The following is a 57,671-nucleotide window of genomic DNA, read 5'->3' on the forward strand; positions in this document are numbered from 1 at the left end:
ATCCATACATTGAAGTATTTCGAGGATTAAAATTTGAGCCTGACGCAGCCTGTCACGCAGTAGCCGTGGCGGAGGCGGAAGATTGCGGAAATTGGCCATTTATGGATGGACACTAACTAACACCAGGGGACATAAGTGATGCCACAAAAAGATTTTCATGAATGGATTTCCGAAAAGGCCGAAGTGCTTACTCCCAGTGAAGTGAGGTTGGCCACGCATCTGGTTGAACACCCGGAAAAGTGGGCCTTTGAATCGGCTTCTCAACTGGCCGCGCTTTTGGATGTGCATCGCTCCACCATTGTTCGCTTCGCACAGAACCTGGGTCTTTCCGGTTTTCCCGAACTTCAGGCCATGGCGAGACAGGCCCTTTTAAATTCGTTTTCTCCTTCGATCAAGCTGAGTCTGGCTATGGCCGATTACGGCCTGTCTGATCTGGTTCAGGAAATATTTGAAAGAGAGATACAGAACCTGCAAGAAACCTACCGGCATTTGGACGCTGAGGCATTGGAGACCACCGCCAGGGGGCTGGCCCACGCCGGAAAAGTCGTCATTTTCGGCCGTCGGTTTTCTTATCCCATTGCCCTGTATTTGAGTCTGGCCATAAAAACCATGCGGGATCGAGTGAGACTGGCCCCGGACCCGGGCGGTTCTTCGATAGATCAGCTGTTCGACCTGACGCCCGAAGACTATGCCATAATTGTATCCCTTCGAAGGCATTCCCCGGAAGTTCAAAGAGCACTCCGGTTCTTGGCCAAGGCCGGCATCCCCAGGTCATTGTTGACCGACGTAAGCCCTATGACCGGTCAGCAGGACGGAATGCGCGTAATCCGGGCCCATATCGGCAGCACTTCAGTGCTTGAATCCTATACGGCTCTTATCAGCGTCTGCCATACGATGCTGTCCTTGGTCCATTGCTTCCTTCCTGAAAGCCAGAACCGCCTGGAAGCAGTGGAAAACGCTTGGAGCCGTTTTAATAAAAATAAGTAGTCAATCACGTTGATCAGGAGTGAGAAGTAAAGTAGACCACTATCGGCTGTAGCCGATAGGTTTAGGGGCCAAGAGTTCAGGATTCAAGGGTTCAAGCGAAAATCATTTTACCTCAAATTCCGATTTCTTACTCGGTCCCTGACCTACTAGGATTCTTTGAATGAGATTTGAGGAATATTCTCCAGGAGCAGTATGCATGAATATCGCCGCCATTTTGAGCAAAGCCTTACGTTTGTTTCCGGAAAAAGAAGCCGTTGTTGATGGAGACCGGCGCCTTACCTACCGTCAGGCGGCCGAGCGGGTGAATCGATTGGCCGCCGCTCTGGCGGCCGCTGGTATTAAAAGCGGGGAATGTATCTCTATCGTGGCTCCCAACTGCCTTGAATTTTTTGAAACTTATTATGCAGGAGCGGTTTTGGGGGTGATAGTCAACCCTATCAACGTTCGTCTGCTGGGCCCGGAAATGGCCTTTATCCTCAACGACGCCCGCAGCCGGCTGGTGATCGCTGATCCGCGCTATGGGACCCAGATAATAAAGGCTCTTGAAAAGGCCGAATCCGTGGAAGGAGTGGTCTGGCTGACCGATGCGCCCCTGACTGTGAATAGGGTCCGGTCCTGGGCTTACGAGGCTTTTCTGGCCGAAGGCGGGATGGATTTCAGCCCGCCTGCGCCCCTTGGTGACGAGGCTCCCGCTCACCTGTATTACACTTCAGGGACAACCGGCCGGCCTAAAGGGGTCATTCTGACCCATCGCAACGTCACCGTCCACGCCTTGGCGGCCATTGCCGAGTTTAATTTGAATGACACCGACGTATGGTACCATGTTGCCCCAATGTTCCACCTGGCCGACGCCTGGGCCACCTTTGCTCTGACCTGGGTCGGCGGACGGCATGTCATGCAGCCGGAATTCGATGCCGGGCAAGTCCTTGCCACCATAGAAAAGGAGGGCATCACCCTGAGCAATCTCATCCCAACCATGCTCAACCTGATGGTAAATCACGACATGGCGGAAAAATTCAACTACTCGTCCCTCAGGGTCATTCTATCCGGCGGTGCCCCGATCGCTCCGGAGACGGTCCGCAGGATCATTTCCACCTTTAATTGCGACTATATCCAGACCTACGGCCTGACCGAAACTTCGCCCTACTGTACGGTATCCGCTTTAAAGGCCCACTTAAAAGAATTGCCGTTGGAAAAACAACGCCAAATCATAAGCCGCACCGGTCGGGAGTTCATGGCAGTGGAACTGCGGGTGGTGGACGAACAAGGCCGGGACGTGCCAAGGGACGATCAAAGTGTGGGAGAGATCTGGGTCAGAGGCGACACCGTGACTCCAGGCTACCTGAACCGGCCGGAAGCCAATAAGGAAGCCTTTGAGGATGGATGGTTCAAAACCGGTGACCTGGCTGTTATTGATGAGGAAGGATATGTGAACATCGTAGACCGGAAAAAGGATATCATTATTTCCGGGGGAGAAAACGTTTATTCGACCGAAGTGGAATATATCCTGATGGAGCATCCGGCCGTGCTGGAATGCGTGGTCATCGGGGTACCGGACCCGAAGTGGGGCGAAGCGGTCAAGGCGGTCGTAGTCCCCAAGCCCGGAGAGGACGTCGAAGAAACTGAACTGATTAGTTTTGTAAAGGAACACCTGGCCCATTACAAGGCCCCCAAAAGCGTTGATTTCGTTGATGCTCTGCCCAAAACGGGCTCCGGAAAACTGATGAAGCGGGCCGTTCGCGAATGGTATTGGAAAGGTGAAGAAAGACGTGTCCACTGATTCGTGTCCAGCCTTGAACCCAAATTATGCGTGAACGCTTGCCCACCTCGCGCGCGGCCTGTCCAAGAAAGGGTAAAGGGATTTTCCCGGAGCGGCCTATTTTGGCTCTGAAGCAGCCTGCCTGCCGCAGGCAGGGAGAGCGGAAGAGCCAAAATAGGCAGTGAGCGGAGCCATGGACGGCGTAGCGAACGTAGCGGAGGGAACATCCTTTTACCCTTCACCCATCGGGTGCTCTCAAAATGCTTTAACATATTGTAATAAAGATCAATTTCATTTTTCACGCATAATTTGGGTTGAATTACCCTTTATTGTCCCATTCTGGGAACGGGATAACCCTGCGCCTTCAGGCGAAGAGTTCAGTTCGATCGTTTTTTAATCAGGGTTCAAGGATTCAAGGGGTCCAGGGGTCGAGTGAGAAAAAAGGATTTGAGGTAAAATGATTTTCGCTTGAACCCTTGAATCCTGAATTCTTGGCCCCCAAAGCTATCGGCTTCAGTCGATAGTAGGTTATTTGGCCGTAGTCCCATGCAATCGTATCCATTTCCACACCTGGCCGGTTGACATGGCCTTCCTGCCTCTGTTAAACAAGACGCACACTTCGCCATAGGGTGAGAATATACCCGGGGGACAGCCTTGCTTTTATTCCCGGGAAAAGGGGAGGAATATGGGAATCATTCTCGGAAGCGGCGGGTTCACCCGCTTCCAGGTAGACGGAGAGTTACCCGAAGGATATCTGGAGACCCTTCAGGAGAAGATTGCACGGTATGCATTCCGGGGTCTTGGAGAAGACTCAGACGAAGAAAGGGCCACGGGATGGGTTCAGATCCTGGATATGTTCGAGAATGATTTCACCGGGATGGATTATTTGAAAGAGCCCTGTATCGCCCTGGCCTGGAGGGTGGACGTGAAGCGTGTTCCCCCCATCGCCCTGAGTCACTACTGCCGCGAGGCGGAAAAGAAGATCATGGCCTCGGAAAAGGTCGAATATCTCCCCAAAAGGCGCATCCAGGAAATCAGGGAAGCAGTCCGGATCAAGCTTCTGAAGAGGGCTATTCCCGTTTCCAGGACCTATGACATGATCTGGAACCTTCAGACGGGCATTGTTTTTTTCGGGGGGACGAGTAACAAGCTTTGTGATGAGTTTGCCGAGTTTTTCTTGAAATGCTTCGGGTTCCCGCTCAAGACGGTCTTCCCTTACTCCATGGCCTGCCGGGTCCTTGAACAGGAAGAAAGGGATCCATCGTTGCTGGATGCCCTGGAATACTCCATTCGCCTGGGGGGTGAGTGAGCATGCAGCTTCTTGAAAGGGTGAAGAAGGCCGGGTTCCTGGGTCGGGAATTCCTTGCCTGGCTCTGGTTTAGGAGCGAGACCAACGGCGGGAGATTCGATTTTGGAGAAGAAAAGACCCTGGATCTCTGGTTCGACAAAAAGATCGTTCTTGAGTCTGAAGAAGAGGAGGGGGTGGAAAAGGTTGTCTGCACCGGAGATCATCCCCATTTAAAAGAGGCCCGTTACGCGCTAAAGGAGAACAAGGAGATCACGGAAGCAGGGATCAGGCTGGTCATCGGGGATAATGAGTGGTCCTTTGTCCTGGACTCCACTTGGCTGAATTTCAAAAACTTCAAGACCCCCAAGACAATGGCCGACAAGGGCGAGGACCCGGACGGCCTGTTTTACGAGAAGTTTTTCCTCGTGGAGCAAGCCGTTTCGGCAATCGACACCCTTTTCGCCGCCTTCGTCAAGCTCCGCACTTCCCCTGAGTGGGAAACAAGCGAACTCCCCGCCCTTATGGGATGGATAAAGGGAGGGAGATAGACTTATTAACCCAAATTATGCGTGAACGCCTGTTCAAGAAAGGGTAAAAGAATTTTCCCGAAGCGGCCTATTTTGGCTCTGGAGCAGCCTGCCTGCCGCAGGCAGGGAGAGCGGAAGAGCCAAAATAGGCAGTGAGCGGAGCCATGGACGGCGTAGCGAACGTAACGGAGGGAACATCCTTTTACCCTTCACCTATCGGGTGCTGTCAGAATACTTTAACATATTGTAATAAAGAGCAATTTTATCATTAACGCATAGTTTGGGATTAAAGGCCAGCAGCCCCCAATTCATCCCTCCCCGTTGTCACCCGTCATTACATCATCCTTTACCGCCGCCGTGTCCACCACCATGACCGCCCCCATGACCACCGCCATGGCCGCCGCTGTTACCACCTCCGTGCCCTCCGCCATGGCCACTGCCGCCTTTTCCGGAGCCGTTGCCGGAACTATTGCCGGTGGAGGTCGTGGTGTCGGTGCTTGTCCCATGGCTTTTCCCATGACCGAATGAGTTTCCGGAGTGTCCTTTGAAGGGTGTATGTCCGAGACCGAGGGCCTTTCCATTAGAACCCCGGGCGCTTACCCCGTTCTGTCCAAAGGCCGGTCCGGACTGGTGATTCCTCTCCGTAGACATTGCAACTTCGGCATCTCCCTCAAGACTTTCTTCTGTTCCTCGGAAGGAGGCGAGATGGTGGTTCGTGGCTCCCTTCGTATGGCCCAGCCCCAGGAGTCCCGGATGTACCCCGAGTTCATGGGCGATCTGACCCCAACCCATTCCGGACTCCCTCATCTCTGCGATATCTGAAAGGGCTACCCCAACAGCTTCAGCGAAGGCCTCTTCCGCTGCAGCGTGTGCCTCATCGTAGGCCTCCTGAGCTGCTGCGATCTCGTCAGGGTCTCCAGAGGCTATAGCCGCATTCAGGGCTTCCTCGGCCTCCGCCTCAGCGTCCATGGCACTCTGGATTTCGGGGGAGGTGACATCCACGGCGGCCATTGCGAGATTTGCGGCATGGGCGGCCTGGGCCGGGTTGGTGAAGGCCGGAGTCTCTTGATCGATGTCGGAGTCTCCTGCAGAGGCCTCCTCGGTATCTCCAAACGAATCATCACCTTCCACCGTAGAGGTGCTCGCAGGGTCTTCTCCTGAAGGGACATCGGAGGCCGGGTTTTCCTCCGGGGATGAAGAATCGACCTGACTCACTATTTCACCCTGCTGATCGGTCGATTCGGAAACCACGGTCTCATCCTCGGCCCAGGAATGGAACGGGAACAATGGTGTCGCCGTAAAAACCATGATGATTCCCAGAAAAAAGAACAACCTGTGAAATTCAACAAACGTCCGTTTCATTTTTACACCTCCATAAACCCCATAACGGGGCCTGCAATTCATGGAAAAAGGCGATCATCTCCTGGAAGCGCCTTTTTTACCGGATGAAGCCTTTCGCTTTACGGGCAGGGCCGTAAAGAACTGTATGCTTTCGGGTTCTTTGAAAACTCTTCTCCCGATCCGAATGGTTTCAGGAACATCAAACCAGCTTACCATAAGACGATCCGGACTGATCCCCGGAAAATGATGAACCAGATACTTTTTGATGCTCTTGGCGCGCCTCTCCGCAAGTTCCTTGTTATTCAACTGGTAGGCTACGATATGAAGGCCGATTCCATGATTGTTGTTCATGATTTCGCCCAGGAGATTCAGAGAAGGCGTGGACCTTGATTGAATCTTTGCTGAAAAGGGGACGAACCGGATCTTTTGGATCGTAACCGTTCGGCAGCCTATAATGAAATTTCGATAGTCAAAATCTCCAAGCGCGTTAAGATAAGATACGGCCTGCCGAGCCTTGGGTCCTGATGGATAGTAAGCGAGAAACTGCTTCCATGCGGTTTTTTCTTCCGGGGTCCTTTTAAGTCGCTTGAGAATCAGCCCGCGGTTGAACAGGGCCGAGGGGTTTTCGGGCCGGAGGTCGATTGCCCTTGAATATATTTTGAGGGCCTTGTGATATTCTCTTTTTTCAAAATAATTGTGTCCCAAATAAGTAAGGGCCTGTACGTGTCTTGGATTGAGCCGGAGGGCCTTTTCATAACATTGCCTCTCAAGGTCAGCCCTTTTGAGGGCTGAGGCGGCTACGCCGAGCCAAAAATGGTAATCCGGTTCGTCGGATTTCAGGTGCGCGGCCTTGTCCAGGTGTTCAAAGGCTTTCCGGGGATGTTCCAGTGCCAGGAGGTACCTCCCCAGGAAGTAATGAACCTCGGCGCTCTCAGGGTTGGTTTCCACCTCGCGCTGAAAGACCTTGAGCCCCTCGTGGTATTTTTTCTTTTCCAGGTAATAGTTGCCCTTTACGTTGTGTTTGATGCTGTTAAACCCGTCCCGAATGGCGTGCCGTACGGTGCATCCTGCCCCAAGGGTCAAAAGGACACACAGGCCGGGGATAACCACCCAGGTTCGAATGGAATGAAAAGCTTTCAAGATCCTTATCCCTGCAAACAGAATAATTGCCGTTCCATAAGGGAAATGAAGCCCCACGGCCAAGCCCGTGGTCTTCTGCGAAGGCGGATAAAAGCCCCTCTCTGAGGCGGGCTGACTCAGCTTCAGCCCAATGGTCGTCGAGATACCCTCTTGTGTCAAGAGACTTGCAAAATCATTGCCTGTTTCATCCCAGCCCATGATCCTATTTATGATTTTTAGACGCTACATCCTTGAGGTATACTTGAAAGATGCACCTCAACACATTGAAAATAATAAAGAATAATGTGTAAATTTGGTTTCGAATATCGCTTTTGATGCCTTCAGCTGAGACTGTGGGGACAGGTATCCTTTGGGGCCGGGATTGCATACCATAAAAGACTCTTGTGTTTAAATTTCCATACACTGTTTTTTGTTTGTCTTCGCAAGGGATACCCTGTAGCTTGCTACAGGGAGGAATGGTGGGGCGAACGCCCAAAGCGCTTTTACGCAAAGGCGGGTTTGGTTTCGTCGCAATTCCACTCAAAACACCCTGCTGCTTGCAGCGGGGAGCTTCATTTCCAGCCGATCCCTAAGCAGGGGAGAGTAAGGAGGTATGCGCCGGGAGGGGCATGGGACGGTAAGAACGGAAAGGAGACGTTTTACGTCCTATAGATTCCCCGAGTCTATGGGCCTTCATTCCAGAGCGCCGTCTGCTGGATTCCGGAAAGGAATTCATGTATCTTTCCTTCTGGGATGCCCGGAAGTCCTCCCGGGCCCCGAACACGGAAAAAATCGTGGAGTCCCATGAACGGAGTCAGGATTTTTACTAGTAACCGGTTGGAAAACCTGGCGGAGCTTCTGGCTGAGGTATTGCGGGAACCCTTGTCCTCGCCCTTTTCAGGAGAGATCGTCCTTGTCCAGAGCAAGGGTATGGAACGTTGGGTCTCCATGCAGTTGGCACGGTATCATGGGATCTGCGCCAATATTCGCTTCCCTTTCCCAAACGCCTTTGTTCGGGAAATGTTCAGAAGGGTGATCCCGGACCTCCCGGATCGCTCTCCCTTCGACCCGGATATCCTTAGCTGGCGGGTCATGAAATGCCTGCCGTCTCTGGCCGGCCGACCGGCTTTTCGCGGGCTTCGCAGGTACTTTGGAAAGGGGACCGAACCCCTCAGAATCTTCCAGCTTTCGGAGAGGATCGCGGACCTGTTTGATCAGTACCTGGTCTTTCGTCCCGACATGATAGAGCGGTGGGAACGGGGGCATGGCACCCACTGGCAGGCCGTGCTTTGGCGGGAACTGGTGAAGGGGAACGAGGGACGGCACAGGGCCGCTCTCGCCAAAGCGTTCCACGAGCGGCTCCGGGGGGGCGGGGACCGGACTTTCGAAGGACTCCCGGAAAGGGTCTCGGTTTTCGGGATCTCTTCCCTTCCTGAATTCCACATGCAGGTGCTGGCCTCCCTTTCAAGGACCATGGAGGTCAACCTATTTCTGATGAATCCATGCCGGGAGTACTGGGGGGACATCCTTTCCGACTGGGAAATGGAAAGGAGGAGGATGCGTATTCCCAAGGGGGTTGTTTCCGAGGCGGATCTTCACCTTGAAAAGGGAAACAGCCTGCTCGCCTCCCTGGGCACCGTGGGCCGCGAATTTTTTGACCTCCTCCAGGACCTTAACGGCGCGGAGAACACCGATTTCGTGGATCCCGGCCGGGAAAGCCTTCTTGCCTGTATCCAGTCCGACATCCTCAACCTCCGGGAGAGGGGAAGGGAAGGTGAAGAAAAAACCGTCCTTTCCCCGGAGGATCGTTCCCTTCGAATTCATTCCTGCCATGGTCCCATGAGGGAGATGGAAGTATTGCGGGACCAACTCCTGGACCTTTTCGAGAGGGATCCCGAACTATCCCCGGGAGATATCCTTGTAATGACCCCTGATATCGAGGCCTATGCCCCGTATATCCAGGCGGTCTTCGATGTGCCGAAGACAGATCCCACCTGGATTCCCTTCAGCATCTCGGATCGAAGCATGCGGTGCGAGAGCGGCATCATTGAGACCTTCATGTCCATCCTGGATCTCCGGGGCGGCCGATACGAAGCTTCCCGGGTTTTGGCGATCCTGGAGAACCCGGCCGTTCAGGGCAGGTTCGGTTTGACGGAAGAGGACCTCCGGCTCCTCCGGCGCTGGGTGAGGGATACGGGTATCCGCTGGGGAATCGACGAGGGGACGAGGGTGTCGCAGGGGCTTCCAGGGTTCCGGGACAATACCTGGGAGGCGGGACTGGAACGGCTCCTCCTCGGGTATGCCCTTCCGGGCGGCGAAGAGAAGATGTTCCACGGCATTCTACCGTACGACCTGGTGGAAGGGGAACAGGCAGGGGTGCTGGGGGCCCTTGTTGCCTTCTCAAGGGAACTCTTCGACCGTGTTCAAGACCTGGGACGGCCCAGGACTCCACGGGAGTGGTCAAGGACCTTGCTGGAACTCCTGGATGTCTTTTTTATCGAAGGTGAAGGCTTTGATTCGGAACTCCAGGCCGTGCGGCGGATCCTCCGGGAATTTGGAGAATCGAGCTGCTTTGAGGGATTTGAGTACGATGAGCCGGTGGATATCCCCCTCATCCGATGGAAGCTGGGCCATGTCTTCAAGAAACAGGGGTTCGGGAAGGGTTTTCTTGCTGGCGGTGTCACCTTTTGCGCCATGCTCCCCATGCGGAGCATTCCTTTTAAGGTGATATGCCTCGTGGGCATGAACGGAGATGCTTACCCCAGGCAACAGCGCCCCCTGGGGTTTGATCTCATGGCCAGGCATCCCCGCCGGGGAGATCGATCCCGCCGGGAGGACGACCGCTACCTCTTTCTGGAAGCCCTGCTTTCAGCCCGTAAAACCCTTTACATCAGCTATGTCGGCCAGGATATCCGTGACAATACCCCCCTTCCTCCATCCGTACTGGTCAACGAACTGCTGGAGTACGTGGAGCAAGGCTTTGAGGTCCCGGGCTCCTGTATCAGAGATCATCTCGTGATTCGGCACCGCCTTCAGGCCTTCAGCCCCGCCTATTTTGAGAAAGGTTCACGCCTGTTCAGTTATTCCCGGGAACATTGCATGGCCGCCAGGGCCCTTCTCACAACCCCCCTAAACCCTCCGGGATTTTTATCCGGGGAGTTGCCCGAGCCGGACAGTACCTGGAAAACGGTGGAACTCGGCGATCTTTGTCGATTCTTCGCCAATCCCGCCGGATACCTGCTGGAAAAGCGGCTCGGTGTACGGCTGGAATATCGGAGCGTGACCCTGGAGGACAAGGAAATTTTTGAACTTCGGGGGCTTGATCGTTACCGGCTGGAACAGGACCTCTTGGAAAAAGGCCTGAAGGGGGAAAACCTCCTTGAGAGGCTTCCAAGGGTGAGGGCCGCGGGCCTTTTGCCCCATGGAAGCGTTGGTGAAACGGTTTTCAAGAGAACCGCGGGCGCGGTGGAGCGTTTCGTTCGGTGGATTCGTCCCTTCATGGGTGACGAACCGAGCCCCCCCCTGGATGTGGATCTGGTCCTGAACGGGTTTCGGATCACCGGTTCCATTCGGAACATCTACCCCCGAAGGCTTCTCCACTTTCGCCATGCCAGGCTTCGGGCAAAGGATTTTCTTGGGCTCTGGGTGAACCATGTGCTGCTTAACATCCTGGCCGGAGAAGACTGTCCCAAGACCAGCATGCTCGCGGGCGTCCGGACCGACAGAAAAGACGGGATCCATTGGGTGGCATGGGAATATGCGCCCCTGCGGAAGGGAGAGGCCGTTCTCACCCGTCTCCTGGAGATCTACTGGGAGGGGCTTCGCCGACCGATTCCATTTTTCCCCGAATCTTCCTTTCGGTACGGGGAAGAAATGTTGGATAAGAAAAACGACCGCATGAAGGCCCTGGAAGCAGCTTCCAAAAAATGGGAGGGGGGAGAGCGTCAGAGGGGTGAAAAAGAAGATGCAAGCTACCGGATTTGCTTTAGGGGTGAGAGTCCTCTGGACGTGGAGTTTGAGAGACTGACCCGGGAAATCCTGGAACCTCTCTTTTCCCATAGAAGGAAGATGGAGATTTCCATTGCAGGCAAGGAAATGGGAATTTAAGAACGGAGACATCCCGCGTGAGAGATTTCAAGCCCTTTGATATTCTCCAGTGTCCTCTCGAGGGGACCCATCTGATCGAGGCGAGCGCCGGGACGGGAAAGACCTATACCATCGCGGGGCTCTTCCTGCGGCTTGTTCTTGAAAAAGGCCTTTCGGTCCAGCAGGTCCTGGTGGTGACCTTCACAGAGGCCGCAACGGCGGAGTTGAAGGAAAAGATAAGGAGTCGGCTTCGGGACGCCCTGTCGGCCTTGATCCAGGGGGGCGGGAGTGTGAGGGACGCTTTTATCAAGGCAATGGCCGACAAGTACCATGGACGGCCGGAGGCGCCGATCATGCTCAGGCAGGCCCTCAGGGATTTCGACAAGGCCGCCATATTCACCATCCATGGATTTTGCAGGCGGATGCTTCAGGAAAACGCCTTTGAAAGCGGAACCCTTTTTGACACCGAACTTATAACCGACCAGGAAGATCTCAAGCGTGAAGTCGTTGAGGATTTCTGGCGAAGGCATTTCTATGGCGCATCTCCCCTTTTTGTATCCTATGCCCTTGGGAATGGTTTTTCCCCGGAAAATCTCGCTTCCCTCATTTCCAACTGGGTTTCCCTGCCCTACGTGAGGATTATCCCCCGAATCGAGGTGCCGGACACGGCCCGGGAAGAAAAGGCCTTTAAGGCCGCCTTCACCAGGGCAAAAGAGATCTGGGGATCTTCCCGGGACGAGGTTTGGGAGATCCTTCTCCATGATCAAGGCCTCAACCGGGTGAAGTACGGCGGTAAAAGGGTCCGGGACCTGCTTGATCAAATGGACGCCTGGCTCTCCTTCGGCCCGGATCCCTTTATCTTCAAGGGTTTTGAAAAGTTCACAACGGAGGAGCTTGAGCGATCGGTCAAGAGGGGATATTCGCCGCCGAGACATCCCTTTTTCGATGCGGCCTCGCGATTGAGGATCGCCCGGCAGAGATTGGAGGACGGGTTCCAAAAGCGGCTGATCGCACTGAAGTCCGAGCTGTTTTCCTTCGTGAAAGAAGAACTGGAGAGAAGGAAGGCCCAGAGGAACGTCCAGTTCTTCGATGACCTGCTGAGCAGCCTGTCAAGGGCTCTCCAGGGGGAAGCGGGAAACCGTTTCGCCCGCTTCCTGTCCCTCAAGTTCAAGACCGCCCTCATCGACGAATTCCAGGACACGGATCCCGTTCAGTACGATATCTTCAAGAAGATCTTCTCCTTTCCGGGAAATGGTCTTTTCCTCATCGGGGATCCCAAGCAGGCCATCTACGGGTTCAGGGGGGCGGATATCTTTACATACATGAAGGCGTCTCAGGAGGCAGCCTCACGATATACCCTGGAAAGAAACTGGCGGTCCGACCCGAAACTTGTAAAGGCCGTGAATACCCTCTTCGGAAGCTCGAAGCGGCCCTTTGTCTTTGAAACTATTCGTTTCCAGGAGATTTCCCCTGCCGAGCGGGAAGATCCCGAACTCCTGAGCCTGGAAGGAGGCCGCCGACCACCTTTACAGGTCTGGTTCCTGAACCCGGTAACAGGGGAGGAAGCGAGGAAGCCCCTTTCCAAGGAGAAGGCCCGCGATTGGATCGCAAGGGCGGTCGCCGCCGAGATTTCAAGACTCCTCAGGCTGGGAAGGGAAGGGAAGGCCCTCATCGGCTCCCGTCCACTCGGAGAAAGGGACATCGCCGTCCTTGTCAGGCGGAACAGTGAAGCCCGGTTGGTAAAAGGTGCCTTGTCCCGACTGGGAATCCCGTCCGTGCTCTACGCCGGAGGCAACCTCTTTGAGACCCGGGAGGCCGAGGAGGTGGAGCGGGTGCTCACCGCCGTGGCGGATCCAAACAGTGAAGGACACCTGCGAGCCGCCCTCCTGACGGAAATTTTGGGCCTCAATGGGGATACCCTTGAAAGGATGGGGGAAGAAAACCTGGAAGAATGGATGGTAAGGTTCAGGGAATACCGCCTTGAGTGGAGTGAAAAAGGCTTCATGCGCATGTTCCGGCATCTTTTGATCCAGAACGGGGTGCTGGGACGTCTCATGGCTTATGAAGACGGGGAGCGCCGGATGACCAACCTGTTCCACCTCGCCGAAGTACTCCATCAGGCCGAAATGGAGAAGAAACTCCGGGCAAGCGGACTCCTGAAGTGGCTTAAGGAGCGGCGGGAAGGCGGCGGGTCGGACCGGGAAGAACACCCCTTACGTCTTGAAAGCGACGAAAACGCCGTCAAACTGGTGACCATCCACAAGAGCAAAGGACTCGAATACCCCGTGGTCTTCTGTCCCTTTCAATGGGATGGGAGCACGATAAAGAAAACCGCCGGGGCCTTGACCTTCCACGATCCCAGCCGACCTTTTGAATTTACATTGGATCTCGGTTCCGACCGGGCGGCCGACAACCGTGCTGCCGCTGAGAAGGAGGTCCTCGCCGAGAACCTGAGGCTCCTTTATGTGGCCGTCACCCGGGCCCGGTACCGGTGCTACCTTGTGTGGGGAGCCTTCAACGAGGCGGAGACCTCGGCCCCGGCCTATCTTTTCCATTTCAAGAAGAAAACGGATGAAGGGGACCCCGTTGGGGCGTTAAAGGCCGAGTTTCCCAAACTGGTGGGCGGACCCCTCCGAGAAGACCTTGAAACGCTTGAAAAAAAGTCAGACGGTAGTATCTGCCTTTTCGACGTACCGGAAGATGTTCAGGGAGAACGTGTGAGCGAGGAGATGAGGACGGAACGGCCCCTGGAGTGCCGATCTTTTTCAGGAAGAATCGAACGCCGGTGGGGGCTTACCAGTTTTTCATCCATGGTCTCGGGCCGGGCATACGGGGAGGATTCCCAGGACCGGGATCCGGTAAAGGAAACGACTCCGGATAGAGAGGAGAAAAAGCGAGCAAAAGAAGGGGAAGAGAAAAAAGACATTTTCTCATTTCCTGCCGGAGCCCGATCTGGAACATTCTTCCATGATCTACTCGAACACCTTGACTACTCCCGAACTTCGCCTGAAGGGATCCGTGCACTTGTTCTCGAAAAGCTGGCGGCTTACGGCTTTGATGCCGCGTGGGAGGAGACAGTGAGCTCGATGATCCGAAAGGTCCTATCTGTCTCCCTGGACGGAAAGGATTCCCGCTTCACCCTTTCCTCTGTCGGAAGAGAAGAGCGATTGAACGAACTCGAATTTTACTTTCCCTTGAAAACCGTTGATTCTCATAGGCTGCGGAATCTTTTAGAGGTGGGAGGTGCGGGGGAATTTCCGCCGAACTTCCCGGAGAACACGGGGAGGCTGGAGTTTTCTCCCGTCAAGGGATACATGAGGGGATTCATCGACCTTGTACTCAGACATGGAAGCCGCTTTTTCATCGTGGACTGGAAATCCAATCATCTCGGAGACGAAATCGAGGATTACGGTCCCGAAGGCCTGTCCCGGGCCATGGAGGAGGGGATGTACACCCTCCAGTACCTGATATACACCCTTGCCCTGCACCAGTACCTGGGTTTGAGGTTGCCCGGCTATGAGTATGAAAGGCACTTCGGCGGAATTTTCTACGTGTTCATCAGGGGGGTGGACCCCGAAAAAGGAGCGGAGTTCGGGGTATTCCGGGCCCGCCCTTCCCACTCCCTGGTAGAGGAGCTGCGCCGCGGCCTGATCGAAGAGGAATAACTTGAAACCCCTTGAAACCATAAACGACCTGAAACCCACTCAATGGATCGAGGAGGGAATTATCTCCCATCTCGATCTGCAGTTTGCTTCCCTCATGGAACGGCTCTCAGGCGGCAAAGATCCTTGCCTTTTTCTGGCCGCCGCCCTTGCGAGCCGGGCGAGGGATCGAGGTGATGTCTGCCTGGACCTGGAAAGGGAGGCCGGAACAATACTCGGGGGCGGGGAGGGGGTTCAACCTGCCTTGCAGTGCCCGGACCATGAGACCTGGATGAAAAGGCTACTGGCATCTCCCGTTGTGGGGAGGCCGGGAGAGTTTAAGCCCCTGATCCTCGATGAGTGCTCCAGGCTATACCTTTACCGGTACTGGGAATACGAGGCAAAACTTGCCTCGTGGATCCGGGAGCGGGCACGGGAACCGGGCGGGACGTTCGATCCTGTTTCCCTGAAGGGTGTCCTCGACCGTCTCTTCCCGACAGAGAATCCCGGGGAGATCGATTGGCAGAAGATATCCGCCTTCGTGGCTTCAAGGAAGAAGTTCTGTGTCATCTCCGGTGGACCCGGTACGGGAAAAACCTCCACTGTTTCAAGGATCATCGGCCTTCTCCTCGAACTAAACGGCGCAAAAGAGTTGCGGATCGCACTGGCGGCCCCGACGGGTAAGGGCGCATCGCGCCTTGAGGAGGCCATTCGGAAAAGCAAGACACTACTTGATATTCCAGCCCCCATAAGGAAATCCATACCCGAGGAGGCCTCCACCATCCACAGGCTCCTTGGGAGTCGCCGCGATTCGCCCTATTTCAAACATAATGCAGAAAACCCCCTGCCCCAGGATATCGTTGTGGTGGACGAGGCCTCCATGGTGGACCTGGCCCTCATGTCCAAGCTCGTTCAGGCCCTCTCGCCCGAGGCACGCCTGATCCTTTTGGGAGACAAGGATCAACTCGCATCAGTGGAGGCAGGCGCGGTCCTTGGGGACATCTGCAATGCGGGAAGGGAGCACCGGTTCAGCATCGGCTTTGCACGTGAGCTGGAAAAGATCGCGGGATGCAGTGTCGGCGGGATACATGGTGGAGCGCCTCCAGAGGGCGGTATATCGGATTGCATCGTGGAACTCAGGAAGAGTTATCGTTTCGGTTCCGCCAGCGGCATCCAGGCATTGAGCAGAGCTGTGAAGGAAGGGGATGCCGAAGGAGCGGTTCGACTCCTGGAAGAGGGAAGTTTCGAGGACTTGATTTGGAAAGACACCTCAGGCTATTCGAACCTGCCGGCCGCCATTACACCGCTTGTCCTTGAAGGGTTCAAGGACTGCTTTACCAAACGAGATCCTGATGTGCTTTTCAATGCTTTCGAGAAATTCAGGATCCTGTGCGCCCTGAGGGAAGGTCCATTCGGTGTGAAAATGATCAACGCGGCCGTGGAGCGCACCCTTAAGAGGGCGGGTTTCATCCAGCAAGGCAGTAGTGAATGGTACCCCGGACGGCCGATTCTCGTTACACGAAACGATTACGCCCTGGGCCTTTATAACGGGGATACGGGTGTTGTGCTCCCCGACCCGGAAAAAGGCAATCGTTTAAGGGTCTTTTTCCAGGAATCAGGAGGACGATTACGAGCTATTCATCCCTCCAGATTGCCCCAGCATGAAACGGTTTACGCCATGACCGTCCACAAGAGCCAGGGATCCGAGTTTGATCATGTACTGTTCCTGCTTCCTAGCCATGACTCCCCGATCCTGACCAAGGAGTTGATCTACACCGCGATCACCAGGGCCAGAAAGAGAGTAGACGTTTGGGCCCCCAGAGAGATTTTCTCATCCGCCGTTTCAAGGCAGATCGCGAGGACTTCCGGCCTCCGGGACACCCTCTGGGGAGAGTGAATATGCCCTTGAAAGCATAGGTTTTTCTTATTCCCCGAATGGAACAATAAACGCAAGTCATGGAAGAACAACTCAGTCTGTTTGGTGATGAAAATACCCTTTTTAACGTTGCTGTCGGGCAACTTCTGGAAATGAATTTTGACGGGTGTTTAAAGACCCTGGATCATTATAGGAGGATGTTTCCATGGGGCAGAAATGTTAACCGCGAAATGGAGTTGGCCGGGTTCTGGAAAGAGCGGATAAGGGATGTCGATTGGTCAATGATTGACCTACCCGGGGCAGGACGGCTTTATAAGGTCTGGACTGAATTCGAAGAGACATTTGATTATCCATGGAGACCCAAATCCCTGGAAGAACAATTCCAGGTGAAATTTTTCAGCAAGGTAATAAATGGGCTGGGTGTGACCAGGCCGGATAAGGCACGTAAGCTTCCGAATGAAGTGCCGATTGGTTTGCTCTACCTGATCGCAGGGCGAGTGGATGAAGCCATACAATCATTACAAAGTCTGATCGCAACCGAGCCCGGAAACGCAACGGCATACGGATACCTGGGCGATGCTTATGTCCTGAGAAGGGATCTTCGAACAGCCAGGATCTGCTACCGGGAGGCCTTTGTAATTGCGGCGGACCGGGTTGATCTGAAAAGGATACAAGACAGGGAACTTAGGGAAAAACTGAATGAGGTGCTTGAGGATGAGAATGCAATCGATAATCCTCTTGGGTGGTTTCCGGTGACAGCCCAACTGGACGGGTTTTTTGAGCAGCGAATATTAAGGGATCTTGAAGAATTGAAGCAATGGCTTCAACAATATTTCATGCTTGCTAAAAATTATCATAAGAATGGAGACCGAGGTCTTGTGCCGCGGCTGTTTTACCATGCCATGGTGTTGTCTGACAACGCCTCTATAATGAGGTTTATCAAGAAGGTCGAACTGCCAGAACTCAGGCGGAACATGAAAGAGTGGAATCCGAAACTTTTCAAGAAGTACATGTCCTGGCTTGAGAATAAACATAGCCGCTGAACCTTGCAAACCTTGAGTTTGCAAGAGGTTAAATGCATCTAACATCAAGAAGGTTGCTCGTCAGGATGCCCAAAGGGGAGGGATAAAATAATGAAAAATTTGTATTTATCGTGTGGACTGAGAAAAACAATTTAGGGGTCCCTATTATCGATGAACAACACAGGGGTATCGTTTCTACCATCAATTCGTTCCATTGCTTTATTCAAGAAGGTCACGGGGAAGAGGCACTGAAACCTACCTTGATTATTCTGGAACAATACACAAGCATTCATTTTAGAACTGAAGAAGCATTAATGAAAGAAGCGGGTTACCCGGACTTGGAAGACCACATCTTGTTGCATCACGGACTAATGAAAAGGACAAAAGAAATTGTACGGGGGGCAGCTTCTTACAAGGAACCGGAAATTACGTTGAAATTCTTGAAAGAATGGTGGCTGGGGCACATTAACATGGAAGACAGAAAATATGCTCCATATGTAAAGGCAATATCAAGTTGATGAATAGGCTATCTCATGACAGCGATCAAAATTGATTAGCATGAGGAAGCCTTATTACCACAGTCCTGTCCCTCAATCCATCCATCTCACCCCAATGAGACTCCCGCCTAGTCCATCCAACATATCCTTTTATCCCGGCCGGCACCGGCAGTGAATGGAAGGTTGACAAGGGCGGATTTTCAAGTTCATATAGGTCACCTTGATTAGAACGATCATCTGTATTCAGGCTGTTTCAAGGAGGAAACCATGGGTGCCATTGGAAAATTGCACCTTTTGACGGATGTGGTTTTACAGTCCCGTTTCTCCCATGAGGAACTTGCCCGATTGGGAATCTCCGGGGGAGCGGACACCATTCAATTCAGGCAAAAAACCGGTTCCACGAGGGAAATGATCGAGGTGGCCCGTCGGATTAAGAGGATATGCGAGGAGAAGACGGTAAGTTTCATCGTCAATGACAGGATTGATGTAGCCATCGCCTCAGAGGCCGACGGGGTGCATCTGGGCAGGGAGGATTTTCCCATTCCCCTGGCCCGCAAGTTGCTCGGTCCCGGGAAGGTAATCGGAGGATCCGCATCCACCCTGGAAGAGGCCCTTGCCTGTGTCTCGGAGGGGGCTGATTATATCGGCTTCGGCCCGGTATATGATACGACCTCCAAGTTGGACGCAGGACCTGCAGGAGGAATCTCACTTCTCCAAAGTGTAGTGAAGAGAGTCCAGGTTCCGGTGATTGCCATTGGGGGTATTTCGGTCGAGAACGCCCGAGAAGTCATGAAGGCGGGGGCCGCAGGGATCGCAGTGATTTCAGCCATCTGTTGCCAGGAAGATCCGTTGCAGGCGACCCGGGCTCTAAAAAAGGCGATGGAATCAGGTTGACAGCCTTTTTGGGAGAACAGCTCCGTGGACAAGACCCTTAAAGACATCGGTGAATTCGGCCTCATCGACCGGATTCAGACAATTATCGAGGGGGAATCTCCCGAATCGGCGGATCTTAGGCTCGGGATCGGAGACGACGCCGCCTCCTTCCGTCCAAAGGCGGGGTATGAAATCCTTGTGACCTGCGATTCCGTGGTGGAGGGTCGCCATTTTCTTCCCGAACACATCAGCCCCCTTGACCTGGGCCGACGCGCCATGTCCCTGAACATCAGCGATATCGGGGCCATGGGGGGGCGGCCCCTGTATGCGCTCATCTCCCTCGGGCTCCGGGGAGATTCAAAGGTTTCCTATATCGAGGAACTTTACCGCGGGTTTCTAAGGGAACTTACTCCTATGGGAGGTGCCATCATCGGGGGCAACCTCACCAAGGTCGAGAATGAGATATTCATTGATATCACCCTGATCGGGGAGGTGGAAGAGGGAAGGGCCGTACGAAGATCCGGGGCCCGGGAAGGCGATGTCATACTCCTTACCGGCTATCCCGGAGAATCGGCCGCAGGACTCCATTACCTGCTTTCATCCAGGTCTCCTGGGGAACTGACAAGTCACCCCCTGGTTCGGCGATACAACACACCCACCCATCGCGCCCGGGAGGGCCGTGTCATCGCCCTTACGGGTTTGGCAACGTCCATGATCGACACCAGTGACGGATTCCTGGGCGATCTCGGGCATATTTGCAAGGAAAGCCGGCTGGGGGCCTTGATCCTTGAAGAAAGGCTGCCTGTGAGCGAAGATCTGAAAAATGCCGCCCGCCTTTTCAACATAGATCCTTTTGAATGGGTGCTGGGAAGCAGTGACGACTACGAACTCATCATTACCTGTCCACCGGAGCACTTGGCCGACATCAAGGCGGCCTTGAGGGATGTGAGTGATGTTCCCATTCATGAGGTGGGAAGAATGCTGGCCGTGGAGGAAGGGATCAGGCTGCAGGCAGCGGACGGAAACTTCAAAAGCCTTTCGGAGGGTGGATGGGATCATTTTATTAAGTAGTGTCCATCCATAAATGCGGGCACTAAGCAGAGAAGGGCGATACCCCTTGAGATGGAGCACACCGGCTTGAGGGACGGGGGAAAGTCCACGGTAGTATGGCCCTTTCCATAATTTCAAACCTAAACTGAGCGTTTCAAAATTTTGAAGAGATCCTTTTATTTAGATATATCAAAAGAGTACATGGTAGTGTCCGATAAGGTATAATAACCTCTAAGGTCAAGAGCATGGCGAGACCTTTGAAAAACGAGGATCGGGAGGAGTCATGGATATGCAGGATCTTGGCAGGAAAGCGGCGGATAACTTGAAACGTATCAGGGAAGGGAGACCCCTGGTTCACAATATCACCAATTTCGTTGTGATGAACGTCACGGCAAATGCCCTCCTCTCCTGCGGCGCTTCCCCGGTGATGGCCCATGCCCCCGAGGAAGTCGAGGAGATGGTTTCACTGGCCGGGGCATTGGTGCTCAACATAGGGACACTCACTCCTTACTGGATTGATTCCATGATCAAGGCCGGAAAAAAGGCCAATGATCTGGGAGTCCCCGTTGTGCTGGATCCTGTCGGCTCAGGGGCTACAAGCCTTCGCACCCGCTCGGCTGAAAAGATACTGAAGGAAGTAAAGATCAAAGTCATCCGGGGAAATCCTTCCGAAATCCTGTCACTGATGGGAGAAAGTTCCAAGACGAGGGGTGTTGATTCGATCCATGGCGTGGAAGACGTGGGAAAATTGGCGGAAGAGTTGGCGTCAGGATCGGATCTTACCATTGCCGTCACCGGGGCCGAGGATTTGGTGACCAATGGGAACCGCACCGTGAGGGTTTCAAACGGGCATCAACTCATGGGGCGCGTGACCGGCACGGGCTGCATGGCTTCGGCGATAATCGGAGCCTTTATAGCCGTCGATGGTGACGGCCTTGATGCTGCGGCCGGTGGATTGGCTTACTTTGGGCTTGCAGGAGAATGGGCGGCGCAAAGGGCCTCGGCTCCCGGAAGTTTCCAGGTGGCCCTTATGGACGCCCTTTTTGAAATCACTGAAGACGAATTATTGACGGGGGCAAAGATTCGGGAGGCCTAAGATAGTATCGCAAGTGCACCCGGTGGAATCGATGAGAAAAACGAGAGAGATTGGAATTGGAATTGACTGGAGATGAATGGGGAAGGGACCCCTCTGTTCAGGCATTCAGGCGGATTTTCGGGAGGATGGAGGAGGCCCAGTTCAGGTTCCTGGAAAAATTGAATCTATCTCCAATTGATCCTCGACTCCGGAAATGGCGGGAGCAGGCCAGGTATCTTTTCGAAGGGGCCTGCAGGGAAGCCGACCGGATGGGAATCTTTCTTGATGAAGACCGGATGGCCTCTCTCTATGTACGATGCCTGCAAAACCGCCTGGAAAGATCTGGATTGGAGGTGCCTGAAGAATGCCTGTCCCCGGATCCTGATGTGGAAAAACTGGTAAGGAAGGTCGCCCCATGATCCGATTGCGTTTGTTCGGCCGATGCCGAATCTACCACGATCCCGTTACCCCTGTCCTTCGCAAACCGGCCGAGATCGGCTGGGAGGCCTGGTTCCGGGAGATTGATCTCGTGACTCCCAGGCGTTTAAAAGGAAAAGAGCTGCTCATGAGAACAAAGGGGTGGTGGACCGTTGATCCCATTGACGTTGCGAAAGTTGTCGAAACACATGGCCGCCTGGTGGTAGGGGAGGGAGGCGAACTCATGGTGGAGCTTCCGGACGAAAAGGCGGCCGAGCAGCTCTCGCGCGAACTGGAAGAGCGTTTCGAACGCCAGATCCTGCTGGCACCTTGAGGGTGAAGACCAAGGAGCCCTTCAGTTAGAGATCAAACAGCCCGAATCCCGGATGAACCTTATCCCTTTCTATCTTCAATCTATCACACGGCTTTTTACCCCGTCCCATTTTTAAAACAATCTCAAAACGAAGGCTGCATATAATTTTTTTCTGACAAGAAAAAAAGCTTGACAGATTTTTTCATTATGAAATAGTATTAGCAAACGAATTCTCTTTCAGAAAATCATCCCAACAACTCTGAATTGTTCTCCGGAAAGGCAGCGGAGAGAGTGTAGCCGGCGCGTCGGATTGTTTCTTTCCAAGCCAAACAACCAGTTACCAGCCTGATTGAAATCAATAGAGGGAAGGGGCCTTGTCCCCTTCAAAAGTACTCATAAATCGAAATCTACGGTGAAAACCATATTTCTTGCGCAATCGCTCGTGGTTCCCCGGAGGGCGGGCAGGGTCGTCCTTGTATGCCGCGGCGGGGTGTGGTGAAATGAAACATTGTCACATTTTTCAAGAAGGAGGTGCCGAATGAGATTTTCAAGGGATTTAATGAAACGGTCATTCCTTTGTGTCGTGGTTTTGGCCTTTCTGGCAGGAGGGATACTGGGGGCTACTCCGTGCGTTGCGAAAGAAATCAAGTGGCGCATGCAGTGCCTGTTTCCCGGAGGAGATTATTCCTATGAAATTCAAGCAAAAGGGCTTGTCAAGGCCCTCAACGAGGGGCTGAAAGGAAAGTTAAAGATCACCCTTTTTCAACCCGGCCAGATCATTCCGGCGGAAGAAATGTTCAACGGCCTTTCCATGGGTGTGTACGACGCTGCGTATACGGCTCCCGCCTGGGCGGCCCAGACCATCCCTGAGGCGATCGTGGCTTTTGGGCTTCCCATGGGCTGGCAGAACGCCGAGCAGGATCTGGAATTTTTCGACAAGTTCGGGGGGTTGGATTATATCCGAAAGGCTTACGCAAAGCATAACATTTTCTTTGCGTATCCTATGCCGACCTCCCTTTTGCCCATCATGGGAAATTTTCCCATCCACAAGATGTCCGACCTGAAAGGGAAAAAGGTTTGGTCTGAAGGCCCGACCGCTCTTTACGTGAAGGCAGCTGGAGGTAAACCCATGGCCTTTCCGCCGGAAGATCTTTATATGGCCCTCAAGCTCGGGACCGTGGATGGATTCATCTATTCCACAGCCGAATTGAAGACCGCGAAGTACGCTGAAGTCGTTAAATACGTAAATCTTCCTCCGGTGATCTTCCCCCTGAACACGGATTTTATTTGCAACATGGATTCCTGGAAAAAATTACCCAAGGACGTTCAAGTAAAATTCATGGAAATCGTGCGAAAGGCCGCTCCTGAAATCTATGCGGCATATGCCAAGGCAAATCAGGACGGGATCGATTACGCGGTATCGAAGGGTGTGAAGATCGTAAATCTTAATAAGGCGGAAATGCCCAAAATGATCTCCGTGGCCAAGCAGGTATGGGATGAGACTGCAGCCCAGTCTCCTGAAACGGCCCAGTATGTGGAGATGCTGAAGAATTTCCTGAAAGCCAAGGGCATAGAAATCCCGAAATAGTCCGGGCCTGTGTCGGAGGAGATATGACCCTAAAACAGATCACCTCGATTATTGACCGCTTTAATGAGGGGGTTGGGAACGTCATCTGCTGGGGTATCTTTATCGTCATGGTATTCCAGGTGGCGGACGTTATTCTCAGGGTTGTTTTCAACAGCCCCCAAATATGGGTCTGGGATGTGAACGGCCAGTTGATGATTTCCTTTGCCATTCTGGGTGGAGGTTATGTCTATCTTCATGAGGGCCATGTCAGGATGGATTTGATTTACGCCAAACTGACACCCAAAAAACGACTCATGGCTGAACTCATCTGCTTCCCGGTATTTCTGTTTCTCATGGTCCTCATAATCTGGCAGGGCGGGAGAATGGCCTGGCATTCCTGGAGCATTCTGGAGCGGGGGAGGAACCTGATCTGGAAGCCGCCCCTTTACTTTGTCAAGAGTATGCTTTTTCTCGGCGGGATCTTTCTTCTGCTCCAGGGAATATCCAATTTTGTGAAGCGGGTGGAAGAGGCCCGAGAAAGCGAGGATAACGGGGAAGACCAGCCGGAGACATGAAAGAACATCCGTTTACCCGGCGGGGACCTGAAAGGCCCCGGGATCCCGCCGGGTGCGGTCTTTTCCATGAACACGAGTAGATTCCCTTAGAGAACAGGCAATTGTCTTCAACCATCCCTCCCCGGCTCCATGGTCCCTAGAGGACGATGGATTCGGAGAGCAGCTCTATGATCCAATTGAGGGACGACTGATGGATGTAGGTTTGATTACATTATTGTTGCTCGGCATGGTCTTTTTCCTCTTTGTGCTGGGATTTCCTATCTCTTTCACCTTGGCGGCCACGGGGGCCCTTTTCGCTGTTATTTTTCTCGGTCCCCGCTCCCTTTACATGGTGGCTACGTCCATGTATGGCGGGATCACCAGCCTGACGCTCATGGCCATACCCCTGTTCATCTTCATGGGCACACTCTTGAGTTTCACCGGCATCGCCGATGATATGTTCAAGGCCATCCACATCTGGTCTGGTGGAATCGCAGGTTCCCTGGCCATGGGGGCGGTGGCCATCTCGGCCGTTTTCGCGGCCATGTGCGGGGTAAGCGGTGCGGCCACGGTAACCATGGGCACCATCGCCCTTCCTGCCATGCTGGAACGTAAATATGACAAAAACATCGCGGTTGGGGCGGTTGGAGCCGGCGCCCTGCTTGGCATCATGATCCCGCCGAGTGTCCTGGCCATCATCTATGCCAGTGTGGCCGGAATGTCCATCGGGAGACTTTATATCGGGATGATGCTTCCAGGAATCCTCATGGCCCTTTTCTATATCCTTTACATTTGGATTCGCTGTCTTATACAGCCCCACATGGGACCCAAGATTCCCAAAGAAGATCGGGCGTCCCTGAAAGAAAAGCTCATTGCCCTGAAAGGGCTGAGCCTTCCCCTTTTCGTCCTTTTCCTCGTACTGGGAGGGATGTACACGGGGACGGCCACCCCCACGGAGGCGGCAGGCATCGGGGCGGCTGGGGTCGTGCTGTCGGGACTCCTGAAAGGCACATTGAATATGGAGGTAATCAAGAAGTCCCTGCTTGACGCCTTGAGACTGTCCTCCATGATCATGTGGCTGATCATGTCCATCACCCTGTTCTCACAGGTCTACAGTGCCATCGGCGCCGCTGATCTGATCCAGGAGATTGTTCGGCGTATGCCGGTACAGGGGATGGTGGTCATCGTGATGATGCAGTTGAGTATTTTCATTATGGGGATGTTCATGGATGATGTGGCCATCATCCTTATCGTCACGCCGCTCTACCTTCCCATCGTCAGGATGCTGGGTTTCAACGATTTGTGGTTTGCCGTGATGTTCATGATCCAGGTGAACATCGCATGGCTTACCCCTCCTTATGGATTCAATCTCTTCTACATGAGAGCAGTGACACCGCCTTCCGTCACGATGGGGGACATTTACTTATCCGTATTCCCGTTCATAGGTCTCCAGCTTATTGTATTGCTGTTGGTGATGATCTTTCCGGGGGTGGCCCTGTGGCTGCCTAACCTTGTCCTGGGAGGGGGGGGATAAAGAAGGCCGTATACCTTTCGGCAAAATGGATATATAATTTAAGTTTATTCCAAATTATGATTAAAGTATTCTGACAGCACTTGATGGGTAAAGTGATGTTCCCTCCGCTACGTTCCCGCCAAACAGCCGGCGGGCAGGCGTTCATGAATTATTTTGGTTTATGTCTTAATCAGTGCCCATCCATAAATAGGCAATTTTATTCAAGGTCAAGGAAGGCGAAGATTTTAACCGCCCCGCTAGGTATCCCAAGCGGGACAAGCATCCATACATTGAAGTATTTCGAGGATTAAAATCTGAGCCTGACGCTGAGATTGGAGAAAAGGGCCATTTTATGGATGGGCACTAATCAGGGGATGTAGAGGTAAGTGTCGCCCCTGTTCCCCTGCAATCGCTTTCGAGGTATTCTCAATCTTAGGTGGAGAAATCAATTATGGCCAAGAAGAGTCTACTCGAGGGAACCCGAATCCTCATTGTGGATGACGAGCCGGATGTCCTGGACACCTTGGAACAACTGCTCCCGATGTGTTACATCACCAAGGCCACAAACTTCAAAGATGCCGAAAAACTGTTGGAAAATCAGAGTTATGACCTGGTTATCCTGGACATAATGGGAGTGGACGGCTACAAGCTCCTGGAAATCGCCAGGAAGAGGAAAATGGTCACCGTCATGCTGACGGCCCATGCCCTGAGCATTGAGGATACGGAGAAATCCTTTGACATGGGGGCGGCCTCCTACATTCCGAAAGACGAGATGGCCAATATAGCCACTTACCTGAACGATGTTCTGGAGGCACAGAAAAAGGGGAAGGGGTTCTGGTGGCGCTGGCTTGAAAGGTTCTCACCCTATTACGAGAAAAAATTCGGCCCTGACTGGGAAAAGATTCACGGCCTGTCTGAAAAAATAAGAAAGGCCCAGGAGGATCAATAACAGGCCTTTGGTTGAAAGTGTTGATCAGAATTCCCCGAAAACCCGGTCCAGGTCTTCGTCATCCACGTCAAAGACCTCTCCGCTTGGAGAAAGCGGTTCCCATTTCATGAAATCCGGCAGGCGATCCTGGCCGGGGCCGAACCCGGCCCTGGTATTGAATTCCCTTTCGCGCCACAGAGCCTTCCTGCCGATTTCTTTGACCTCGTTCTCGCCCGGCACCTTCCCCGTCAACGAACCGATAAGACCCGAAAAGAGGGTGTATTCTGCGCGAAGCCCTGTAAACTGGCATAATCCAAGGCTGTCGGCCAGGGTGACGTTGATCTGGGCTTCCCTGGAGCGTGTCGTGTGTCCCTTGTTCGAAAAGGGTTCTTCGGAAACAAAGCCCGCGGTGTGATCGGCTCCCTGGGGACTCGTCGCATAGGTCACCCCGAGCCCTTTAAGAGGGCGGGCACTGTGCCCTGGGAGGGATTGCCCTTTGACGGCCGGGATGCGGGAAATGCCGAATGCCTTTCCTGTAACACACGCTCCTTGCCCGAGGATTCGACCCAAATACGTGCCCCCGCCGATTTCATCGATAAGGTCCAGCGCCCGCCGGCCGTCTCCGAAGGAGAAGAGATCCGTTTCGGTAAGTATCCCCAGGGTTGCGCCGATCTCGATAGTGTCGATGCCGTAGTCATCGCATCGCCGATCGATCATGGCGATGGTGTCCAGGTCGTCGATGTCCAGGTTGGACCCCATAAGAACCAGGGTTTCATATTCAAGGCCGGATGTGAGGTAACCTCCCTTTTCGTCATTGTAGACATTTGAACACCGAATAATGCAACCCCGCATGCAGGCATGACCCATTCGGCCACCCCGATCGGCCACGAGTTCTTTCATGCGCGCCGCATTGATCCCATCTTTTTTTTCGTAGGACCCTCGGGTGAAATTACGGGTGGGAAGGCTTCCTCTTGCATGACTGACATCAATGAGTCCCGCCGTGCCGTTTTCTCTCCAGAAGGCCGTTCTTTTACTGGATTCAATGGCTTGGATGTATTCCTTCAAGGCCTTTGAAAAGGATTCTCCGTCAATGGGTTTTCGCACCTTCGCCCCTTCAGGGTCGAGCACGATGGCCTTCAACCCTCTGGACCCCATAACGGCGCCGAGCCCCCCCCTTCCGGCATGCCGGCAGGGACGACCTTCCGTGTCTGTGACGGCGATGGTCGCCGCGGACATTTTCATCTCGCCGCAGGGACCGATAGTAAGGAATACTTTGTTCTCTCCAAAACGCTTTTTCAGGACCTCTACGGTTTCGTAATTCCCCTTTCCCTGCAATCCCCGGCCATCCACGAGTTCAGCCGAATCGGATCCGATGACCAGGACTTGAGGAACCGGGGCGGTGGAGATACCACTGATCACCAAGGCACCGATCCCAAATTGGCCCAGCAGGATCCCCGCCATGCCCCCTACGTTGGATTCCTTGATGCCTCCCGTGAGTGGGCTTTTCCCACCGATAGAGAGGCGGCTTGCCGAGGGAATCACTGTTCCGGCGAAGAGGCCGGGAGCGAGGATCAGCCTGTTTTGGGGGCCCAAGGGATGGCAGGTCGGTGGGACCTCGCGGGCCATAATCCAATCGATCATCGCCCGGCCCCCCAGCCATGCCACCTCTTCAGGAAGCTCATTCTTTTCGATGTGTTGTTGATCCAGTTGAACGTTCAATCGGTATCTCACGAAGAAATCCTCCCTTATGGAAAAAAATGAAGCTCCCCGCTGCAAGCAGCGGGATATCTTGAGCTGAATTGCGACGGAGCCAAACCCGCCTTCGCGCAAAAGCGCTTCGGCGCGCTCACCCCGCCATTCCTCCCTGTAACAAGAACTACAGGGTATCCTGGCGAAGGCGAATGAAAGACCGTGGGGGGGCCCTGCACGCCCCGTCAAGGATATCGACGATGTCCTACCCGAAGAGTCGCTTGATCATGAGTTCAGCTATGTGTTCCGGATCCTCAATCCCCGGGGGTTTTTCGATCTCCCCTTTTTCCCGGTGGAAACCCGCGATGGGCCTGGCCTGAAGAAAGAAAATGCTTTCAGGAAAGGGTTCGTTCATGGATACGGCCCATTCGATGTCCTGGGGTATATTGCCGAAGAGTCTTTCCACCTTTTCCGCCTGTTTTACAAGGGCGATGATCTCTTGGTCTTCCAGAGAGGGGAGGTTCTGAGCGGATTTGGAGATAGATTCGATTCGGATACCCTTGTCCCGGGAGACGACCTGGCTGAGTTTGGGGTGTACGACCCGCTCTTCGATTTCAAGGGTGGTGCGGTTCACGGTAAACCTGTCCGGCGTGACACTGGACTGGACCACGCTCTCTCCCAGACCCCAGCTCGCCTCGATCACACATTGATTTGGATTCCGTGTGACCGGATGTGCCGTAAACAGTACACCTGCCGATCGTGCCGGGATAAACTGGCACACAACAACGCCGATCGCCTCCCTTTCAAGGGGGAGTCCACGTTGTGCCCTCATGGCAAGTGCCCTGGGTGAATAGGCGCTTGCCCAGCAGGCCACGAGTTTCTTCAACAACATGTCCCTTCCGGACACGTTCAGGAAAGAAGAAAAAAGCCCCGGCCGGCTCACGGTGCCACTCGATCGAACTGCTACAGGAACGGATTCGACCCCCGAAATCTCGGAAAGGCGGTCATAGCTTTTCAAAATTTGATTCCTGAGAATGGAAGGTAACGGGGTGGACTCAAAGAGTTCGAACAGACGATTTCCCGCCTCTTCGAAGGCCGCAAGATCCGTGAATTCGACGTTCCTGTAATGGGCCAGGCATTCACGAATCCGCCCGAGCAGGCCCGTTTCATTAACGAAAAAATCCCAGGCCTTGATCGTTAGGGCGAACCCGGATGGTACGGGTAACCCGGCCCTTTTCATTTCCGCAAGGCTCAGGGCTTTCTTTCCCGTCAGGGGGGCATGGACCTCCAAAAGGTCTTCAAACCATACCAGGAATTCTTCCTTCTGTACCGTCAAGGGCCATCCTCCAGGATCCAAACGGCTCCCCTCTCACCGTCAATGCGGATATGTTGTCCGTCCTTGAGCTTCTTGGTGGCTTCCCCTGTCTGGACCACGACCGGAATATCGTGCTCACGCCCCATAATGGCCGCATGGGATAAGCTGGCTCCGCTATCGAGCACGATCCCCCGAATCAGGGGGAAGAACGGTGTCCAACTGGAATAGGTGGTCACGGCGACCAAGATGTCTCCATCCTTGATCTTGGCAATATCATTTTCGTCCAGGACGAGGCATGCCCGTCCTTGTCCCAGGCCGGGTGCTGCAGGATTCCCCACGAGATCCGCCTTCAGGTCCCTGGAGATCAGGGTTCGTGAGCCCACCGTCAATTTCAACATGACATAGTCCCGGGCCGCCAGGACGTATTCCATCGCTTTTTGGGGGTCATCTGAAAGCCTTCCGATCAGATGGGGTCGTTCGGTTCTAAGGGAATATTTACGGTAATAGGCTTTCCTTTCCTCGATGAGGGGGCGAAAATTGATTCTGAGGGAGAGAAGATTGCGTCTGAAATCGTCAGGAAGGAGAAATACGAAATCTTCCGGGTCATCCATGAGCCCCTCCCGGACCAGACGTTTCGCACAGGCAAGGGCCGCCCTGCGCATCAGGGCATGAGAGGTGTGTTCAAAGTAATAATTATGCCCTTCCGCAAATATCCCGGTCTGCTGGGTAAGTTCCATGAGTTTTCTTACCCAGGATCGCTCGGAAGGCGGGAATTTTGAAATGATCTCGGCCTCTGCATCCAGCCTGTCCCGGACGATCTCGGCGCGGGACGCCTCGTCTTCCATTCCCTGGGGCCGTTCGAAACAGTGTCTGATCAAGGGAAACAATTGCTCCGGCCGCTCAATGATGCTGGGGGCATTGAATTCCATGACCCGGGGCATTCGCCAACCATGGGTCCTTACGAAATCATAGAACCCGTTTTCGCGGTGAAGCCATCGACGCCCCGCCTCGTTTTCTTCCAAGGCATTAAGCACTTCTCTATCCGGGGTGCCCTTGATCAACGGATCCAGTCCCTGTTCCGCGGCATCCATGGCGAGTTTCCAGAGGGTCCTGTTCACTTCCAGCATCTTGTTGTCGAATCCCCTGATGAGGCGATGCCACAAGGGGCTGGTATCGTTGATCCCGGCGTATTCCCGGCAAAGGTCTTCGAAAAGGGAGTAAAAGGCGAAGAGAGTATACAACATCCATGAGTGGAGTCCCCAGACCCGGTAGTTGAAGTGGAACACCTGTTCGAAATGGTCGTAGAGTTCGGAAAGACCGGCCTGGTCCGGGTTGAAGGCCTTGAAACGGTCATAGCTTCGATTCAGCTCAAGGATCACCTTGTCGTGAATCTCGTTATACCCGGTCACAAATGACTGAAGATGTTGCTTGAAACGCTCGCTCCGCGCCCTCTTTTCAGCTTCGTCCGTGACCAGTACGGGGCACATGTAAGCGCATCCGTCCACTTCGCGCCAATCTGTTCCCCGGCACGTCGGGAGGCCCATAGTTTCAGCGGCCCAAAGGTCCCCGTATCTCTGGTGATGGGTCCAACTCCAGATGAACAGCGGAGTCCAGGGGGGAATGGAATGGGCTGCATCAAGGTACCAGCAAGGATAAGCTTTCAGATCGTCTTCGTTTAGGACGAATGCATGGTAGCGCCTCTCAGGCATCCATTCTGGTTTCCATTCGACCATCGATGACACTCCCGGATGCTTCGATCCGCAGAAGGCTGAACCTATCCGTATGTACCGAAAAAAAGGGGAGTACAGGTTTCCTGTTTCGATCAGAGGTGGTTCAATATCTTTATCCCGGATTATGCAATTGCCAAGTTTGCCGAAGATGCAAGGCGTAAGGTGCCCCAGACTACTTCAGTACTTCGAGCGCCTTACAACGCAGCAGAATCGGCAATCCCGAAGGGTGACAAATTTTGAATAGATTTGATGTTTCCTGACTCCACCTTTTAGGTGAATATAATCTGATCCGAAGAGATGCTCAACAGTCTATAATCATTAAATAAATGACTTCTTTCAAAATTTGTCATGCATAATCTGGGTTTATATCATTCCACCTTAAAGACAAGGCCCTCCTTGGATTCGATCCTGATTCTGTCTCCGGTCTTTATTTTGTATGTCCCATCTCCCGTATTCGAAACCACGGGAACGTCATATTCCCTCCCCACGATACAGGCATGGCTCACGCTGCCGCCTCCATCGGTCACCACTCCCTTAAGTAACGGCCATACGGGACTCCAGCTCCCATGGGTGGCGGGGGCGACCAGTATTTCTCCGGGTTTCACGTCATTGATATCCGATGTATGGATCACTCTGCGGGCGATCCCTTCGACGGTACCCACGTTGCCGCAGTTTCCGAAAACGATGGCCCCGGTTTCGGGTCTTGGCTTCACAAAAGGACCTACGGTGATCTTGGTCACGACCGGGTCCCTGGGACCAAGGACATAGGGAAGGGTATCCTCGGGCTTGAGGTTCGGATCGGCGGACTCAATGGGAGGACGGTTTTCATACTCCGTCTGCTTGATCCATTCCTGTCGCCTCTCCTTTGCCAGATCACCAACCTCGTAGTTTTCAGGGTAGGCAATGAACATGCCGAGTTCATCAGGAATAAAGAAGAATATGTCATCAGGATCATCGAAGGTTCCGAACTCGACGAGTCTTTCACCGATCTTTCTGAAGACATAACGGTTCACTGCATGGCATTGTATCTCGTCTATCCAGTCATGGGCCTCGCTGTAAAAACTGGTCCTTTGCACGAGTCTCATCATAAGCTCGAAGTATTCCATGTCGGGATAACCGTTGGCCCTTGCCTTTCTCAGGACTTCTTCTTCCGCCTCTTTGCGGCGTTCTTCAAGACGCGGCCGAATCTCATCCAAGGGGAACACCATATCCGCTCCGCCGTCAAAAAGGAGGTATTGCTTCAACCATTTGAAAAGCGGGGCAGGATCCTCCCACCAAAGCGGATTGATGAATTCCATCATCCTCGGTTGCCGCCATCCGTAACCCTTGGTAAACATGTAATCATTGTAATGTCGGTCCAGCCACTGCTTTCCTGCCTCGGTCTCTTTCAGCGTATCGATTGTTTCATCGGGAGGGGTTTTCCGAATGACATCGTCGACCTTGAGTTCAATGGCCTTGTTCCTGAGATCCCACATGGCACGGTCCATTTCAAAGAGGTAATTGTCATACCCCCTGATCAGGTCATGCCAGAGCCCGTCGGTTTCAAGTATTCCGACGTATTCCTTGCACATGTCTTCGAATTCCCAGTAAGCCCCGAACTGGCCGTACATAAAGTAGAAGTGCCACTCCCACATCTTTTTGTTGACTTCCAGGGTTTCATAAAAGATCTTGTAGAGATCATAGACCGAGGCGTTTTGGAAATCAAATGCCTTTTCCTTCTCATATATGCTTTCCAGTTCCTGTTGGTGCCTGGCCCAGAGTTCATCCCACTTGGGAGCGAAAGTATTGACAATCCATTCCCTGTTGAGCCTTTTCCTTTCCTCTACTTCTTTCTGGTCTGGAATGGGCAGCCCGTTTTCAAGGGCACATCCGTCGATATCGATCATGATATGCCCCCTCGTACCCGGTGTAAAGGTTTCATTGCACCCGTAATAGACCCCGTGAGCCTCGTTAAAGATCCAGCACCACATGAAAAGGGGGGCGAACGGCGGATAACTATGGGATTTATTGAGAAACATCACGGGATATTTTTTCAGATCCCTACGGGGGTAGAACTCCCTGGTGTGTAAACGCCACATCCATGCCATGGCTCACTGACCTCCTTGGAAAAGGTTTTAAAGATATATCCTGAGAGTGGATCGGGAATCCTCAGGGCTTGAATTTCTTTACCGCCCGTTTGATACCTTCGAGTATTTCGTCAACCTCTTCCCTGGTCACGATGAGGGGCGGACCTATTTGTATCCGACTTCCACCGGGACGGACAATAATGCCTTCCTCCAGTATGGCCTTCACCAGCCTTTTTTCAGCCTTGTTGGCGAAGGGTTCGCGGGTCTTTTGATCCTGGACCAACTCGAAGCCGAGGAACAGCCCCATCCCTTGAACCTGCCCTATGAAGGGGTATTCCTGCAGCTTTTCCAGTTCGTCGAGCATGTAGCGACCCATATTAGCGGAGTTCTCCACCAGGTTTTCATCGATCAAGATTTCGAGATTTTTCTTGGCAACGGCACAGGCGACGGGATGCGCGCCACAGGTATGGAGATGGGGAAAGGGATCATCACAGAGCATCCCCTGGAAAATTTTGTCGGTGAAGGCAACCCCTGCTATTGGGAGTGAAGAGCTGATCATCCCTTTGGACATGCAAAGGAGGTCCGGAGTGATATTCCAGTGCATGCAAGCAAAATTCTTCCCCGTTCTTCCAAAACCCGTCATGACTTCATCCAGGATCAGCAAGACATCGTGGGCATCACAGATCTCTCTTATCTTGGGGAAGTATTCAGGAGGGGGACAGATGGTTCCCGAGACCCCGTAAATGGGTTCGGCCACAAATGCGGCCACCCGGTCCTTGCCCTCCTGCTCAATGGTTTCAGCAAGGGCTTCGGCACACTCCAGGTTGCAGCCCGGATAGTCCTTTCCAAAAGGACACCTGTAGCAATAGCATTCCGATGTATAGAGGACATCCGGGTTGGGGCTGCCCACTTTATTGTGGAAACGGTCGATCCCCGTGGCCCACATGGAAAAAAGGTTGAGTCCGTGATAGCTGAGCTTCCTGCTGATGATTTTGGTCTTTTCCCCATAACCCTTAGTCGCCCAGTAGTAGCGAGCGATCTTATAGGCCGCTTCGTTGGCCTCGGCCCCACTGTTCACGAAAAAGAAGCGGTCCAGTCCCGGTGGAGTGAATTTTGAAAGGGCTTGGGCATACTCAATGGCGGCGGTGTGGGCAACGCCTGACCAAGACTCGGCATAACTAAGCCTGGACATCTGCTCCCGGGCCACTTCCGCCAATTCCTGGCGTCCGTAACCGCAATTTACGCAGACCGCGCCCGCCAACGCGTCGATATATTCTCTTCCATGGATATCCCTTATCCGGATCCCTTTGGCGGATTCCAGAATCAACGGGGTACCGTTTTCCGAAAAATCCCGAAGGGGGACCCCTCCATGCAGAAGGTGTTGTTTGTCCTCTTCGATCCACCCCCTGGCAAGTGTGAATTTACTCATAACGCCCTCCAATAGAAAAAAGGTGATGATATTTCAGATCTCAAATGGAGTGTATTCCAGCCCCAGGGCGTCGGCGACCGCCTTGTAATGGAGCTTTCCGCCGCATACGTTGATGCCCTTTCGAAGCGGCTCATCGAGGCGCACCGCTTCGGGAAATCCCTGGTTCGCCAATTTCAAAACATAAGGCAGGGTGGCATTGGTCAATGCGAAAGTAGAAGTTCTTGCCACGGCTCCCGGCATGTTGGCCACCCCGTAATGGCAAATGCCGTCCACTTCGTATACCGGATCGTCGTGGTAGGTGGGCCTGATCGTCTCGACACACCCACCTTGATCCACCGCGACATCAACAATGACGGCCCCTGGCTTCATTGTTGAAAGCATTTCCCGGGTGATCAGGTGAGGTGCCTTGGCCCCTGGAATAAGTACCGCCCCGATGACCAGATCAGCCACTTTGATTTGTTCTTCAATATTCTGTCGGTTTGACATCAGGGTAGTCACACGACACTGAAAGACATCGTCAAGATATCTCAGGCGTTCCAGACTGATGTCCAGGATGGACACCCGAGCTCCCATTCCGAGCGCCATTTTCGCGGCGTTGAGGCCGACCGTTCCACCCCCCACGATCACGACGTTCCCCGGAGCGACTCCGGGCACACCGCCCAACAAAACACCTCTTCCTCCATGCTCTTTCTGGAGGAAATAAGCCCCAACCTGCACCGCCACCCGTCCCGCAACTTCACTCATGGGGGTAAGCAAGGGCAGGGATCCATCGGGTAACTGGACGGTCTCGTATGCAATCCCGATACACTTGCTTTTCAGGAGGGCCAGGGTGAGTTCCTTCGCTGGTGCCAGGTGGAGATAGGTGAAAAGAATTTGGTTCTCCTTCAGGAGATCCCATTCCTGTTCGAGGGGTTCTTTCACCTTCACAATCATCTCCGACTCAGCATAGACCTCCTCGATCGTTTCCTTCAGTTCGGCTCCCGCCTTGATGAACTCATCATCTGAAAAACCACTCCCGGTTCCAGCTGTTTTTTGCACTAAAACCCTGTGTCCGGCTTCCGTTAGGGCCCGAACACCCGAGGGTACCATCCCGACCCTGTTTTCAGCCTTTTTGATCTCTTTGGGTACACCTACGATCATGGTAGACCTCTCCTTTCGATTGGATTTCTTTTATCGAGATTTCATGACCTATAGTTCGTTAATTCCATCACGGAGGATGTTGCGAATATGGAGGGAAGGGCTTCCTGCCGACATAGAGACCGTGGGTATGACATCGGGTAGGGGGACCATTGGAAAAACGCCTACTTGATGATCTCGTTTTCATCGGGCAACAGGATCCACTTGCGTTTGGCTTTCATCACCAGGAATGATTCGCTCGATCGGACACCTCCCAGCCTTGGGAGTTCCTCCGTAAGGAATTGATAAAGATCCGGCATTCCCCTCGTCAGGATGATTTCGGCGATGATATCGTATTGTCCGGTAACGGCCACCACCCAGTGAACCTGGGGAAGCTGTGAAATGGCCTCGATCTTCGCATCCAGTTCCTGGTGCCTTTCCAGACTTATACATACGAGGGCAAGGGTGACATCCTTGAGTTTGAAGGGGTTGAGAAGCCCGGCCACCCGCATGACTCCCGAACTGACCAGGGCCTCGATCCGGCTCCTGACGGTAGGGGGTGTAATATCCAGCCTCTCCGCAATATTGCCGGAGGGCAGGCGCCCCTCCTTGATAAGAACGCGGATGAGTCGCTTGTCCAGGGCGTCCAGCTCATTTGCTTTCATGAAGGGACCTTTTTAAATGCAAGAAAAATTTTTCAAATAAGAAAATGATATTGCTCTTAGTATTCCAATTTAAAAGATATTGTCAAGAATATTTTTCTATTGGTGTCGCTTGTGGCTGATTTTAATATTTCAAGCATACCCTCGGAGATGACAGGGGGATAGTGTTAAAGGACGGTCTTTTGCAGGTTAAGGAGAGCGAAAGTTCCCTTGGGGGGAGATAAGGAAGAGGGGGAAGGGGTCAACCCCGATCAGGCAGGATTGACCCCATTTTTCCGTTTTACTGGTGTTTATCCCTTGATGATTCTCGGGATCATCATGTGGTGATGAGGACAAATGGAGGTCGGGTTCTGGTAGCAACACCCCGCAAAGGCCTTGATATATTTTCTCATGTCTGCAAAGGACACGATCTCATCAACGAAGCCCCGGTTCGCACAATAGATGGGCCGGGATTTTTCGTAATAATCTTTTGCCAGTTTGTTCATCTTGTCTATGATGGGTTGCAAGGGACGACCGGCGTCCTTTTCCTTGACAAGCCTCCTGGCAAAAGAGGCGGCCGCCGCAGTCTCGCCGTGCATGACGTAGATCTCGGTCGTAGGGGTTCCAAGGGTGAAGGCGTTGTGGTTGTTCGCCGTGGGGCCTCCCATGATGTAATGGGCGGCGGCGGTTCCTTTTCTAAGGCAGATCATCATCATGGGAACGTCAGTCTGTTCAATGGAATAGATCAGGGACTGACCGAGACCCAGTAGTTCCGCCTTTTCCGCAATATCGCCCACATCGATTCCCGTGGTGTCCTGGAACCACACGATGGGAACGCGATCTCGACCGCACAGAGTCACGAATTCATTCATCTTGATGAGACCCTGACGGTAGAGCTTGCCGCCGATGCCGGGGTAGGGCGCATATTCGGGGTAATTCGGCCCAAGGAAGCCCTGCCGGTTGCCGATGAAACCGATCAGGAAACCGTCAATCTTCGCCAGCCCGGTATAGACTTCGGGGCCGTAACCGGGCTTGAATTCCATGTGTTCGCTGTTATCAAAGATTCGGGCCAGGACTTCGTCGAAGTTGTAACTCCGTTTCTGGTTGAAGGCCACGATGGAATTGATGTCATCACCCGGGAACTTCGGCTCCTTGGGATCATCAACCCTGAAGAATTCGGGATCATAGGCAGGCGCCATGTCCACGTGTCTTTTTACGGCGTCTAATACGGCGAATTCCGTATCGTAAACCTCCTTGAAAAAACCCGTCTCGTTGTAATGAATGGGGACGCTTCCGGGCGGTACAGCTTTGTAGTGCCTGGTGGCTTCGATGAGGGCCTCAGCCCCTTCTTCGTCGAAGTAACCCTTGGGGCTCATGCCGCTCACGATACCACCGCCTCCGACAGCGATATTAGCATTCTTATGGGCGATAAGGATGGTCGGGCTGATCCCCTGGTAACCGCCCCCCGCGGGGTTGGTACCGTATATGCCTGCGATTACAGGCACACCCAGCTTTTCGAGCTCTGCATGCCGGAAAAAGGTGGTGCCGTTTCCCCTCCGGTTGGCATAGACCTCTTCCTGTTCAGTGAGCTTGACACCGCTGCAATTCACCAGCCAGACCAGGGGCACATGGAGTCTCTTGGCGATATCCGTCACCCGAAGCTGATTGTCGGCCTGCCCGGCGATCCAGGCCCCTGCCATGACCTTGTTATCAAAACCGATCACGACGCACCACTTTCCGTTGATCTGGGCAAGGCCGTCGATCACTCCTGTGGTGCCTTCTTCGTTGAACTGTGGGTTGTACAGGGTATGAAGCGGACACCAGGTACCGGGGTCCACCAGATATTCGATCCGCTCCCAGACAGTGGTCTGGCCGCGTTTCTTGATGACCTCGGCTGGAATACCGGCGTTCTTGACCTTTTCAATGGCCTCGGCCACCTCTTTCTCCACGGCGGCGATCTGTTCTCGGTTTTCTTTTGCGTCCGCTATCTGTTTTTCGGTAAGGGGTTTCCCAATGGGCTGCATATTTTGAAAATAAGGATGCATGGAACGGCTCATCTTTTCCTCCTCTGTATTTCCAAATAGAGGCAACGGGCTCTTCAACCCTGTCATCACCGTCATTGGTTTGAATAGTGTAAGCCTTCCAGAGAGGGCCGGGAAGGTTTACGGCACTACCTCAAGGGAAAAGCGCCCGCCGCCTTTTTTGGCGATTACCTGTTGGCTTTTCGAATTCCCAGTTGGTCCATTGCAACGATCATCTTGCAAACGTTGGCTGAACCTTCCACCATAAAGTAGGGCGGCGCATCCCTGAAGTATCGGGCCACCGGATATTCAGTGGAATACCCATAAGCGCCCAGAATCCTCATGGCATACTCGGCAGCCTTCATGGCCACCTCACCAGTGACGTACTTGGCCATGGCTACTTCCAGGGTGTTGCCCAGGTTCCCTTCATCCTTCTGGCAGGCGGCCTTGTAAACCATCAACCGTGCGGCCTCGATCTGAGGGGCCAAGGACCCCACCATTTCCTGGATCATCTGGAATTTGCCGATGGGCTGGCCGAATTGCTCCCTCTCCATGGCGTAACCGATGATGGAATCGTAGGCCGCCTGAGCAAGACCTACGCCCCCGGCGGCGGCCGACAACCTGGTTTGATTCAGGGACCCAAAAACGATTTTAGCTCCGTCTCCCGGATTGCCCAGGATATTCTCTTTCGGCACCTGTGCATCTTCGCAGTAAACTTCACCCGTTGGAGTGGAGCGGGTGCCCAGCTTGTCAAGATCCGTGGTCGTGATGCCGCTGAAATTCTTAGGTTCAATCACAAAGGCGGAAAGGCCTCTCCCCTTGGCTTCTTTGTCAGTGTAAGCATAATAGATCAGGACGTCCGCGACGCTCGCATTGGAAATCCATGTCTTGGCCCCGTTGATAAGCCAGTGATCGCCCTTGTCCTCGGCCGTAGATTTCATGGCCATGACATCCGAGCCTGCGTTGGGTTCAGTGATTCCAAATCCACCAATCCATTCCCCGCTGACCAGTTTCGGGATGTATTTCTTTTTCAGTTCGTCGCTGCCATACCGCAGAATCGTATAGGCGCATCCAAAGCACTGCATATTCATCTGCACCCGGAGTGAACTGGAGGCGCGGGCGATCTCTTCGGTTAGGATCATCCCTGCCAGCCATCCCATCATGTTTCCGCCATATTCCTCGGGAATGACGGTACCGAAAAATCCGAGTTCACCCATGGGCTTGATGACTTCCTCATGGGGAAAATAGTGCTTTTCATCCCATTCGTCCGCAAAGGGCGCAATCTTCTCCGCTGCGAAATCGCGGGCCATGTCCCTCAACATTTGCAGTTCTTCACTCAAATTAAAATCCATGAATCATCCTCCTTTGAATTTTTCCTTTGCCCGATGGGGCGGATTCGGGCGACATGATTGACAGGTATCAGACCGGGCAATCCCGCTTGGAAAGAGGAATGCCCTGATTGTCCAACGACTTTGAAACGGGAGACACCGCCTCTCAATGGGTACAACATAACCCATCCAGGTGCAATCTTAAAGAGTGGTCTTGACGAAAAATAAGCGGCTTTTAGCAAAATTTTAATGGAGACATATAACCCATAGAAAAATGAATGGCAACAAAAATATTTACATTATAGCTATATTTTAACTACCTAAATTGAGCGATTTCCGAGTTTTCAGGAGACCTGCCCGAGGCAGGCAAGTGCAAGGTGCGCAGGCCCGCCAGAAAGCTGGCGGGCAGGGATTCAGGAATGAGCAATAAACCAGGCGTACATATCAGTACGCCGCAATGACGGAATCCGATTTATGGATGGGCACTAAATAAAAGGATCTCATCAAAATTTTGAAACGCTCAGTTTAGGTATTTATATTTTCCTGTTCTCAGGACTCTTGTTCGTGAAAAAACCTGAAGGAGAAATTTGACTTTTTAACTTGAAAAAGCTAGAAAACAAAAATATCTTGCCTGAGTTTATGGATCCCTTAGTTTGCGGAATATCACCTTTTCGTTACCCGGATCCGGAAATCTTAAATAGTGTCCATCCATAAATAGGCAATTTTGTTCAAGGTCAAGGAAGGCGAAGATTTTAACCACAGGAATACATTGAAGTATTTCGAGGATTAAAATCTGAGCCTGACGCAAGAGATTGGGCAAAAGGGCCATTTATGGATGGGCACTAAATAAACAGCAGGAAAAGCGAAAGCAAAGGAGGTCTTGAATGGATCCAATAACCTTAAACCCCAAAGAAAGCAAGCTCCGGGTGGCACCGGAGTGGGCTGATGTCTGCTTCACTTGCGGAACCTGTGCTGGAGGTTGCCCGGTAACCGGCGTTGACGGCCTTGATCCAAGAAAGGCCGTTCGGATGGCGGCCCTGGGCTTGGATCAGGAATTGATCGATTCGCGGTTTCCCTGGGTATGTACACTCTGCGGCCGCTGTGAGTATGCCTGCCCCCAGGGGGTGGAGATCTTAAAAATGATGCGCAGGGCCCGTACCCTGCGCGAGCGGGACAAAGTCCCAGGCCCCATCCACAAGGGCGTTGTTATGGACCTGGAAAAGGGAAACAACCTGGGGATCCCCAAGGACGATTTTCTTTTTCTTTTGGCTGACTTGGCCAAAGAGATGGAGGACGAGGGATTTCCGGGATTTTACGTGCCGGTGGACAAAAAGGGGGCCAATATCCTCGTCACCATCAATTCAAAGGAACCTTTCGGCGAGCCGGATGATATGAAGTTCTGGTGGCGCATTTTTTACTGCGCCAAGGAGGACTGGACGGTTCCTTCCGAAAACTGGGAAGGCGTCAACTGGGGGCTTTTCTCCGGCGACGACGAGGCAATGAAGACCTTTGTCGGGAGAATCGTTGATCATTTGGAGCGATTGGAGTGTAAAACCTTACTCTTGCCTGAATGAGGGCACGCCTATTTTGCGACCAGGCTTGGTCTGCAAACGTGGTTTCCTGAAGTATTTGACAAGTACCGTGTTGTTTCCGTTCATGACCTTCTCAAGGAGTATATCGAAACGGGCAGAATCAAGGTTGATAAAAGCATCCACACGGAACTGACCACTATTCACGATCCTTGCAATTATGGCAGAAAGGGGCAGAAGGCCTTTGGTCATGGCTATTTTGAGGAACCCCGCTGGATCACGCAGCAGTGCTGTGAAAATTTCGTGGAGATGTATCCCAATCGGATGAACAATTATTGTTGCGGGGGGGGCGGCGGAGCATGGGCCATGCCCTACGACCAGGAAAGGATTTACTACGGCCGCGTCAAGGCAAAACAGATCATGGAAACCGGGGCAAAGCTGGTGATCGCCCCATGCCACAACTGCCGCGACCAGATCATGAAATCCCTGACCAAGGAGTACGATCTGGGCATTGAAACCAAGTACCTCTGGGAGCTCGTGGCCGATTCCCTGGTGGTTGAACCTTGGAGCGAAGAGGAGATTGAGGCGGCCCACAAGTTGCGGGACGCGCAGTATGAAAGGGATGGCGTGGAATTGGATGAGGAAGACTGGGAATAACCCCCGGAAACCCTTTTAACCGATCTAAAAAGCCCCGGGCCTATCATTACCGGGGCTTTTTTATTGAAGAAAAATCACCGTACACTACTTGCCCTACGACTCAATGAGGGCGGGGAGGGGAGGCCAGTCTCCCACCGGAAAACACCAACGGGATCAATCCTTCCTTACCAGGGCGGGGACTTCGAAGCAACTTTGTATCGCTTCAATTGCGTCCGCCAATTTATCGGAATCAACGACCGCCTTAATGGACGCAATGGAACAATTGAGCCCTAGGAGCATCACTCCCTTGGCCTCAAGGGCGGTGAGTAGTTCGCTTGCAATTCCGTAACGGTCCCCGAAATGGGGCCCGGTCATGGATAAGCCGGCCACCGGATACAGGATTTCGACCGGGAAGGAAGAGGTAAATTTACGAGTGATATCCCCTGAGGAAGTCCCCTGCCTCCTGGAGAAGCACAGGGTGATGATATTTGATCCCTTCTCGGGGGGGACAAGGCGTGTGCCGAGAAAACTGAGATAAGTGCCGGTCCCGGAAAGTGACTTCAGGAGGGATGCGAACCAGCGGAGGTCTCCTGCGCCGATCTTTACCCGGCACATTTCCTGGCCATCGCGGTATCTGATCCCGTATACCTTGGGTTTGCTCTCCTGGTAGGAGGCGACGACTTCCCGGTAAAGGCTCTCTTTGCCTTTCTGGGCGAGGTTCCAATCTTGAGGTGTCCTATAGGCGCTGAATTGGAATGTTTTGAAGAGTCCGGTATTCGCTTTTTCCAATGCGTGGTTATGAAGCACTGCAGATACGGCAGCGGGCGAATTGGCTATTCCCAGAGGTTCCAGGCCCTCCCTTCCAAGGGCCTCCAGGAACAGTCCCACGATTTCCGGATCTCCCCTGTATGGAAAGATAGAAAGGATGATGCTCTCGGCCCTGTTGCATATCTCGGTCCCGGGAAATTCCCGAACAATCCGAGAAAGGGCAGGGGCATCAGCATTGCTCACCGCTACGTTCAGGCTCCAGCGTTTATCTTCGGGCTGGCAGGAGAAAAAGGGAAGGTTGATCTTCTCCTCGGCGATCCTACGGCAAAACGCTGCCGGAAAGCCAAAGGAATCTCCGTCCGAAATCAAGGAGAACCAGATCACACCTTTCAGCACCTTGAACCCGCCGAGTTTTACTGGGGCCGCCATGAAGTTCGTCGCTCCGGTGGGTTCTCAAGGAAGGAGATTGCTCACGACCTCCCACAGGCTCTCAGTATCGATGGGCTTGGGGATATAATCGTCCGCTTCCGTGGCCATCCCGTCTGCATGGGAATACCGGGTGCTCGGTACGGCTTCCCCCACAGCGGTAAGGAGTATGACCGGAATGTCTTTCGTATCTTCTTTAGCCTTCAGTTCCGCACAGAGTACATACCCGTCTTTTCTCGGCATCATGATGTCGAGTATGACGAGATCCGGCTTTCTCTGTTTGATCGATTCCTCGGCCTCTATGCCGTCATAGGCCATTCCGACCTCACAACCCTTGCTTTCGAGCATCAAGGCAACGGTCTCCACCAGATCAGGATCATCATCAACGACCAGGATGTATTTCTTATCGGACATGATGAAACCTCCTTCCGGAAATGAATTTTCAATCGGGGACTTGGAGATAAACCGGGTTTTTCCCACCCGGGGCTTCGAAGTGGAATTAATACCAATTTTATATGATTTGAGGCCTGGGGTAAAGTCCGCTGCGTTCAACGATTTCCGGGACCTTTTCTTCCCATTCGATGGCCATGATGTGGAAACCTCTCACACCATCGATTTCCTTGAGACGCTGGATTGATTCTATGCATATCTTCAGCCCCTCCTCGGGTTGCTTCTCTTTGGCTACCCCGGCCATCCTCTTTACCACTTCATCGGGTACATCCATTCCGGGGACTCGGTTTTTCATGTACTTGGCCATCCCCGCGGACTTCAAAGGGGTCACACCTGCAAGGATATAAACTTTTTCGTGAAGGCCGCGGTCCCTTACTTGTTTCATCCATTGCTCGAATTTGTCGAGATTATATATGCATTGAGTTTGGATGAATTCAGCCCCGGCAGCAACCTTTTTGGCAAGGCGGTGGACCCGGATCTCAAAAGGATCTGCAAAGGGATTGGCCGCGGCGCCTACGAACATTGCCGGTGGACCTTCGATTTCGTCACCCCCCAGAAACCTTCCTTCATCTCTCATGAGCCTCACGGTCTGGATCAACTGCATCGAATCGATGTCAAAGACGTTTTGGCCCTTGGGCTGGTCTCCGAAGACCTGGTGGTCACCCGAAAGACAAAGAATATTCCGGATGCCGAATGAAGCGGCACCCAGGATATCGCTTTGAAGGGCAATGCGATTCCTGTCCCGGACGACCATCTGGAGAACCGGATCGATTCCCATGAGTTTCAGATGGATGCAGGCTGCAAGACTGCAGAGCCGGGTCACTGATGTCTGGTTGTCCGTGATGTTGATGGCGTCTACGTGGTTTCTGATCTTTTCAGCTTTTTTCTTGATAACGTCCGGGTCGCTTCCCCTCGGGGGCCCGCATTCCGAAGTCACGGCGAGATGCCCTGCCGCTAGAATCCTCTCCAGCTTGCTTTCTGTCTTTGTACTCATAGGCTCACATCCTCCCTGACGACTTTTCGAGGGCCACCGGCCCGATCAGTGGACCAATCCTTTACCGGAAGGAGGGTCTCGTAATCATCGAAACGCCCGAGTTCCTTCAACCGATCGATGATCAATTGCCAGGCGCAATCGATGTCTTTACTGATTTCACACTTCCCTTTGGTTGAACCGCCGCAGGGCCCATTCAGAAGACGCTTGGCGCACCTTGAAATTGGGCAGATTCCAGCCGTGAGTCCAAGGATACACTGCCCACAGCCCTGACAGCGCTCACTCCAGACGCCTCTTTGTTCGGTCACGCCCATGAAACAGGTGTTGACTCCGGGAAAAACCGGGATGCCGAAATACTTCTCCGCCATGAATTGGACCCCGACACCGCAAGCCAGGGAGACCACCGCATCGTGATTTCCGATCTCCTCCCGGATCTCTTCCAGGTATTCATGATCGCACTGGCGTTCGAGGGTAACCTCTTCGATTTTCACCTCTCTGCCCTGATTCATGAAATACATGCGGAGGGCAGAGGCAAGGACGGCGACTTCTCTTTTTCCTCCGGCCTCGCAAACGGTGACGCATTCGTTACATCCCGCGATGAGGATTCTTTCATGGTCCTTGATCGCCTCGAAAATTTCCTCGATCGGTTTTTTCTCGGCCACAATCATGGGGAACAACCTCGCTTTCCAGATCCTTTCCAAGAGGATCCGTGATAAGGGGACCGGCTTTCGCCCCCGGTTAATGGTGATGAGCCCGACCCAACAGGTCTAAAACCTGATGGTTTTCTGCTGGCCCTGGGATCGATGAGCAGGCAGGATGCTCTAAGCCGCCGCCTTTTCCCTCGCCGTCTTTACAGGATTGGGGCCCAGGGAGGTGATCAATTCGTGCATCTCCCGCGTGATATCCACGAACCGTGGAGCTTCGCTCGAAGAGAGATTGTACATTTTGACCCTCTCCCCATCTACGCCGACGGTATCGAGGATATGCCGGGCCTGCTCCACCCTTTTCCGCGCCCTCAAATTGCCGCTGGTGAAATGGCACTCTCCCTCCCTGCAGCCCACGACATAAACACCGTCCACTCCCTTCTCAAATGCCCTCAGGATGTGGATCAAATCCACCTTCCCTGTGCAGGGAACGCTCACGATCCGGATACTGCTCGGGTACTGCAAACGCATGGAACCTGCCAGGTCCGCAGCGCTGTAACCTCAGAACTGGCAGCAAAAAGCCACGATGATGGGTTCAAACCGCTCCATTACATCACCTCCTCAAGAAGGGCGTCCAGTTTGCTCATGAGCTGATCATCTTCATACCAGTTCAGCTGGATCACCTTTGCGGGACACTCCGCCGCGCATGTGCCGCAACCGTGGCAGAGGGCCGCATCGATTTCACTAACCCCGTCCCTATTGATCCTCGGGACCCCGTAAGGGCATACCCGAACGCATATGAGACAGGAGGCACAGTGCTCCTGGTCAACCTTTGCCGTGACGGCCGATAGCAGGATCTCTCCCTGGGAAAGGAATCTGGCCGCCCGGGATGCTGCCGCCATGGCCTGGGAAATGGATTCGGAGATCAGCTTGGGGGAATGGGCCGTTCCGCATACGTAAATCCCTTCATCGGCCATGTCCACGGGGCGCAATTTGACGTGGGCCTCCATGAGGTAGCCGTCACGGGTCCTTCCCAGCTTGAGAATGGAGGCGAGTTCTTCCGTATCTTCCGCACGCATTCCTGCGCTGAGAGCAAGAAGATCCGCATTAACCTCCACCTTTCTACCCAGGATCGGGTCATCAAAGGAAACGAGGATTCCTTCCTCTCCGGGTTCCACGATGGGAGGATTCTCCTTGGAATAGCGAAAGAAAAGAACGCCCCGTTCCCTTGACTCTCTGTAATAGTCCTCGAGGATGCCGTACGTTCGTATATCCCGGTAAAGGATGATTACTTCCGCTTCAGGATTTAGTTCCTTGATGTGGAGGGCATTCTTGACGGCGGTCTGACAGCAGACACGGGAACAGTTGGGGTACTCGTCAGTTCTTGAACCCACGCACTGGATCATGACCACGCGATGAAGGTCATCGGCTCCCCTATCATCAAGGCGCTTTCCAAGCTCGATCTGGGTCACAACCCTTGGATCCTCACCGTAATGGAATTCCCGGGGCCGGTATTCCCTGGCCCCGGTGGCCATGATGAGCACCCCGTGGTCGATCTTTCTTTCGTACATGCCAGGTCCGACGATGATTTCCGTGGTGAAATTTCCCTTGAAACCGCTGAAACCTACCACCAGGGACTCCAACAACACCTGGATCTTTGGGTGTCGCTCGACCCTATCGACAAGTTCCAACAGGTGGTCCTGGATGTGTGCACCCTCAATGGTGCGAGTTAGTTCCCTGGCCAGGCCGCCAAGATGCGCTTCCTTCTCGATGAGCGCCACTTCAAAACCCTGATCCGCAAGACCCAGGGCTGCAGTCATGCCGGATATTCCTCCCCCAAGCACGAGTCCCCGCTGATTTACCTTAATGGTCTCAGATTCCAAGGGCCTGAGGAAAGAAGCCCTGGCCACGGACATCCTCACGAGGTCTTTTGCCTTGTCCGTAGCAGATTGAGAATCGCCCCCGTGAACCCACGAATCCTGGTTACGGATATTGGCCATTTCAAAGAGATACTTGTTCAATCCGCAGGCCTGGAGGGTTTCCTGAAAGAGAGGCTCGTGGGTCTTGGGAGAGCAAGCGGCGACAACGATCCTGTTCAGGTTTTCTTCCTTGATTACTTCCTTCATCTTGTCTTGGGTATCCTGGGCGCAGGAAAAGAGGTTTTCCTCGACATGGACCACACCAGGAAGAGTAGAGGTATATTCCACTACGGCGGGAACATCCACAACACCGCCGATATTGGTTCCGCAATTGCACACGAATACTCCGATCCTTGGTTCTTCCTGGGAAACATCCCTTTCCATCGGGATCTCTCGTTTTTTCCAATCCCGGCCTCTGGCCTCTTTCAGGTCGATGCCCGCCGCACATGCCGCGGCGCTTGCCTCAACGACGGAGGAAGGAATATCTTTGGGGCCCGAATAGGCGCCACAGGCATAGATGCCTGGAACGGAGGTTTCAACCGGAGAAAAAGAGTGTACAGAGCAGAAATTATTGGGATCAAGGGTGATTCCCAGGCGCCTGGAAAGCTCCAGGGTCTCTTTTGGGAGTTCAAGACCAACCGATAAGACCACCATGTCAAAGAGATCCCTGTGAATGACACCTTCCCCGTCACAGTACTGGAGCAGAAGATCATCGCCGCCTTCGATCGGATCGATGGTGTGGATCCTGGATCGCACGAACCGGATGCCGTATTCTTCGACGGCTTTGTTGTAGTAAATTTCGTAGTCTTTCCCAAATGTCCTCATGTCCATGTAAAAAATAGTGATATCCGGGGATCCGGGCCCATGTTCCTTTGCGATGATGGCTTGTTTCACCGCATACATACAGCAGACGGCGGAGCAGTAACCATGATCACAGCGGTTCACGTCTCTGGATCCGACACACTGAATCCAGGCGATGCGTTTGGGCTCTTTCTGATCAGACGGACGCCTGAGTTCACCAAGGTAAGGACCCGTAGGACTGAGGATCCTCTCGAATTCAAGGCTTGTCAGCACGTTGGGATAATCCCCATAATGGTAGGTTTCATACAAGGTTGGATCAAAGGTCTTGAATCCAGGAGCAAGGATGATGGATCCTACCCGGAGGGTCATCTTTTCTTCCGTGTCATCAAAGTTTACGGCGCCAGTCGGGCAGAACTTCTCGCATGCCCTGCACTTGCCTTTTTGGAAGTAGATACAGGTCTGCCTGTCGATAAGGTACTTGAGGGGAACAGCCTGGGAATAGGGGACATAGATGGCTTTCCGCTTTGAGAGGTTCTCATTGTATTCGCTGTCTGCTTTTTTGGGACACTTTTCTTCGCAGGTGCCGCACGCAATGCATTTTTCGGGGTCCACGTACCTGGGGTGTCTGAGGACATCGACTTCAAACCGTCCTCTACTTCCTCTGAGACCCGTTATCTCGGAAAGGGTAAACAGCTGGATGTTCAAATGCCGGCCGACCTCGACCAGTTTGGGCGACAGAATTCACATGGAACAGTCATTGGTGGGAAAGGTCTTGTCCAGTTGGGACATTACGCCTCCAATGGAAGGGGCCTTTTCCACCAGGTAAACGAAGTAGCCGGAATCGGCAAGATCCAGGGCGGATTGCATCCCGGCAATGCCTCCTCCAAGAACCAGCACGGATCCGGATATTTCCACGGATTCATTCTTAGGCATGTTTTTCCCCTTTCACTATAAAAATGAATTAAAGTTTTGCTTCGTCCAGGATCTGGGGCAGCTTGTCCTCCCATCCCATCGTGGATACCAAAATGCCGGCCAGGCCCATTTCTTTCAGGCGGGTGATTAGATCGGCCGCTATCCTGATGCATTCCTGGATTCGATCCGGGGCCTTCTGAATGGAAGAGATCATCTCGGAAGGGACCGATAATCCCCTGATATTTCGATCGATGTATCGGGCCATTCCGGCCGATTTCAATACCAGAACTGTAGGAATGAGAGGGACTTTGCCGGTTTCCATACGCTTGAGGATCTGCTGAAACCGATGCAGGTCGAAGACCGGTCTCGTAACGACGAAATCGACCCCGAGTTCCAACTGCTTCTCAAGGTTTTCCAATTCGATATTGAAAAGCCCACCCGATGCCCCTGTGTCGATCGTCGTTCCGACACAGAAACGGGGCACTCCCCGGAGTTCGATGCCGGCCAGGTCTTTTCCTTCCTGGAGTCGGTGGATTGTTTCAACGAGTTCGAGGTGGGAAAGATCGTTGACAACCCGGGTCTGCGGGTGATCACCGTAAGTGATATCGGCTCCACTGACCGCCATCACGTTTTTTATTCCAAGGGCCCCGGCTGAGAGGAGGTCAGCCTGGAGGGCCAGCCTGTTCCTGTCTCGGCAGGACACCTGGAATACGGGCTCGATGCCATGGTTCAGAAGAAAGGCGGAGGCGCCCAGGGAACTGGCCTTCAATACGGCGTTCGCCATCTCCGGAACAACGATGGCGTCAACTCTCCCTCTGACGAGTCCGGCATTCTCCATGAGGTTGGAAAAGTCTGCCCCCTTGGGCGGTTCGAATTCTCCCAGTACCACGAATTTCCCTTTCCTGAGTTTCTCTTGTAACGCCATAGGGCAATCCTCCCGAATGTTTGACGTGAATGGGAATCCTTATGTCTTTCCCTGATGAACCCGTTTTACCACTGCTCGAAGCCTTGTTTTTTCAGGCTTCGGCTGGTAGAAAAATTCTGAAGGTCGTCCCTTTGTTCGGCACGCTATCGACTTCTATTTTCCCGTTGCAGGATTCCACGATGGTCTTGACGATCGAAAGCCCGAGGCCCGTTCCCGTGATCCTGCGCGTTTCGGGATGCTTGACCCTGTAAAATTTCTCAAATATCTTGGGAAGTTCTTCAGGTGCTATACCGATACCGGTGTCGGAAACAGTGATCTCCACCTGGTCCCTGAGTCTTCTCGCGCATACCTCGACCTTTCCCCCATGGGGGGAGTAATTGACCGCATTGCTGATGAGGTTATTGATGATCTCCTCGACATTTTTCGGATCGGCCTTGATCGTGCCGATGTCTTCGCATGTATATGACAGTTCGACCCCCTGGTTTCTCGCCCTTGATTCCATGAGTCCACAAGTCTCTTCAATCACCCGCTTCAGGTCGACTTCTACGGGAGGTCTTTCGAAAACCCCGTCCTCCAGTTTGGCGATATGAAGAAGATCGTTGATGAGATCGAGAAGGTTGTCGATTTTTTTCATGCTTCTTTCGATATAGTTCTTCTGTTTTTCCCGGAGGGGGCCAGCCAGCCCCTCCAGGAGTACACTGTTTAATTGGCGGATGGAGACAAGAGGACTTCGCAGCTCATGGGCTACCATGTTGACAAAATCCGTCTTCATTTGATCCAGGCGTTTGAAAAGGGTGATGTCCTCAATGACGGTAACCATTCCTACTACTGAATAATCTCCATCCTGATCCGCGGCAACCGCTGGAGCTGATACGGCACGAAGCACCCGGTCCCCCACCTGGAGTTCTTGAAGACGAAACTCACCTTTATGTTCATCGTGCTGTTGAACTTCTTGAAGGGTTCTTACAAGAGATTCATCCTTGATGATCTCCTGAATGGGAGCAGGAAAGTCGATCTTCTCCGGGATTTCGAGAAGCCTGAGAAGGGCCGGATTGTGCAATACGACTTCCATGTTGCGGTTGGTCACCAGCACGCCGTCGGCCATGCAGTTTATGATGGTTTTAAGACGGCTCTTCTCAAGACTCAAATCGTATAGATTTCGAAGATTTTCTTCTCGGAATAACCTTGTCTGGAGTTCCAACCTCCGTTTTTCCGCCGCCCGATGAATGGTGATTAAAAACTGGTCCACCTGAAAGGGTTTGGTAATGAAATCATAAGCGCCCTTTTTCATGCACTCAACGGCGGTGTCCACCGTGCCGTGACCCGTGATGATGATTACCGGTACTTCAGGGTGGCGGTTTCGAATGATTTCGAGAGCTTCTTCACCTCCCATATTGGGCATTTTCAGGTCGAGCAGGACTATGTCAGGAGAATTCGAGGCCATGATATCCAGGGCCTTCAGTCCGTTTTCGGCGGTCTCCACTTGGTATCCTTTTCCGCCGAGCAGGCGGCGACAGCCTTCACGGATGGCCCTTTCATCGTCTACTACCAGTATCCGAATATCTTCATTCATGGCTTTCATCCAATCCGATAAAGATCTCTTCTTCTTCGCTCGGTGGGGCCGAGTATTCAAGGGGAAGTTCCACGAAGAAGGTCGTTCCGCCGCCGGGAGGACACTTGAAATACAGACTTCCTCCGTGAAGTTTGATGATATTTTGAGATATGCTCAGACCCAGACCGGTTCCCTTCCCCACGGGTTTGGAAGAAAAGAAGATGTCAAATACTTTGTCACGGTATTTCTCAGGAATGCCCGGACCCGTATCGGAGACTTCCACCACGAACATGTTTCGGTTGTGTTCAAACCGGGCCGTGATGTCCAAGCGGCCTTTCCCTTGCATCGCATCCGCCGCATTGATGAAGAGATTCGTGAAGACCTGTTGTATCTGGTCCGCGTCCCCGGTCAGTTGCGGCATATCTTTCTCAATATCCGTTGTTACGGAAATATCGTGAAAGCTCGCCTTGCTGGTCAGGAGGCTGAGACATTTGGTTATGATGTCTTCCAGGCTGAAAGCGGTGGTTTTTCCCGAGGGTTTTCGACTGAATTCCAGCAGCTCGGAAACGATCTTCTTGCAACGCATGGTCTGATCGATGATTTCCTGTAAGTCAGCCTTATGCTGTGGATCATCCTTGACCACTTCTTTAAGAAGTTCGGTGTAAATGAGGATCGCGGAAAGGGGATTGTTGATTTCATGGGCCACACCGGCGGCCATCCTTCCGACGGAAGCGATTTTCTGGGACTGAAACAACTGAAGATTCGCCTCTTCGAGTTCTTTCCTCATTTTCAAAACTTCCCGCATGTCGGTAAAGATGCCGACGCTGCCTATCTCTTTACCGTCGATGGAAATGATAGAGGCGGAGAGGGTAACTGGAATTCTTTCCCCGGTTTTGGAGGTAACCGTCATGCTGGTGGGATTTAATTTTCCAGGGGGACCGTACTGGTCACTCCTCATTTTTTTCATGTTTTCACGTGCGATATCGATGTCATAGAAGTTGCTCAAGTGTCCCTTGTTGATGATTTCCTCCGCAGAGTATCCTGTCAGCCTTTCCATTCCTTCATTAAAGATGAGAACTTTACCCTTGGTATCTACAACCACGATGCCGTCTACACTGCTCTGGATCACCATCTCGAAAAAAGTCTTTGCGCGCCTGACTTCCCGCTCCAGCTTCATTCTCTCCGTCACATCCCGGGAGACCTCCAGGATCTGTACGATATTTCCGGCATCGTCATAGATGGGAGCAATGGTCACGACGTCGAACCGGGTATCCCCCTTTTCATCCACGCGTTCTTTGTAAGTGCTGAACAACCCCTTTTCCCGTATCTCAGACAAGCGTTCTTCAAGGAAACAGGTTTTGCCTTCTTCCTGACAGGGTCTGTTCAGCCCGTAGCGTACATCGTAACAATACCTTCCAATAACTTCTCTACGCGAGTAACCGAACTCCTTCAAAAAGGTCCGGTTCACCGCGTGGATCCTTTTATCCATCCCTACGACCATGATGCGGTAGGGGAGGCTGTCCAGAATTTCCTGGACCTGCTTTTGTTCCCTACCCTGATATAGGTTGCGCCGCCTCTCCAGTTCCCATTGTTCGGTTTCGATTCGGACAAGCTCCCTGACAAGTTGGGCCGCCCGGCCGTCGATAACGGAGACCCCGGAGGGCCTGTTTTTATGAATATCGAGGAGGCATTCCTCCGATCCCGTCAATTCAATGATCAGGTTCAGGCCCCTCAGTGCCAGGAATTCACGAAGATCCGTGGTGGTCGGGAGGTTTAAGGCACGTGCATAGACAACCCCCGGGGCCTTGCTATCCCTATCGTAGACTCCGAGTATTCTCATCCTGAGGTTTTGCAGTCGTCCGTGCTCGGGATTCAGCAGCCGGAGCAGATCCAGACAAGCCTTCCCTCCGCCTGCAATCCCGATATTGAGGCGGCCGTCATACTCTTTCGAAATGAAAGGTGCTATCTCATCCACGATTCTGGCAAGGGGGAAAAATCGATCCGCTGGAGATGACCTTTCCCGCCGGGAACCGCGCCAAGAGAGGATCTTGGTTCACATGTCCCTCATTGTTGATCAGGCGGTGAAGGGCACCGCAACAATAGGCGGCATTCGTTTCCGAAAGAAAAGGAAGCGCACGAAAAATCCCGGAAGAAGGTGAGATGCGAAATTCAAGTACCTGGAAAAAGAGAGATGAGCAGAAGCAAGCGAGTACGTGATCGAACTCCATGATCCAACCCCCGCCCTTGGAAAGAGGAAGGACCATGAAACAGAGCCCGTTTTAACCGGAGACCTGGGTGCCCGGAAACTCCTTATGATATCCTCGAACCCGGTTTAGTCCCAATAAGATGTTCACTCCGGAAAACAACGTCATCGTTCCGTAACGCTGTCTAGCCATAGGTTTTTGGTAGGGAATAACTCTATATTAATAGATTTTGGGGGGGGAGTTCAAGTAAAAACCGTGGAGGAGGATGGGAAAATGTCTTTCCGGGCACCTCTGGGAAAATCTGGCGAGGGTAGGGAAGGGGACTCAGGGGCTATTCCCTCGATTTCTTCTCTCCATGGCGGGTGGATTCGGCCAGGCGCTCGATCAGTTTTTTTTCAAGTTCTGAAAGGACCTCTTTCATGTTCCGGCTGATCGAAACGGGACCCGAGCGATTCCATCCCTTCCTGAATGCTTCCTCTTTCTTCCGGTTGAATTCTTCAAGGCTTTCGGCCATGTCGCTCCAGAAAAGTAGTTTTTGGAGGATATGGCGTTCCGGGGCGTTCAGGTCGGTAGAGGTGTCTATGGAGCGACCGTTTTCCAGGCGAATGATCATGACAAGGAAATCTCCCGGTGAGAGTTGTTTCCCGAAGCGTCCCGATCCAATTCGGAAAGGTACTATTTTTTCTGAGACTTCTATCAGGACCGCCCGCAGATCCCGGAAAAATCGGCACCGCGGGCGGTTTCAGTAATATCTGGCGAAATCTCTTGCGATGAACATGAAAAAGGATTCTAGAAAAAGGCAGGGCTCCTATCGGGCTACTCGACCTTCGGCCTGGGCAACATCCCGGCTCTTTCCGCGATCTCCGGCACCTTGTGCTCCCATTCGATGGCCATGAGATGAACGCCTGCGATCCCTTCCATCTCCTTGAACTCCTCGATTTGTTCAATGGCGAACTTGATGCCCTCTTCGGCGACTTTTCCCTTCCCGGCGCCTCGAAGTCTTTGAATGAGGGATTCGGGCACATCCATACCCGGGACGGATTTGGCCATATACTGGGCCATACCGACACTCTTCATGGGCGTGATTCCTGCCAAGATATAACATTTCTCGTGGAGACCCATGTCCACGACGCGTTTCATGAATTCCCTGAATTTTTCCATGTTGTAGATACACTGGGTCTGAATGAAATCGGCCCCGGCGGCGATTTTCATGGCAAGGCGATGAACCCGGAATTCAAAGGGATCGGCGAAAGGATTGGAGGCCGCACCGATAAAGATTTTCGGTGGGACATCAATCTCCTCGTCGTTCATGAATTTCCCCTCATCACGCATTTTCTTGACCAGGGCGATCAATTGCATGGAGTCGATATCGTAAACGTTTTTCGCCTGGGGATGGTTCCCGAAGGTCTGATGATCCCCGGAAAGGCACAGCATGTTTCTGATCCCCAGGGCATATGCCCCGAGAATATCGCTCTGCATCGCCAGCCGGTTTCTATCCCGGCAGACCATCTGAAAATTGGGTTCGACGCCTTCCTTTATAAGTAGGGCGGAGGCGGCCCAACTGGACATCCGGACGACTGCGGTCTGATTGTCGGTAATGTTCACTGCATCGACCACACCCTTCAAGTGGGAAACCTTCTCTTTCAAGTGATCCACATTGGCGCCTTTCGGGGGCCCGCATTCCCCGGTGAAGGCGAAGTGTCCCGCTCTGAGCACTTTCTCGAGATTGCTTCCGGATTTAAGATCATTCATACACCAGTTCCTCCCTAACACTTCTGCGAGGGCCTCCGTCCCTGGCGGTGCGCCAGTCCTTAGCAGGCTTGATTTCCAGCAGATCACCCAAGCGGCCCTGCTCCATCTTTTTCCTGACAATCATGTCCCAAATACAATCCACTTCCTTGGAGATCTCACACTTGCCCCCGGCGGAGCCCCCACAGGGCCCGTTGAGAAGGCTCTTGGAGCATCGGGCCACGGGGCACATTCCATCAAAGTAGTGAATCACGCAGTTCCCACAGCCTGCACATCTCTCCGCCCAGATCCCGTGCTGAACGGCTCCACCGAAAAACGTCGTATTGACGGCCGGGAAGAATCGTTGTTCCGGGTATGCCTCCGAAAGAAACTGTGGGCCGACCCCGCATGCCATGGAAATTACGGCATCATACTCGCCGACCAGATCCTTCAGTTGGGCCACATATTCCGGGTCGCATTGCCTTTCAATGGTTTTCTCTTCTACCTCCAGGGGCCGTCCTTCCCGTTTTCTGGCGATCCTTAGGATAGAGGCAAGAATTCCGACCTCCTTGGCCCCCCCTACATTGCATACCGTTACGCATCCCTTGCAACCCACAATCAGTACCTTTTCAGACTCCTTAACCATATCGAGGATTTCATTGATCGGTTTTCGATCGGCGACTATCATTTCTCACCTCGTCATGCCGCAGCTTTTATTTTCAAAGGGCTGGGCCCAAGTTCCTTGATTCGATTCACCATTTCGGTAGCGATTTCCGCAAACCTTGTCCCTTCACCTGCCGAGAGATTGAACATCTCGATCCGCTCGGGTTCGATGCCAATCTCCTCAAGTGTCTTTTTTACATACTGGACCCGCTTCTTGGCCTTTATGTTTCCGTTAATGAAGTGGCATTCACCTTCAAGACACCCGGCAACGTAAACGCCGTCTGCACCATCCTCAATAGCCTTGAGAAGATGGATAATGTCCACCCTTCCCGTACAGGGCACTTGGATGACCTTGACATTGCTTGGATAGGAAAGTCGCATGGAACCTGCCAGGTCCGCAGCCGAGTAAGCTCAGTATTGGCAACAATAGGCCAGTATCTGGGGTTCGAATTCAGTCATGTTTCCTCCCTGCTCGCTGTATCGTTGTTTCTGGAAGTGTGTCAAGCGATTCGACGAGTATTTTTTAGATTACTAAAACTTGTTGAAAAAATGAAACGTCTTTCATGCTGCAAACGACCCAAGGTTAGTCCGTGTCCATCCATAAATGGCCAATTTCCGCAATCTCCGCGTCAGGCTCAAATTTTAATCCTCAAAATACTTCAATGTATTCCTGCGGTTAAAATTTTCGCCTTCCTTGACCTTGCACAAATTTTCTCATTTATGGATGGACACTAGTCCGCTGCAACCTGGAAAAGGGCATCGGTCTTGGCGATAATCTGTTCATCAGTAAAGTGCTGGAGGCTGATCGCCTTGCCGGGACATTCGGCTACGCAGGCACCGCAGCCCCTGCATTCCGCAGGATCAATGATTGCATATCCTTCCTCGCCGATTCTTGGAGCCCCATAAGGACATGTCCTTACGCAAGTCAAACACGCGGCGCAACGGTCGGAATTCACCGTCGCCACCACGCCCCCAACAAGGATTACCTCCTTTGAAAGGATGGTCATGGTCCGAGCCACGGCGGCCTTGGCCTGGGTGATGGTTTCGTCAATAGGTTTTGGGTAATGGGCCAGTCCCGCCATGAAAAGCCCCTCAGAGGCAAAATCCACGGGCCTGAGCTTCATGTGGGCCTCAATGAGAAATCCCTCACCATTGATCGGTACTTTAAATAATTCAAATAATTCTTTGTTTTCATTTGGTAAAATAGCTGCGGCAAGAATCAGAAGGTCTGGAGACAGAGAAACAGGACGGCCCAGTACATGGTCTCTGACCCTGAGGGAAAGGGCCCCCTTTCCATCGCTCGTTACCTCCGGTAATGCCTCGAGATCGTACCTGATGAAAAGGACTCCGTTTTCTCTTGCCTTTCGATACAGGTCCTCCCTGAAGCCGTAAGAACGAAGATCCCTATAAAGGATGTAGACATTCATTTCGGGATTTATTTTCTTGAGCTCCAGGGCGCTCTCCAGGCTGTGGGTGCAACACACCTTGCTGCAGTAAGGCCTTTCGGGAATCCTGGAACCGACGCATTGGATGAAGACCGCCGTCTTCGCCGCAGAGATCCGGCCGTCCCCCTTCATGATGGCTTCGTCAAGGTCCAGGTGTGTCAATACATTGGGGTGTTGGCCGTAAAGGTATTCAGCCGGTTTGTATTCTTTTCCACCTGTGGCCAGGATGGTTGAACCGTGTTCGATGATGGTGGTGGAACCCGAACCATTCCCGGAGATGAGGGTGGTGGTAAAATTACCGATGACGCCG

At 53.0% G+C, this 57,671-nt stretch carries 44 protein-coding genes (1 of these 44 running past the window's edge); 19 read left to right on the forward strand and 25 right to left on the reverse strand.

All coding sequences use genetic code 11. From position 1 onward, the window contains the following. Positions 1–138: 138 nt before the first annotated feature. From JRF57_04900 to JRF57_04915, 4 genes are all read left to right on the forward strand, one after another. Positions 139–987, forward strand: coding sequence for a MurR/RpiR family transcriptional regulator (locus tag JRF57_04900; GenBank protein MBW2303032.1), 849 nt, complete (start codon positions 139–141; stop codon positions 985–987). Positions 988–1,147: 160 nt separating this feature from the next. Continuing rightward, positions 1,148–2,767, forward strand: coding sequence for a long-chain-fatty-acid--CoA ligase (locus JRF57_04905; GenBank protein MBW2303033.1), 1,620 nt, complete (start codon positions 1,148–1,150; stop codon positions 2,765–2,767). A 664-nt stretch (positions 2,768–3,431) separates the two neighbouring features. Continuing rightward, positions 3,432–4,055 carry a recombination-associated protein RdgC gene (rdgC, locus tag JRF57_04910; protein MBW2303034.1) on the forward strand — a complete coding sequence of 208 codons (624 nt, stop codon included), beginning with the start codon at positions 3,432–3,434 and terminating at the stop codon, positions 4,053–4,055. Positions 4,056–4,057: 2 nt separating this feature from the next. Next, entirely contained in the window at positions 4,058–4,582 is a 525-nt protein-coding gene (locus JRF57_04915; protein MBW2303035.1) for a hypothetical protein, read from the forward strand. A gap of 318 nt (positions 4,583–4,900) precedes the next feature. Here the strand turns inward: JRF57_04915 and JRF57_04920 are convergent, their stop codons facing one another. Both JRF57_04920 and JRF57_04925 read right to left on the reverse strand, forming a co-directional pair. After that, positions 4,901–5,923, reverse strand: coding sequence for a hypothetical protein (locus JRF57_04920; GenBank protein MBW2303036.1), 1,023 nt, complete (start codon positions 5,921–5,923; stop codon positions 4,901–4,903). A 54-nt stretch (positions 5,924–5,977) separates the two neighbouring features. Then, positions 5,978–7,042, reverse strand: a complete 1,065-nt coding sequence (locus JRF57_04925; protein ID MBW2303037.1) for a tetratricopeptide repeat protein — start codon at positions 7,040–7,042, stop codon at positions 5,978–5,980. A gap of 783 nt (positions 7,043–7,825) precedes the next feature. On the opposite strand from JRF57_04925, the gene recC reads away from it, so the two are divergent. The 14 genes from recC to JRF57_04995 all read left to right on the forward strand — a co-directional run bounded on the left by recC (position 7,826) and on the right by JRF57_04995 (position 26,454). Further along, positions 7,826–11,128, forward strand: coding sequence for an exodeoxyribonuclease V subunit gamma (gene recC, locus JRF57_04930; protein MBW2303038.1), 3,303 nt, complete (start codon positions 7,826–7,828; stop codon positions 11,126–11,128). A 17-nt stretch (positions 11,129–11,145) separates the two neighbouring features. Continuing rightward, a complete protein-coding gene (gene recB, locus JRF57_04935; GenBank protein MBW2303039.1) occupies positions 11,146–14,772 on the forward strand; it encodes an exodeoxyribonuclease V subunit beta in 3,627 nt (1,208 codons plus the stop codon). A gap of 46 nt (positions 14,773–14,818) precedes the next feature. Beyond that, entirely contained in the window at positions 14,819–16,645 is a 1,827-nt protein-coding gene (recD, locus tag JRF57_04940; protein ID MBW2303040.1) for an exodeoxyribonuclease V subunit alpha, read from the forward strand. A gap of 260 nt (positions 16,646–16,905) precedes the next feature. Next, a complete protein-coding gene (locus JRF57_04945) occupies positions 16,906–17,667 on the forward strand; it encodes a hypothetical protein (GenBank protein ID MBW2303041.1) in 762 nt (253 codons plus the stop codon). A gap of 110 nt (positions 17,668–17,777) precedes the next feature. Beyond that, positions 17,778–18,164: a hemerythrin family protein gene (locus JRF57_04950; protein ID MBW2303042.1), complete on the forward strand. Its 387-nt coding sequence runs from the start codon at positions 17,778–17,780 to the stop codon at positions 18,162–18,164. Between the two features lie 246 nt (positions 18,165–18,410). Beyond that, positions 18,411–19,037: a thiamine phosphate synthase gene (gene thiE / locus JRF57_04955; GenBank protein ID MBW2303043.1), complete on the forward strand. Its 627-nt coding sequence runs from the start codon at positions 18,411–18,413 to the stop codon at positions 19,035–19,037. A gap of 24 nt (positions 19,038–19,061) precedes the next feature. Next, positions 19,062–20,087, forward strand: a complete 1,026-nt coding sequence (gene thiL, locus JRF57_04960) for a thiamine-phosphate kinase (GenBank protein MBW2303044.1) — start codon at positions 19,062–19,064, stop codon at positions 20,085–20,087. Between the two features lie 268 nt (positions 20,088–20,355). Continuing rightward, positions 20,356–21,162 carry a hydroxyethylthiazole kinase gene (gene thiM, locus JRF57_04965; protein ID MBW2303045.1) on the forward strand — a complete coding sequence of 269 codons (807 nt, stop codon included), beginning with the start codon at positions 20,356–20,358 and terminating at the stop codon, positions 21,160–21,162. Positions 21,163–21,212: 50 nt separating this feature from the next. Next, on the forward strand, positions 21,213–21,560 hold the full coding sequence (locus JRF57_04970; protein ID MBW2303046.1) for a hypothetical protein: 348 nt from the start codon (positions 21,213–21,215) through the stop codon (positions 21,558–21,560). After that, positions 21,557–21,892, forward strand: coding sequence for a hypothetical protein (locus tag JRF57_04975; protein ID MBW2303047.1), 336 nt, complete (start codon positions 21,557–21,559; stop codon positions 21,890–21,892). The genes JRF57_04970 and JRF57_04975 overlap by 4 nt, the downstream gene beginning before the upstream one ends. Positions 21,893–22,409: 517 nt before the next feature. Continuing rightward, positions 22,410–23,459 (forward strand): TRAP transporter substrate-binding protein DctP, encoded by a 1,050-nt coding sequence (gene dctP / locus JRF57_04980; GenBank protein MBW2303048.1) that lies wholly within the window; start codon positions 22,410–22,412, stop codon positions 23,457–23,459. Between the two features lie 23 nt (positions 23,460–23,482). Continuing rightward, complete coding sequence (locus JRF57_04985) at positions 23,483–24,013, forward strand: TRAP transporter small permease subunit (GenBank protein ID MBW2303049.1); 531 nt, start codon at positions 23,483–23,485, stop codon at positions 24,011–24,013. Between the two features lie 190 nt (positions 24,014–24,203). Beyond that, positions 24,204–25,526, forward strand: coding sequence for a TRAP transporter large permease subunit (locus JRF57_04990; protein MBW2303050.1), 1,323 nt, complete (start codon positions 24,204–24,206; stop codon positions 25,524–25,526). A 430-nt stretch (positions 25,527–25,956) separates the two neighbouring features. Next, a complete protein-coding gene (locus tag JRF57_04995; protein MBW2303051.1) occupies positions 25,957–26,454 on the forward strand; it encodes a response regulator in 498 nt (165 codons plus the stop codon). A 24-nt stretch (positions 26,455–26,478) separates the two neighbouring features. Here the strand turns inward: JRF57_04995 and JRF57_05000 are convergent, their stop codons facing one another. From JRF57_05000 to JRF57_05040, 9 genes are all read right to left on the reverse strand, one after another. Continuing rightward, on the reverse strand, positions 26,479–28,164 hold the full coding sequence (locus JRF57_05000; protein MBW2303052.1) for an aldehyde ferredoxin oxidoreductase: 1,686 nt from the start codon (positions 28,162–28,164) through the stop codon (positions 26,479–26,481). 223 nt (positions 28,165–28,387) lie between these two features. Continuing rightward, a complete protein-coding gene (locus JRF57_05005) occupies positions 28,388–29,458 on the reverse strand; it encodes a PEP/pyruvate-binding domain-containing protein (GenBank protein MBW2303053.1) in 1,071 nt (356 codons plus the stop codon). Next, a complete protein-coding gene (locus JRF57_05010) occupies positions 29,455–31,170 on the reverse strand; it encodes a hypothetical protein (protein ID MBW2303054.1) in 1,716 nt (571 codons plus the stop codon). Before JRF57_05010 ends, JRF57_05005 begins: the two co-directional genes overlap by 4 nt. A gap of 365 nt (positions 31,171–31,535) precedes the next feature. Continuing rightward, positions 31,536–33,254 (reverse strand): hypothetical protein, encoded by a 1,719-nt coding sequence (locus JRF57_05015; GenBank protein MBW2303055.1) that lies wholly within the window; start codon positions 33,252–33,254, stop codon positions 31,536–31,538. Positions 33,255–33,315: 61 nt separating this feature from the next. Then, complete coding sequence (locus tag JRF57_05020) at positions 33,316–34,662, reverse strand: aspartate aminotransferase family protein (GenBank protein ID MBW2303056.1); 1,347 nt, start codon at positions 34,660–34,662, stop codon at positions 33,316–33,318. A 33-nt stretch (positions 34,663–34,695) separates the two neighbouring features. Then, positions 34,696–35,802, reverse strand: a complete 1,107-nt coding sequence (gene ald / locus JRF57_05025; protein ID MBW2303057.1) for an alanine dehydrogenase — start codon at positions 35,800–35,802, stop codon at positions 34,696–34,698. Between the two features lie 161 nt (positions 35,803–35,963). Further along, positions 35,964–36,443: an Lrp/AsnC family transcriptional regulator gene (locus tag JRF57_05030; protein MBW2303058.1), complete on the reverse strand. Its 480-nt coding sequence runs from the start codon at positions 36,441–36,443 to the stop codon at positions 35,964–35,966. 287 nt (positions 36,444–36,730) lie between these two features. Then, positions 36,731–38,464, reverse strand: coding sequence for a glutaconyl-CoA decarboxylase subunit alpha (locus JRF57_05035; GenBank protein ID MBW2303059.1), 1,734 nt, complete (start codon positions 38,462–38,464; stop codon positions 36,731–36,733). A 164-nt stretch (positions 38,465–38,628) separates the two neighbouring features. Next, complete coding sequence (locus JRF57_05040) at positions 38,629–39,792, reverse strand: acyl-CoA dehydrogenase family protein (GenBank protein ID MBW2303060.1); 1,164 nt, start codon at positions 39,790–39,792, stop codon at positions 38,629–38,631. 860 nt (positions 39,793–40,652) lie between these two features. Here JRF57_05040 and JRF57_05045 point away from each other — a divergent pair. Next, positions 40,653–41,954 (forward strand): (Fe-S)-binding protein, encoded by a 1,302-nt coding sequence (locus JRF57_05045; protein ID MBW2303061.1) that lies wholly within the window; start codon positions 40,653–40,655, stop codon positions 41,952–41,954. A 153-nt stretch (positions 41,955–42,107) separates the two neighbouring features. Here JRF57_05045 and JRF57_05050 read toward each other — a convergent pair whose 3' ends face one another. From JRF57_05050 to JRF57_05115, 14 genes are all read right to left on the reverse strand, one after another. Continuing rightward, positions 42,108–43,130, reverse strand: a complete 1,023-nt coding sequence (locus JRF57_05050; GenBank protein MBW2303062.1) for a hypothetical protein — start codon at positions 43,128–43,130, stop codon at positions 42,108–42,110. Between the two features lie 24 nt (positions 43,131–43,154). Further along, positions 43,155–43,541, reverse strand: a complete 387-nt coding sequence (locus JRF57_05055; GenBank protein ID MBW2303063.1) for a response regulator — start codon at positions 43,539–43,541, stop codon at positions 43,155–43,157. Between the two features lie 97 nt (positions 43,542–43,638). Next, entirely contained in the window at positions 43,639–44,571 is a 933-nt protein-coding gene (locus JRF57_05060) for a methylenetetrahydrofolate reductase (protein ID MBW2303064.1), read from the reverse strand. Further along, positions 44,568–45,236, reverse strand: coding sequence for a methylenetetrahydrofolate reductase C-terminal domain-containing protein (locus JRF57_05065; GenBank protein ID MBW2303065.1), 669 nt, complete (start codon positions 45,234–45,236; stop codon positions 44,568–44,570). The genes JRF57_05060 and JRF57_05065 overlap by 4 nt, the downstream gene beginning before the upstream one ends. A gap of 153 nt (positions 45,237–45,389) precedes the next feature. Further along, positions 45,390–45,821, reverse strand: a complete 432-nt coding sequence (locus JRF57_05070) for a hydrogenase iron-sulfur subunit (GenBank protein ID MBW2303066.1) — start codon at positions 45,819–45,821, stop codon at positions 45,390–45,392. Further along, on the reverse strand, positions 45,821–48,865 hold the full coding sequence (locus tag JRF57_05075; GenBank protein MBW2303067.1) for a CoB--CoM heterodisulfide reductase iron-sulfur subunit A family protein: 3,045 nt from the start codon (positions 48,863–48,865) through the stop codon (positions 45,821–45,823). Before JRF57_05075 ends, JRF57_05070 begins: the two co-directional genes overlap by 1 nt. Before the next feature lie 28 nt (positions 48,866–48,893). Beyond that, positions 48,894–49,769, reverse strand: coding sequence for a methylenetetrahydrofolate reductase (locus JRF57_05080; GenBank protein ID MBW2303068.1), 876 nt, complete (start codon positions 49,767–49,769; stop codon positions 48,894–48,896). A gap of 91 nt (positions 49,770–49,860) precedes the next feature. Then, entirely contained in the window at positions 49,861–51,342 is a 1,482-nt protein-coding gene (locus JRF57_05085; GenBank protein MBW2303069.1) for a response regulator, read from the reverse strand. Further along, positions 51,335–53,296 (reverse strand): PAS domain S-box protein, encoded by a 1,962-nt coding sequence (locus JRF57_05090; protein MBW2303070.1) that lies wholly within the window; start codon positions 53,294–53,296, stop codon positions 51,335–51,337. The genes JRF57_05085 and JRF57_05090 overlap by 8 nt, the downstream gene beginning before the upstream one ends. Positions 53,297–53,856: 560 nt before the next feature. Beyond that, on the reverse strand, positions 53,857–54,138 hold the full coding sequence (locus JRF57_05095) for a hypothetical protein (protein MBW2303071.1): 282 nt from the start codon (positions 54,136–54,138) through the stop codon (positions 53,857–53,859). 203 nt (positions 54,139–54,341) lie between these two features. Then, complete coding sequence (locus tag JRF57_05100; GenBank protein ID MBW2303072.1) at positions 54,342–55,277, reverse strand: methylenetetrahydrofolate reductase; 936 nt, start codon at positions 55,275–55,277, stop codon at positions 54,342–54,344. Continuing rightward, the gene (locus JRF57_05105) at positions 55,270–55,941 is read right to left on the reverse strand and encodes a methylenetetrahydrofolate reductase C-terminal domain-containing protein (GenBank protein MBW2303073.1); all 672 of its coding nucleotides are present in this window, start codon (positions 55,939–55,941) and stop codon (positions 55,270–55,272) included. The genes JRF57_05100 and JRF57_05105 overlap by 8 nt, the downstream gene beginning before the upstream one ends. Positions 55,942–55,952: 11 nt before the next feature. Then, positions 55,953–56,375, reverse strand: a complete 423-nt coding sequence (locus JRF57_05110) for a hydrogenase iron-sulfur subunit (protein ID MBW2303074.1) — start codon at positions 56,373–56,375, stop codon at positions 55,953–55,955. Positions 56,376–56,647: 272 nt separating this feature from the next. After that, on the reverse strand, positions 56,648–57,671 hold the 3' portion of the coding sequence (locus JRF57_05115) for an FAD-dependent oxidoreductase (GenBank protein MBW2303075.1). It continues 3,422 nt past the right edge of the window; only the last 1,024 of its 4,446 coding nucleotides appear in the window; the start codon falls outside the window, past its right edge — the gene reads right to left on this strand; it ends in the stop codon at positions 56,648–56,650.

It is taken from the genome of Deltaproteobacteria bacterium (assembly GCA_019310525.1).
Lineage (GTDB): Bacteria > Desulfobacterota > DSM-4660 > Desulfatiglandales > HGW-15 > JAFDEE01.

Excerpts from the sequence above, each read along its gene's own strand:
- JRF57_05020 (MBW2303056.1), bottom strand. The coding sequence starts at position 34,662 with ATGAGTAAATTCACACTTGCCAGGGGGTGGATCGAAGAGGACAAACAA.
- JRF57_04995 (MBW2303051.1), top strand. The coding sequence starts at position 25,957 with ATGGCCAAGAAGAGTCTACTCGAGGGAACCCGAATCCTCATTGTGGAT.
- JRF57_05095 (MBW2303071.1), bottom strand. The coding sequence starts at position 54,138 with ATGATCATTCGCCTGGAAAACGGTCGCTCCATAGACACCTCTACCGAC.
- JRF57_04945 (MBW2303041.1), top strand. The coding sequence starts at position 16,906 with ATGATTGACCTACCCGGGGCAGGACGGCTTTATAAGGTCTGGACTGAA.
- JRF57_05050 (MBW2303062.1), bottom strand. The coding sequence starts at position 43,130 with ATGGCGGCCCCAGTAAAACTCGGCGGGTTCAAGGTGCTGAAAGGTGTG.
- JRF57_04975 (MBW2303047.1), top strand. The coding sequence starts at position 21,557 with ATGATCCGATTGCGTTTGTTCGGCCGATGCCGAATCTACCACGATCCC.
- JRF57_05055 (MBW2303063.1), bottom strand. The coding sequence starts at position 43,541 with ATGTCCGATAAGAAATACATCCTGGTCGTTGATGATGATCCTGATCTG.
- JRF57_05065 (MBW2303065.1), bottom strand. The coding sequence starts at position 45,236 with ATGATTGTGGCCGAGAAAAAACCGATCGAGGAAATTTTCGAGGCGATC.
- dctP (MBW2303048.1), top strand. The coding sequence starts at position 22,410 with ATGAGATTTTCAAGGGATTTAATGAAACGGTCATTCCTTTGTGTCGTG.
- recC (MBW2303038.1), top strand. The coding sequence starts at position 7,826 with ATGAACGGAGTCAGGATTTTTACTAGTAACCGGTTGGAAAACCTGGCG.
- JRF57_05015 (MBW2303055.1), bottom strand. The coding sequence starts at position 33,254 with ATGGCATGGATGTGGCGTTTACACACCAGGGAGTTCTACCCCCGTAGG.
- JRF57_05100 (MBW2303072.1), bottom strand. The coding sequence starts at position 55,277 with ATGAATGATCTTAAATCCGGAAGCAATCTCGAGAAAGTGCTCAGAGCG.
- JRF57_05010 (MBW2303054.1), bottom strand. The coding sequence starts at position 31,170 with ATGGTCGAATGGAAACCAGAATGGATGCCTGAGAGGCGCTACCATGCA.
- ald (MBW2303057.1), bottom strand. The coding sequence starts at position 35,802 with ATGATCGTAGGTGTACCCAAAGAGATCAAAAAGGCTGAAAACAGGGTC.
- JRF57_04920 (MBW2303036.1), bottom strand. The coding sequence starts at position 5,923 with ATGAAACGGACGTTTGTTGAATTTCACAGGTTGTTCTTTTTTCTGGGA.
- thiE (MBW2303043.1), top strand. The coding sequence starts at position 18,411 with ATGGGTGCCATTGGAAAATTGCACCTTTTGACGGATGTGGTTTTACAG.
- JRF57_04990 (MBW2303050.1), top strand. The coding sequence starts at position 24,204 with ATGGATGTAGGTTTGATTACATTATTGTTGCTCGGCATGGTCTTTTTC.
- rdgC (MBW2303034.1), top strand. The coding sequence starts at position 3,432 with ATGGGAATCATTCTCGGAAGCGGCGGGTTCACCCGCTTCCAGGTAGAC.
- thiM (MBW2303045.1), top strand. The coding sequence starts at position 20,356 with ATGCAGGATCTTGGCAGGAAAGCGGCGGATAACTTGAAACGTATCAGG.
- JRF57_05080 (MBW2303068.1), bottom strand. The coding sequence starts at position 49,769 with ATGGCGTTACAAGAGAAACTCAGGAAAGGGAAATTCGTGGTACTGGGA.
- JRF57_04905 (MBW2303033.1), top strand. The coding sequence starts at position 1,148 with ATGAGATTTGAGGAATATTCTCCAGGAGCAGTATGCATGAATATCGCC.
- JRF57_04985 (MBW2303049.1), top strand. The coding sequence starts at position 23,483 with ATGACCCTAAAACAGATCACCTCGATTATTGACCGCTTTAATGAGGGG.
- JRF57_05035 (MBW2303059.1), bottom strand. The coding sequence starts at position 38,464 with ATGCATCCTTATTTTCAAAATATGCAGCCCATTGGGAAACCCCTTACC.
- JRF57_04900 (MBW2303032.1), top strand. The coding sequence starts at position 139 with ATGCCACAAAAAGATTTTCATGAATGGATTTCCGAAAAGGCCGAAGTG.
- JRF57_05030 (MBW2303058.1), bottom strand. The coding sequence starts at position 36,443 with ATGAAAGCAAATGAGCTGGACGCCCTGGACAAGCGACTCATCCGCGTT.
- JRF57_05060 (MBW2303064.1), bottom strand. The coding sequence starts at position 44,571 with ATGAGTACAAAGACAGAAAGCAAGCTGGAGAGGATTCTAGCGGCAGGG.
- JRF57_05040 (MBW2303060.1), bottom strand. The coding sequence starts at position 39,792 with ATGGATTTTAATTTGAGTGAAGAACTGCAAATGTTGAGGGACATGGCC.
- JRF57_04915 (MBW2303035.1), top strand. The coding sequence starts at position 4,058 with ATGCAGCTTCTTGAAAGGGTGAAGAAGGCCGGGTTCCTGGGTCGGGAA.
- JRF57_05105 (MBW2303073.1), bottom strand. The coding sequence starts at position 55,941 with ATGATAGTCGCCGATCGAAAACCGATCAATGAAATCCTCGATATGGTT.
- JRF57_05085 (MBW2303069.1), bottom strand. The coding sequence starts at position 51,342 with ATGAATGAAGATATTCGGATACTGGTAGTAGACGATGAAAGGGCCATC.